The organism is Thioalkalivibrio sp. ALE20 (assembly GCF_000381405.1).
Taxonomy (GTDB): domain Bacteria; phylum Pseudomonadota; class Gammaproteobacteria; order Ectothiorhodospirales; family Ectothiorhodospiraceae; genus Thioalkalivibrio.
Genome location: NZ_KB906476.1, coordinates 53,868 through 108,968, shown reverse-complemented (window position 1 = coordinate 108,968; position 55,101 = coordinate 53,868). Strand labels below are relative to the sequence as shown.

Here is a 55,101-nt window from a genome sequence, read left to right as displayed (position 1 = left end):
CAGGTGCGGCACGAACAGCGCCAGGTCTCCGGTCGCCTGGCGAACGTGGACCGCGCGGTGATCACCGACATCGACAACACCCTGCTGGGCGACACGAAGGCGACCCGGGCGTTTGTCGCCTGGCTGCGGCGCAACCGCAAGCGGGTGGCCTTCGGCGTGGCTACCGGGCGCCGCATCGATTCCGCCGCCGCGGTGCTGGAGGAACACGGCGTGCCGATGCCGGACGTCTGGATCACCTCGGTGGGCAGCGAGATCCACTACGGGTCCGAACAGACCCCGGATCGTGGCTGGGCCCGGCATATCAGCCATCGCTGGGAACCTGATCGCCTGCGCGAGGAACTGGACGGCGAGCCCGGGCTGGTGCGCCAGCCGGACATCGACCAGCGCTCGCACAAGGTCAGCTATTTCGTCGAACCGCCCGGCAGCATCGACGTGGAGGCGGTCGAGACCCGGCTGTACCGGGCCGATCTGCATGCCCACGTGATCTATTCCCACGAACGCTTCCTGGACCTGCTCCCGGTGCGGGCATCCAAGGGGCTGGCGGTGCGCTACTTCGCCGACAAGTGGGGCATCCCGCTGGAGCATGTACTGGTCGCCGGCGATTCGGGCAACGACGAGGACATGCTGCGCGGGCGCCTGCTGGGGGTGGTGGTGGGCAATCATCAGCCCGAGCTGCAGTCCCTGCGTGGCTTCAAGCGGATCTTTTTCGCCCGCGCCACGCATGCCCGCGGCATCCTCGAGGGGATCGAGCACTTCGATCTGCTCAACCGCTGCGACGTGCCCGGCAACGGCCAGACCTGCTGAGGTTACGGGACCGGCAGCAGCAGCGCGATGCCGGTGAGGACCGTCACCACCTCGAACGCCCGTTTGACCAGGCGGTTGCCGTAGCGGATCGCCAGCGTGGCACCCAGATAACCGCCAATGAAGCTGCCGAGGAGCAGCGCCGGCAGCCAGTCCCACTGCACCGTGCCGAAGGTGCCCAGCATCAGCGCGCCGGCGCCATTCCACACCAGACCCACCAGGACCATGGTGTAGCCGACGGCCTCGGTGTAGCTCATGCCGTACCAGCGCACCAGCCACAGCGTGACCATCAGGCCGGTGCCCGAGGCCAGCGAACCGTTGAGGATGCCGATCACGAACAGCCCGGCGGCACCGATCAGGGCGTGGTGGAGGCTGTCGGAGGTGACCCGGCGCTTCTGTCCCAGCTGCGGGCGCCGCCAGGAATACCACCCCAGGGCGACGGTCAGCAGGCCCAGGGCGATCTCCCCGGCGCGTGGCGGGATCTCCAGCACCAGCCAGGCCCCCAGCAGTACGCCCGGTACGCCGGCCCCCAGGATGACCCCTAGTCGAGCCGGGGAAAATGTGCTTTCCTTCACATGTCGCAGGCCGGCGCCCGCCCCCAGGGCCACCGTGGCGATCTTGTGAGTCGCCAGGGCCACCGGGTAGGGCAGGCCGAGGAAGATCAGGGCCGGGAGCTGCAAGAGCCCCGCGCCGCCGCCCGCCAGCGCGGAGAAGCCGTTGGCGATGAGGGCCACGAGCGCGAGCCCGAGATGCTCGAGGATGGACATGAGAGTAAGCGGACCAATGTACGGGAACGGAATGGCTGTCGGGGTGCTGCTCGGCGCCCTGGCCATGCTGCTGGCCATGCCGGTGGCACCGGCGGTGGCCGGTGACATCCATCGCTGGGTGGATGATGACGGCACGGTACGTTTTTCGGACAAGCCGAGGCCGGAGTCCAGCGACCGCGAGCGGCAAGTGTACGACCGCCAGGGCTTCGTGCGCGAGGTGGTGCCGGCCCCGCCCACCGCCGAGGAACGCGAGGCGGCGGCCGAGGAACGCCGGCGCGCCGAGCAGGCGCAGGAGTCGGGCGAGGATCCCGCCCTCGACCAGGCGGCCCGCAAGCGTCAGCTGGAGCGCGTCTACGATTCGCTCGCCGAGATCGACTCCCTGCGTGAACGGCGCATCGCCGCGCTGGAGAACAATGTCCGCATGAGCGAGCGTCAGGCGCGGGTCCTCGAGCGCGAACGCGACCGCATCGAACGCCAGCAGGCCCGTAATCCGGACAGCGCCGCCCTGCGGGCACGCTACGCCGACGAGCTGGAGGACGTGCAGGGCCGGCTGGACCGCGAACGGGCCTACCAGGAACGCCAGCAGGCCCGTATCGACGAGATGAACGCGCAGTTCGACGCGGACGCCGAGGATTACCGCGCGCTGGTCCTGGAAGAGGAGGACTGAGCGCGCCGCACCGTGCCGTGCCCCGGGGCGCGGCGCGGGTCAGCGGCTGATCAGGGTGCCCACTCCCTCGTCGGTCAACAGCTCCAGCAGGACTGCGTGTTCCACCCGGCCGTCGACGATGTGGGTGGCGTTCACGCCGCTGCGCACCGCATCCAGGGCGCAGCGGATCTTGGGGATCATGCCGCCATGGATGGTCCCGTCACGGATCATCTCGTCCACCTGCGGCGCGGCGAGCTTCGGCAGCAGCGCGCCGGCCTGGTCCAGCACCCCGGGGGTGTTGGTCAGGAGGAACAGCTTCTCCGCGTCCAGCACCACCGCGAGCTTTTCCGCCGCGGTATCGGCGTTGATGTTGTAGGCACGCCCCTCGCGGTCGAAGCCGATGGGGGCGATCACCGGGATGAAGCTGCTGTGGTCGAGGGTATGCACGATCGCCGGATCGACGCCTTCGACCTGACCGACATGGCCCAGATCCACGTCGGGGTCCTCGCCGCGCAGCGGCGTGGCGCGGATCATCTGCCCGTCCTTGCCGGTCAGGCCCACCGCGCGGCCGCCGTAACGGTTGATCAGGGACACGATCTCCTGGTTGACGATCCCGCCGAGGACCATCTGCACCACGTCCATGGTCTCGCGGTCGGTCACCCGCAGGCCGTCGACGAACTCCGATTTCTTGCCGAGGCGGTCCAGCAGATCACCGATCTGCGGGCCGCCGCCGTGGACCACCACCGGGTTCACGCCCACCTGCTTGAGCAGCACGATGTCGCGCGCGAAGCTCGCCTTCAGGTGGTCCTCGGTCATGGCGTTGCCGCCGTACTTGATGACGATGGTCTTGCCTGCGAAACGCTGGATGTAGGGCAGCGCCTCGATCAGGACATGGGCGACGGAATGGGCGGTGTCGGTGTCCATGGCTGGGGGTCCGGTTGACGTTCGGGGGCGGAGTTTATCACCCGGCGCGGGGCCGCGGTGCGGGCGAACGGCGTCAGCGCTGGCCGGATGAACCGAAGCCGCCGGCGCCGCGCTCGCTTTGCTCGAAGTCATCGACCACGCGGAACCGCGGCTGCAGTACCGGCACGATGACCAGCTGCGCGATGCGGTCGCCGACGTCGATGGAGATCGGTGCATCACTGCGGTTCCAGGCGGAGACCATCAGCGGGCCCTGGTAGTCGGCGTCGATCAGTCCGACGAGGTTGCCCAGCACCAGGCCCTTCTTGTGGCCCAGGCCCGAGCGCGGGAGGATCATGCCGGCGTAGCCCGGGTCGGCGATGTGCACCGCCAGCCCGGTGGGCAGCAGCTCGGCTTCGCCCGGGGCCAGGTTCAGCGGTTCTTCCAGCATGGCGCGCAAGTCCACGCCGGCGGAGCCCTCGGTGGCGGGCGCGGGCAGCGGGAAGTCCGTGCCCATGCGCGGATCAAGGACCTTCAGATCGATTTCCGGGGCGGGCATGCGTCAGTTTCCTTGGGTCGGAGAGGGGGTGGCCGGGTGCGTCTGCAGGCGCTCGGCGATCAGGGTGATCAGTTCGCGGGCCAGGCGGTCCTTGGGCTGGCGCGGCAGTTCGCGTTCGCCGTCGGGCCACAGGCACAGCAGGCTGTTGTCGCCGTGGCCGAAACCCCGGCCGCCGTCCACGCGGTTGGCGGCGACCAGATCCAGGCCCTTGGCGACGAGCTTGTCGCGGGCGTATTCCCGCAGATTGCCGGTCTCGGCGGCGAATCCGACCAGCAGCGGCCGGGCTGCAAGCCCGTCGACCCGCCGGGCGACGTCGGCGAGGATGTCCGGGGTGCGTTCCAGTTCCAGGGTCAGGTCTTCGCGGGTCTTTTTCAGCTTCTGCGCGGCCGGGGTGGCGGGCCGGTAGTCGGCCACCGCGGCGGTGGCGATGAACACCTCCGTGCCCTCCAGCGCCTCCAGTACGGCCGCATGCATCTCCGCCGCCGTCTCCACCGCGTGCGCCTGTACGCCGGGCGGTACCGCCAGCTCGCAGGGACCGTGCACCAGGGTGACCCGGGCGCCGGCATCGTGCGCGGCGGCGGCCACGGCAAACCCCATGCGTCCGGAGCTGCGGTTGCCGAGGTAGCGTACCGGGTCCACCGGTTCGCGGGTCGGCCCGGCGGTGATCAGGATACGGCGGCCCTGCAGCGGGCCGGGGCTTGTATCCAGCAGGGCGGAAGTAATGTTCGCCGGTTCCGCCATGCGTCCGGCGCCCTGCTCGCCACAGGCCTGCTCGCCGCTGTCCGGCCCGACGAACCGCACGCCGCGCTCGCGCAGGGTGGCGTGGTTGGCACGCGTGGCCGGGTGTTCCCACATGCGGTGGTTCATCGCCGGGGCCAGGGTGACCGGGGCGGTGGTGGCCAGCAGCAGGGTGGTCAGCAGGTCGTCCGCCAGCCCCTGGGCCATGCGCGCCATCAGGTCGGCGCTGGCGGGGGCGACCACGACGTGGTCGGCCCAGCGCGCCAGGGCGATGTGGTCCATCCCCGACTCCGCTTCGGCGTCCAGCAGATGGGTGCGCACCGGCTCGCCGGACAGGGCCTGGAAGGTCAGCGGGGTGACGAAGGCCTGCGCCCCCGCCGTCATCACCACGCGCACCGCGCAGCCGCGGCGGCGCAGTTCGCGCACCAGCTCGCAGGCCTTGTACGCCGCGATGCCGCCGCTGACCCCCACCAGGATGCGCGGGGCATCGGTCATCTCGCCGGTGTCCGCCGGGGTCGCGAAGATGTCCTCGGGATCGCTCATGTGCGGATTCTAACCCGTGAGCCGGGCCGGGTGCCGGATTCGGCCCCGGATGCGGGGTATCGCACGGGCAAGCCTTGCGCCGACCGCTGCGCCGCGCCAGTATCCGGGCAACGGAACCCGACCACAGGGAGGTGGATATGGCCATCACGGACTGGCCGGCGGGCGAGCGCCCGCGCGAGAAACTGCTGGAACGCGGTGCCGCCGCGCTGTCGGATGCCGAACTGCTGGCGATCTTCCTGCGCACCGGCGTGACCGGCAAGAGCGCGGTGGATGTCGCGCGCGACCTGCTGTCCCGCTTCGGGGGGCTGCGCCCGCTGCTGCAGGCCGACGAGGCCGGGTTCTGCGCGGCACCGGGGCTGGGGCAGGCCAAGTACGCCCAGCTGCAGGCCGTGCTGGAGATGGGCCGTCGGCATCTGGAGGCGGATCTGGAGCGCGGCGAGGCGCTGACCTCGCCGAGTGCGACCCGCCGGTTCCTGAGCGCCCGCCTGCGCGACTACCCGTTTGAAGTCTTCGGCGCCCTGTTCCTCGACAACCGGCACCGGGTGCTGGCGTTCGAGGAGCTGTTCCGCGGCACCATCGACGGTGCCAGCGTGCACCCGCGCGAGGTGGTGCGGCGGGTACTGCACCACAACGCCGCCGCGGTCATCCTCGCCCACAACCATCCTTCCGGCGTGGCCGAGCCCTCGCGCTCGGATGCGCTGATCACCCGGCGGCTGAGCGAGGCCCTGTCGCTGATCGACGTGCGCCTGCTGGATCACCTGATCATCGGCGATACCGCCGTGTCGCTGGCCGAACGCGGCGAGCTGTGAGCGGGCCCGAGAAGATGTGTATGTATCGATCGTCATCGAGTGGTGTATTATCGGTGCATCGACGAACGCGGCCGGTCCGGCCGGAGTCGCGGGAGAGGAGCCATGCGGACAACGATCAACATCGACGACGAGTTGCTGGAAGAAGCGCGTCGCATGACGGGGGTGACCGAGAAGACGGTCCTCGTCCGGGAAGGCCTGCGGGCGCTGGTGGAACGCGAGAGCGCCCGTCGCCTCGCGCAACTGGGCGGCAGCGAGCCCGACCTGGAGGCGGTTCCCCGCCGGCGTCCGATGGCGGAATGATCCTCGTCGATACTTCGGTATGGATCGATCATCTGCGCGAGGGGGAGCCGGAACTGGAGGTTCTGCTCCATGAATCGCGGGTGCTGGTGCATGCCTTCGTGATCGGCGAGCTCGCGTGCGGAAATCTGCGCAACCGGAGCGAGATCCTGCGGCTGCTGGGCGACCTTCCGCACGCGATCCGGGCAACGGACGAGGAGGTGCTCGCGTGCATCGAGGCCCGCGAATTGATGGGCCGAGGGATCGGGTATGCCGATGCCCATCTGCTTGCTTCCGGTTTGCTGACGCCGGGCACGCGTGTGTGGACCCGGGATCGACGGCTGCATCGGGCGGCCGCCGACCTGGGGATTGCCCGCGGCGCCTGACGAGGCTCAACCTCCGGGGCTGGCGTGGAGGGCGTACTCGAGTGCGTTCAGCAGGGCGTCGACCTGGGCTTCGCTGTGGGCGGCGGAGAGGGTGATGCGCAGGCGGGCCTGGCCCTCGGGGACCGTGGGCGGGCGGATGGCGGGGACGAGGAAGCCGGCCTGCTGCAGGCGCTCGGCGATGGCCGTTGCGTGCGCGGCATCGCCGAGGATCACCGGCTGGATGGGCGTGTCCGGCGGCGGGTGGGGCAGGCCCAGGGCATCCAGCCCGGCGCCCAGCCGCCGGATCAGGGCGCGCAGGTGTTCGCGGCGGTCGCCGGCGGCCTCGGCGATGCGAACGGACGCCAGGGTGGCGGCGGCCAGCGCGGCGGGCATCGCCGTGGTGTAGATATACGGGCGTGCGGTCTGGATCAGGGTCTCGATCAGCGCCTCGCTGCCGGCGACGAAGGCCCCGGCGGTGCCGAAGCCCTTGCCCAGGGTGCCCATCAGGATCGGTACGTCGCCGGCATCCAGGCCGAAATGCTGGCAGCTGCCGCCCCCGGTCTCGCCGAGCACGGTCAAGCCGTGGGCGTCGTCCACCATCAGCCAGGCGTCGAACTCGCGGGCCAGCGCGGCCAGCTGCGGCAGCGGCGCGATGTCGCCGTCCATGGAGAAGACCCCGTCGGTGACGATCAGCCGGTGGCCGTTGGCAGGCGCGCGCTCCAGACGCTGGCGCAGATGTTCGGGGTCGGCGTGGCGGTAGCGCTGGCTGCGCGCGCCGGACAGGCGCACGGCGTCGATCAGCGAGGCGTGGTTCCAGCGGTCCTCGAACACCGTGTCGTGGCGCCCGACCAGCGTCTGCACCAGCGCGAGGTTGGCCATGTAGCCGGTGGAGAAGACCAGTGCCCGCTCGCGCCCGGTGAAACGCGCCAGCGCCTGTTCCAGCTCGGCATGGGCCCGCGTGTGGCCGTTGATCAGGTGGGCGGCCCCGGCGCCGGTGGCGTATGCGTCCAGGGCCTCGCGGGCGGCCGCGCTGACCGCCGGATCGGCGGCCAGGCCCAGGTAGTCGTTGGAGCAGAAGGCGACGACGCGGCGGCCGTCGATGATCTGCTCCGGCTGCTGCGGCCCCTCCAGCGTGCGCAGGCGCCGCCACAGTCCGGCCTCGCGGACGGTCTCGAGGCGCTGCTGGAGGAAGCGGTGCAGGGAGTCGCTCATGCCCGGCCGGGGATGCTGGCAGGCGGGAGGCGTCCGCCCCGGGGTGCCGGGCGGACGCCTGGCCTCATGCGCTGCGCGCGGCGGGTTCGGCGGCGTCCTCGCCAGTATGACCGTCGGCGGTCTCCGGCTGCAGGCCGAGGCGCTCGAACAGGGCGAGGTCGTGGTTCTCGCCGGGGTTCGGGGTGGTCAGCAGGGTGTCGCCGTAGAACAGCGAGTTGGCCCCGGCGAGGAAGCACAGGGCCTGCATCTCGTCGGACATCTCGGTGCGCCCGGCGGACAGCCGCACGTAGGAGGCGGGCATCACGATGCGGGCGACCGCGATGGTGCGCACGAACTCCAGCGGATCGATGTTCTCCACGTCCTGCAGCGGGGTGCCCTCGACCTGGATCAGCTGATTGATCGGTACCGATTCCGGGTGCTTCGGCAGGTTGGCCATCTGCTGCAGCATGCGCGCGCGGTCACGGCGCGACTCGCCCATGCCGAGGATGCCGCCGCAGCAGACGTTCATGCCGGCCTCGCGCACGTGCTCCAGGGTCTCCAGCCGATCCTGATAGGTGCGGGTGGAGATGATGTGGCCGTAGAACTCCGGCGAGGTGTCGAGGTTGTGGTTGTAGTAGTCCAGCCCCGCCTCGGACAGGCGACGGGCCTGCTCGGCCTTCAGCATGCCGAGGGTCATGCAGGTCTCCAGCCCCTCGTCCTTGACCGCGCGCACCATCTCGATCACGCGTTCCAGGTTCTTGTCGGTGGGGTTGCGCCAGGCGGCCCCCATGCAGAAGCGGGTCGCGCCCTGGGCGCGGGCGTTACGCGCCGCCTCGACGACCTCCTCCACCGGCAGCAGGCGTTCGCGTTCCAGTTCGACCTCGTGGTGGGCGCTCTGCGGGCAGTAGGCGCAGTCCTCGGGGCAGGCCCCGGTCTTGATCGACAGCAGCGTGCTGACCTGCACCGCATTGGGGTCGAAATGTTCCCGATGGGCGGTCTGTGCGCGGAAGATCAGGTCGTTCAGCGGCAGATCCAGCAGGGTTTCGACTTCCTCGGTGGTCCAGTCGTGGCGCAGCTCGCTCATAGGTGGTGCTCCTGGTCGGCCTCGGCCGGGACTTCGATGTCCGACCATGGCTCGCGATAGATGGTGTAGAGGGCATACAGCGACCACGGCAGCAGGATCACCGCGGCCACGGCCCAGTAGGCGCGATAGTAGTCGATGTCGGGCGGGAAGAAGGTTGCCACCACGATCAGCGCGCCCATCAGGCCGTACAGCCGGTAGGCGGCCCACTGGGTGTGGTGCCCCACGCGCGGGTCGGGGTGATGCTTGTTCAGGGCATAGACGACCATGGAGCCCCCGAACCAGAGGATCAGCGGGACGATCCCCACGATCGCCGCGATGATGAAGCCCACGCCGACCCCGTCGCCGCCGACGAGGAACAGGGGGATACCGGCCACGCTGATGACGATGACGTTCCCGATGTCGAACAGCGATGCCGCCCGCCGCGATCGGCGTCCGGAGATGGTCTTCGTTTCCATGAGCTATCCTGCCGGTAAAAGGTCGGAGTTTAGCATCATGGCACGCGGCCCTTCATGGATGACGGGGAAAGCGGGAATGCGGGTACGGCGCTGGCTGGAGGGGCCGTTTCCGTCGGCCTGCGGGCTTTGCGGGGCCGGCGTTGGTCCGGGCGATGCCCTGTGCGCGGGCTGTCTGGCGGAACTGGAACGGGTGGTGGCCCCCTGTCCGCGCTGTGGCGAGCCGGACACCGTGGCGGGTCCGTGTCCCCGGTGTCGGGATCGCGACCCGCGGCTGGCGGCACTGCATGCCCCGTGGCGCTATACCTGGCCGCTGGATCGCCTGATTCTCGCGCGCAAGCATGCCGATGACGCGACCGCGGCACGCGTGCTCCGGGAGCTGGCCCGGCGCGCGGCCGACGAGCTGGCGGATGCACAACATGGCACGGACCCGGGGCCGGATTGTGTGGTCCCGGTGCCGCTGCATCCCGAGCGTTACCGCGAGCGTGGCTTCAATCAGGCCCTGGAACTGGCGCGCGAAGTGGCGCGGGTGCTGGAGGCGCCGCTGGCGTCGCGGCTGGTGGTCCGGGTGCGTGCCACCGAGTCGCAGCAGGGGCTGGGGCGGCGCGAACGCCGTCGCAACGTCGCACGCGCCTTTGCCCTGAGACCCGGCGCGGAGCTGCCGCCGGCGGCCCGTGTGCTGCTGGTGGATGACGTGGCGACCACCGGAGCCACGCTGGATGCGCTGGCGGAGGCCCTGTATGCGGCGGGGGCGGCGCGGGTGGAGGCGCTGACGCTCGCGCGGGCCTGAGGTGCGTCGTTCGCGGGGCGCGATTTGCGGCTCAGGCGGCCGCTCGCCACAGGTGGTCGCCGATCATCGCCAGCATCACCACCGCGCCGAGATAATGATTGTTCCTGAACGCCCGCAGGCAGTCGACCGGCTGGCGATCGGCGATCAGGAACTGCTGGTAGAACATCAGCGCGGCGACCACCGCCAGCCCGGCCATGTACACCCCGCCGAACTCCAGGTTGCGTCCCAGCAGGAACAGGCCGACCCAGACCATCACCTGGAGCGCCCCGGTGATGGCGCGGTCCAGCTCGCCGAAGGCGATGGCGGTGGATTTCACCCCGATCTTCAGGTCGTCCTCGCGGTCGACCATGCCGTAGAAGGTGTCGTAGACCGTGGTCCATGCGAGGGTGATCACGAACAGCAGCCAGGCCTCCGGCGGCGGCAGTTCGTTGTTCACTGCGGTAAAGGCCATGGGCACCGCCCAGGCGAACGCCGCGCCCAGGTGCACCTGCGGGAAATGATGGAAACGCTTGGAGAACGGATAGGTGCCCGCCAGCAGCACCGCCACCACCGAGAACGCGATGGTCAGCGGGTTGGTGAACAGTACCAGCACGAAGGCCACCAGGCACAGCGCCGCGAACACCGCCAGGGCCTCGCGCGGGGTGATGCTGCCGATCGCCAGCGGGCGGTCGCGGGTGCGCGTGACATGGGCGTCGAAATGGCGGTCGGCGTAGTCGTTGATCGCGCAGCCGGCCGAGCGCATCAGGGTGACCCCGGCGACGAAGATGAACAGCAGATGCCAGGGCGGCAGGCCGTCGGCGGCGATCCACAACGCCCACAGCGTCGGCCACAGCAGCAGGTAGATGCCCACCGGCCGGTCCAGCCGGGTCAGGCGGGCGTACTCGTACAGGCGCTCGCGCGGGGTCATGGCCGGGGCGGGTCAGTCGGCGGCTTCGTGGCGCAGGGTCGCCAGCACCGGTCCGGTTTCGGGGTGCACCCCGCGCCAGATTGCGAAGGCCTCGGCGGCCTGTTCCACCAGCATGCCCAGACCGTCGCTGCTGAGTGCGCAGCCGTTCGCCTCGGCCCAGTCGAGAAAGCGCAGCGCGGCCGGGCCGTAGACCAGGTCGTAGGCCGTGGTCCGCGGACCGACCAGACCCGAGGGCAGCTCCAGCGCATCCTCGGACAGCCCGGCGGCGGTGGCGTTGAGGATCAGATCGAACGGGCCATCCGGCAGGGCATCCAGCGCGCAGGCCTCCGGGCGGGTGTCGCCGGCGAGATCGGCGAAGTCGCGGGCAAGGCCCTCGGCCCGGGCCGGGGTGCGGTTGGCGATCATCAGCGTGGCGGGCCGGCGTTCCAGCAGCGGCTGCAGGATGCCGCGGGTGGCGCCACCGGCGCCCAGGATCAGGATGTGCCGACCGTTCAGTTCGCAGCCGAGGCGGTCTTCCAGATCGCGCAGCAGGCCGACGCCGTCGGTGTTGTCGCCATGGATGCGGCCGTCGTCGCCGGTCCACAGGGTGTTGGCGGCCCCGGCGCGGCGGGCGCGGTCGGAGAGGACGGCCGCGAGCTGGCAGGCGTCTTCCTTGAACGGCACGGTCACGTTCACGCCGCGCAGCTCCCCGGCCAGCCAGCCGCCGACCTCTTCGGCGAACTGCCCCGGGGTGCCGCGGCGTGCCTCGTAGGTCATCGCCTGCCCGGTCTGTTCGGCGAACAGGGTGTGGATGCGCGGCGACAGGGAATGGTGGATCGGGTTGCCCACCACCGCGTAGCGATCGGGACGGCTCATGACGTGGCGTCCTCCGCCAGCCATTCGGCCGCCGCCCGGGCGTAGTAGGTGAGGATGCCGTCGGCGCCGGCGCGCTTCATGCCGGTCAGGGCCTCCAGCACGCAGGCGCGTTCGTCGAGCCAGCCGCGTTCGGCGGCGGCCTTGAGCATCGCGTATTCGCCGGATACGTGGTAGACAAAGGTCGGGCGCTGAAAGCGCTCGCGGATGCGGTGGACCACGTCGAGATACGGCATGCCCGGCTTGACCATCACCATGTCGGCACCCTCCGCCAGATCGGCGGCCACCTCGTGGATCGCCTCCTCGCCGTTGGCCGGATCCATCTGGTAGGTCTCCTTGCTGCCGCGGCCGAGGTTGCCGGCCGAGCCCACCGCGTCGCGGAACGGGCCGTAGAACGCCGAGGCGTACTTCGCCGAATAGGCGAGGATGCGCGTGTGGACCTGGCCGTCGTCTTCCAGCGCGCTGCGGATGGCGCCGATGCGTCCGTCCATCATGTCCGAGGGCGCGACCACGTCGGCGCCGGCCGCGGCATGCGAACGCGCCTGGCGCACCAGGGCCTCCACGGTGATGTCGTTCACCACATAGCCGTCGTCATCGATGATGCCGTCCTGGCCGTGGGTGGTGAACGGGTCCAGGGCCACGTCGGTGATCACGCCCAGATCCGGAAGCTCGGCCTTCAGCGCGCGAACCGCGCGCTGGGCGAGGCCCTCCGGGTTCCATGCCTCGGCGGCGTCCAGGCTCTTCTTCTGCCCCGGGACCACCGGGAACAGGGCCAGGGCCGGGATGCCCAGGCGGTGGCCGGTGGCCGCGTCGACCAGCAGCTGGTCGATGGAGACCCGCTCCACGCCGGGCATCGATGGCACCGGTTCGCGCACCCCTTCGCCTTCGGTCACGAACACCGGCAGGATCAGGTCGTCGGCGCTCAGGCGATGCTCGCGCATCAGCCGCCGGGAGAAGGCATCCCGGCGCATGCGGCGCGGACGGCTGGCGGGATAGGGGGCGATGGGGGCGGTCATATGTGCGCGTCCTCGATCGGGTTTTCTCAGTCAGCCTCGGCCAGCCAGTCGCGGGGCACCAGGTAGCGCTCGTAGAGTTCGGCCTCCGGGGTGCCGGCTTCCGGCCGGTAGTTGTATTCCCAGCGCACCAGCGGGGGCAGCGACATCAGGATCGATTCGGTGCGCCCGCCGGACTGCAGGCCGAACAGGGTACCCCGGTCGTAGACCAGATTGAACTCCACGTAGCGCCCGCGGCGGTAGAGCTGGAACTGGCGTTCGCGCTCGCCCCAGTCGAGATCGCGCCGGCGGCGCACGATGGGGGCATAGGCCTCGAGGTAGGCGTCGCCCACGCTCTTCATGTAGCCGAAGGCGTGCTCGAAGCCGCCCTCGTTGAAATCGTCGAAGAACAGCCCGCCGATGCCGCGCGGTTCATTGCGGTGCTTGAGGAAGAAGTAGTCGTCGCACCACTTCTTGTGCTCGGGGTAGAGGTGCTCGCCGAACGGCCGGCAGGCGGCCTCGGCGGTGCGGTGCCAGTGGATGCAGTCCTCGTCGAAGCCGTAGTAGGGCGTCAGGTCGAAGCCACCGCCGAACCACCACACCGGATCCTCGCCCGGTTTCTCCGCGACGAAGATCCGCACGTTGGCGTGCGAGGTGGGCACATAGGGGTTGTGCGGGTGGATCACCAGCGAGACCCCGGCGGCCTGGAACGAGCGCCCGGCGAGTTCCGGGCGGTGGGCGGTGGCCGAGGCCGGCAGGGTGTCGCCCATCACGTGCGAGAAGTTGACCCCGGCCTGTTCGAAGGTCGCGCCGCCGGACAGTACCCGAGTGCGCCCGCCACCGCCGGCCGGGCGGTCCCAGGCGTCCTCGTGGAAACCGGCCTCGCCGTCGAGTTCCTCGATGCCGGCACAGATGCGGTCCTGCAGCCCCTGCAGGTATTCGGTTACGCGGTCGATGGAGACGTCGTTCTCACGGGCCATGTCGGCTCCTCTCAATGGTCCGGTTCGGGTTCGTGGTCGCCGCCGCCGCGCAGCCAGGCGCCGGTGCGGGCATCGCGGATCGCGGTGGGGCCGGCCAGATCGCCGCATTCGGCCTGCAGGATGGCGTCCACCCCGTCGCCGAAGCGGTGTTCCACGCAGCGCCAGTCGGTACAGGGCGCCTCCCCGGCAGGGTTGGCGCTGGTGGAGACCAGGGCGCTCCCGGCGGCGGCACACAGTTCGCGGGCCGGAGGATACGCGGTCACGCGTACCGCCAGGGTGTCGTGCTCGCCGCGCAGCAGGGCCGGACACTCGGGGGCGGCCGGCCACAGCCAGGTGACCGGCCCCGGCCAGCTGGCCTCCACCCGGGCGCGCGCATCGGCTCCCAGGGGTGCCAGCCACCCGGCAAGACGCTCCAGGCGGTCGCTGATCAGGATCAGGCCCTTGGTATCGGGGCGGCCTTTCAACGCGAGGATGCGTTCCACCGCGACGGGATCGTCCGGCCGGCAGCCCAGACCGAACACCCCTTCGGTGGGGTAGGCCACCACGCCACCGGCGCGCAGGATGCGCGCTACGGCTTCCACGGAGTTCGTGCGGGTCCCGGGGGCCGGGGTGTCAGCCGGAGTCACGGCCGCTGGCGGTCACGGTATCGCTGGTCGCCGGGGTTTCCCCGGATCCGGTGTCGCCCCCGGGTTTGCCCCCCGATTTGCCATCGGACGAGTTGCCACCGGATTTTTTCGTGGCGGCCTTGCCGGAGGACTTGCTGCCCGTCGCGGTCGTTTTCGACTTGCTCGATTTTGTGCTCGCGGACTTCGTGCCCGTGGCCTTTGTGCCCGAACTTTTGGCCGTCGATGCCTTCGAACCCGCAGATTTGGAACTCGACGATTTCGACCCCGTGGATTTCGACCCCGTGGCCTTTGCCTTCGACCCGGTCGACTTCGACGCGCTCGAGGCGGTCTTCTTCGCGCCACCCGACTTGCCGGCCGCGGCCTTGCCGCCCTTGCGACCGCGCCCCTTGCGTTCGGGGGCGTTGGCGATCAGTTCCTGGCACTGCTCCAGGGTCAGGGATTTGGGATCGGTCTCCTTGGGCACCTTGGCGTTCTTGTTGCCGTCGGTGACATAGGGGCCGTAGCGACCGTTCAGCACCTGGATGCCTTCGTCGTCGAAGCTCTTGATGAAGCGTTCGGCGTCCTTTTTCTTCTTCTCCGCCACCAGTTCCAGGGCGCGCGGCAGCTCGATGGTCCAGACGTCGTCGTCCGGGCCCAGGGAGACGTACCTGGAACCGTACTTCACGTATGGTCCGAAGCGCCCGATGTTCACCATCACCGGTTCGCCCTCGGGGGTCTCGCCCAGCTCGCGCGGCAGCTTGAACAGCTCCAGCGCCTCTTCGAGGGTGATCTTGTCCATCTTCTGCCCGGGCAGCAGCCCGGCGAAGCGCGGCTTCTCCTCGTCGTCCTTGGTGCCGATCTGCACGATCGGCCCGAAACGGCCCAGGCGCACGCTGACCGGCCGCCCGCTCTTGGGGTCGGTGCCCAGCTCGCGCGACTGTACCGCCTCGGCGCGGGTGACGTTCTCTTCCTTCTCCTTGACCCGGTCGCGGAAGTCGTACCAGAAGTCCTCCAGCACCGGGACCCAGTCCTTTTCCCCGCGCGAGATCGCGTCCAGCTCGTCTTCCAGATTCGCGGTGAAGTCGTAGTCGACGTAGCGATCGAAATGCCGGGTCAGGAAGCTGTTCACGATCCGGCCGGTATCGGTCGGGATGAAGCGCTTGCCGTCCATCTCCACGTATTCGCGTGACTGCAGGGTCGAGATGATGCTGGCATAGGTCGACGGGCGGCCGATGCCGTATTCCTCGAGGGTCTTCACCAGGCTGGCCTCGGTGTAGCGCGGCGGTGGCTCGGTGAAGTGCTGATCGGCGGTGACCTCGTGCAGTGCGACGGTGTCGCCCTCGGCCATCTCCGGCAGGCGCTTGTCCTCGTCGTCGTCCGCGCTGTCGTCGCGGCCCTCCTGATAGACCGCGATGAAGCCGGCGTGGCGCAGGGTGGAACCGGTGGCGCGGAAGCGGTGTTCGCTGTCGCCCGGGACCAGATCGGCGGCCACGGTATCGAAGGTCGCGTGGATCATCTGGCAGGCGACGGTGCGCTTCCAGATCAGGTCGTACAGCCGGGCCTGGTCACTGGTCAGACGGTTGCGGATCTCGTCCGGGATGCGTCGCACCGAGGTCGGGCGGATCGCCTCGTGGGCCTCCTGCGCGTTCTTCGACTTGGTCTTGTACTGGCGCGGGCTGTCCGGGAGGTTGTCGGGCCCGTAGCGCTCTTCGATCAGGCCGCGGGCCTCGCCGATCGCCTCGCCGGCCAGCGCGACCGAGTCGGTTCGCATGTAGGTGATCAGGCCTTCCGCGCCGGAGCCCAGGTCGATGCCCTCGTACAGCTGCTGGGCGGTACGCATGGTGCGGCTGGCATTGAAGCCCAGCTTGCGCGAGGCCTCCTGCTGCAGGGTCGAGGTGGTGAACGGCGCGGCCGGGTTGCGGCGGCGCTGTTTCTTCTCGACCTTGGCCACGCGCAGTTCACCGTTCGCGGCCTCGTTCAGGCGGCCCTGCGCATCGTGGGCGAGCTCGGCGCTGTTGAGGTCGAACTGGTTGAGTTTGTTGCCGTCCAGGTGGGTCAGCCGCGCGGTGAACGGCTGGCCCTCGCGTTCGGCCTTCGCGTCCAGGGTCCAGTATTCCTGCGGGACGAAGGCCTCGATCTCGTTCTCGCGCTCGCAGATCATGCGCAGCGCCGGGCTCTGCACGCGTCCGGCGGACAGGCCGCGCTTGATCTTGCGCCACAGCAGCGGCGAGAGGTTGAAGCCGACCAGGTAGTCCAGCGCGCGGCGCGCCTGCTGGGCGTCGATCAGCGGCTGGGCGAGTTCACGCGGCTGTTCGATTGCCTCCTGGATGGCCTTCTTCGTGATCTCGTGGAACACCACGCGGTAGACGTTGCGCCCTTCGAGCAGGCCGCGTTCGCGCAGCACCTCGTAGAGATGCCAGGAGATCGCCTCGCCTTCGCGGTCGGGGTCAGTCGCGAGGATCAGGTCGTCGGATTTCTTCAGGGCCTTCGCGATCGCGTCGATCTGCTTCTCGCTGCGCTCGATCACGTCGTAGCGCATGCGGAACCCGTCCTCCGGGTCCACCGCCCCTTCCTTGGGCACGAGATCGCGCACATGGCCGTAGGAGGCCATGACCTGATACTCGGGGCCGAGGTATTTCTCGATGGTCTTCCCCTTGGCGGGGGACTCAACAATGACGAGGTGCTTGCTCATGGGGACTCGGGACCGTCTCGGTGGCGGCGGGTTCCGTGGGAGGCGGTGACGCCGGGATCAGTGCAGATAATCCATCTCGGTGGGGCCGATATGGTCGCGCATGACCTCGTCGAGCCGGGAGTAGGCGACGGCGTCGTCCGGCTGGTTGAACAGCACCATCAGTACCACCCAGCGCAGCTGGTCGAGGTCGATCTCCTCGGCGTCCAGTTCCATCACGCGGTCCATCACCAGTTCGCGGGTGCCGGCACTGAGCAGACCGTTCTGCTCCAGATTGAGAAGGAAGCCACGGCTTTCCATGTTCAGGCGCTGGCGTTCTTCGGGTGCGAACACGCGGCAGGCCGCGCTGTCACCGCCGCGGCTGGCCAGCGGGGCCTCGCTCATCAGCCGGTCCAGCCAGCCCAGGGCGCGCTCGATCTCGCCGGCCGCAAAACCGGCTTCGACCAGCTGCCGCTGCAGCTCGCCGCGATCGGGTTCGGCCTCGGATTCTTCGTCGAGGGTGTGCTCGAACAGATACATGAGCACGTCCAGCACGCTTTCGTTCATGATTCGGGGGATCCTGCGTCGAGGCGCTGATAGCGCCCGTGATCGAGGGCGGCCACGCGGCCATTGAGTTCCAGTAAAACGAGAATGGATGAAAGCGTGTCGATGGTCAATTGAGTCCGGCTGCGCAGGGTTTCCATGTCCACCGGGTCGAAACCCATCGCCTGCAGGACCTTTTCGTGCTCCGGATCCACCGGCTCGGCGGGCGCCGGCCCCGGGGGTTGCGGGGCGGCCGGGACGCCCAGCCAGTCGGCCAGGTCGTCGAGGATCTCGCCGGCGGTCTCGACCAGTTGCGCCCCTTCGCGGATCAACCGGTGGCAGCCCCGGCTGACCGGGCTGAAAACCGAGCCCGGGACGGCGTAGACCTGCCGGCCCTGTTCTCCGGCGAGTCGCGCGGTAATCAGCGAGCCGCTGTTGTCGCCCGCTTCCACCACCAGGGTCGCGAGGGCGAGCCCGCTGATCACGCGGTTGCGCTGCGGGAAGTGCCCGGCCTGGGCCTGGGTGCCCGTGGGCCACAGCGACACGATCAGGCCGTGATCGGCGATGCGGTGCCCCAGCCGCCGGTGCGCGGCCGGATAGATGCGGTCGGGGCCCGTTGCGACCACGGCAGTGGTGCGCCCCTGCGGGGCGTCCAGTGCGCCCTGATGGGCGGCGCCGTCGATCCCGCGCGCCAGACCCGAGGTAATGGTGACCCCGGCGCTCGCCAGCTCGCGAGCGAACTCGCGGGCCAGCTTGAGTCCCTGCGGAGTCGCATCGCGGCTGCCGATGATGGCCACCTGCGGTGCGGTCAGCAGGGTCGGGTCGCCGTTGAGGAACAGCACCGGCGGGGGGTCGGGCAGTTGCGTCAGCAGCGGCGGATAGTCGGGATCGTCGCGACACAGAATGCGGTGACGCTCGTCCGCGCGCTCCCAGGCCAGGTCGGCCGCCACGCCGGGGTGGTCATCGTCGGGGTTTTGCGGCGGGGCCACGCCGACGTCGGCGTCCCTCCACTGCCGGGCGGGCGCGGCCAGTGCGGCCTGTGGCGAGCCGAAGGCCTCCAGCAGGCGCTGGATGCGCCGCGGCCCCAGTCCGGGGGTATGCAAAAGACGCAGCCACGGCCCGGGGTCGACCCCGGCCGTGGCTGCGTCGTTGCGGGACTCGCGTTCCATCGCGGAATCCGCCCTGGTGGTCATGGCTTACGGATGGCGGACGGTGTACCCCTCGCGCAGCGTGCGCTCGGATTCGGTCACCAGCACGTAGGAGACCTTCTCGAAGGTCTTGAAGACCATCACCTCGCCGACCCGTTCTTCGGGCAGGTCCACGGACTCGTTCGTCCCGGCGATCGGATCGCGCACCGTGCGGCCGGCGGTGTAGGCGGCGAACACCTGACCGTTCTCGACCCCTTCCCGCGCGCCACGGTTGATGACAGCGGCCTGGTAGCGCCCGATCTGACTGATCGCATCGAACAGCTTGATGACCTGACCGTCGATGTCTTCCGGCGGACGGCCGATCTCGAACAGCATGTCCTGTTCTTCCGCGAACGGAACCAGGCGGTCGCCGCGGATGGTCTCGCGTTCGCCACGGCGGATGTTCGCACGCGCCACGTGCCCGGGTTCGACGATCTCGGCTTCACCCACCGGGATGGTGGCGACGCCCAGTTCCTCGCCGGTGTCCGGATCCAGCAGCATCTCGTCGCGCCGGACGATGTGGTAGATCTCGTATTCTTCCGTGTCCTCGGCATTGCGGACATAGACCCGGTCGCCCGGGCCGTAGATCACGCGATCGTCGTCCGCGGCCACGATGTAGGGCGCCTGTTCCAGGGTCTCCTCGTCGAGGACCTGCGGCTGGAACATGAACGACTGCAGCGTGGAGATCGGCGGGGTGTCGTCCTCGAGCTCCTCCACGCGGACCTCCGGCGAGAGGCGCTTGGTCGGCCGCACGCGCGGGCCGCCGTCGACCGTGATGCGCGGTTCGCCGTCCACGTAGTGGATGCTCAGGACATCACCCGGATAGATCAGGTGCGGGTTCTCGATCTCCGGATTCACCGCCCAGATCTCCGGCCAGTACCAGGGTTCGTCAAGGTACATGGCGGAGATGTCCCAGAGGGTGTCGCCTTTCTTGACGACGTAGCGCTCCGGTGCGGAATCCCGGATCTCCGGAGTTTCCTCGGTGGCGGAGTCGCTGGTCTCCTGGCGTTCCCCGTTGTCCGGGGTGGCGGTTTCGGCAGTCGGGTTCTCGGGATCTTCGGCGCCGCTGCCGGTGTCAGTGTCTCCGGTGGCCGCGCAGCCCCCCAGAAACAGCGTTACACTGAACAGTACGCCCGGCAGCACGAAAGAGGTCGTGGTCGCTCTGGTTTTCAACATCATGGTTTCCCCTGTCAGGTCCGCACTCCCCGGGGCCATCCTGTGGCCCGGTCCGAATTCGGTGACGCTTCGGCGGATGATGCGGTCCAACGTTAGCAGAATTGACGGGACTGTACAGCACAAAGATTGAGGTTTTTCATGGCGAAGCGAGAAATTCTCCACTTTCCCGATCCCCGGTTGCGGCAGAAGGCCGAACCGGTCGCCGAGGTGGACGACTCCATCCGCACACTGGTGGACGACATGTTCGAGACCATGTACGCGGCACCGGGCATCGGCCTGGCGGCGGTGCAGGTGAACGTTCACAAGCGTGTCCTGGTGGCCGACGTCTCCGAGGACCAGAGCCAGCCCTGGGCCCTGATCAATCCGGAGATCCTCGAGACCCGGGGCGAGGAAGAGATGGACGAGGGCTGCCTGTCGGTGCCCGGTTACTACGAGAAGGTGCGGCGCGCGGACTGGATCCGCTTCCGCGCGCTGGGCCGCGACGGCCAGCCGTTCGAGGCCGAGGCCGACGGGCTGCTGGCGGTGTGCATCCAGCACGAGATCGATCATCTCGACGGCAAGCTGTTCGTGGACTACCTGTCCAGTCTCAAGCGCGGTCGCATTCGCAAGAAACTGGAGAAGCAGGGCGCGCGCGCCGGCGGTTCCGGCAAGGCCGCGGCGCCCGCGGTCTGATGGCGGCTGCCGACAGGGACGCCCCGGCGCCGCGCATCGTGTACGCGGGAACCCCCGACTTCGCGGTTCCCGCGCTGGAGGCCCTGATCGCGGCGGGTCACCCGCCGGTCGCGGTCTACACGCAGCCGGACCGCCCGGCGGGCCGGGGCCGCAAGCTGCGTCCGGGGCCGGTGAAGCAGGTCGCGACGGCCGCCGGGGTCCCGGTGGAGCAGCCGGAATCGCTGCGGGATCCGCAGGCGCGGGCGCGGCTGGCCGAATGGCAGCCGGACCTGCTGGTGGTCGCGGCCTACGGGCTGATCCTGCCGCGCGCGGTGCTGGAGATCCCGCCTCTGGGCGGGGTGAACATCCACGCCTCGCTGCTGCCGCGCTGGCGCGGGGCGGCACCCATCCATCGCGCGATCCTCGCCGGCGATGACGAGACCGGCGTGTGCCTGATGCAGATGGCCCCGGGGCTGGATACCGGCCCGGTGCACGCCTGCCGGCGCCTGCCGCTGGGCCCGCGTGCAACCACCGGCGAGGTCCACGACGCCGTCGCGCGGATGGGGGCGGAACTGCTGGTGGAGCGCCTGCCGGCGATCACGCGTGGCGAGTCGGTGCCGGAGCCGCAGGACGATGCCCGGGCGACCTATGCCGCCAAGCTCGAGAAGGACGAGGCGCGACTGGACTGGGCTCAGCCGACCCGCGAGCTGGACCGCCGCGTGCGCGCCTTCGACCCGTGGCCGGTCGCCTGGACCCGGCTGCCGGACGGCGAGGCGGTCCTGCGCATCCATGCCGCCCGGCCCGTTGAGGCGGAGCAAGCGACGACCGTGACGCCCGCCGATGCTGCGCCGGGCACCATCGTCGCCGCGGGCGGCGAGGGCGTGGATGTCATGACCGGCAACGGCCTGCTGCGGCTGGAGCGCGTGCAGCTGCCCGGCCGGCGACCGGTGAGTTCCGCCGACTGGGCCAATACCGGTGATCTGACCGGTCAGCGACTCGGAGGTGATACCTGATGGCCCGCCAGCCTGCCCCCCGCCAGTGCGCCGTGGAAGCCACGGAACAGGTGGTGCTGCACGGGGCTTCGCTCAACAGCGTGCTGGAACCCGCGGTGGCGGATCTCCCGGTGCGCGAGGCCGCCTGGACCCGCGCCCTGGTGTACACCACCCTGCGCTGGTATCCGCAGCTGGAGGCGCTGGTGCGTGAAAGCCTGGACCGGCCACTGCGGCGCAAGGACGGCGTGATCGGCGTGCTGCTGGCCCAGGGCCTGGCGGAGATCCTGCATTTCTCCACCCGCGATCACGCGGCGGTGCGCGAGACCGCCGAGACCGCGCGTCGCATCCATCGGCCCGGGGCCGTGGGGCTGATCAACGCGATCCTGCGTCGCGCGTTGCGCGAGACCGATGCGCTGGAGGCCCGCATCGCCGAGGACCCGGTGTTGCGGCATGCCTGCCCGGCGTGGCTGATCGAGGCGATCGAGGCCGCGTGGCCCGAGCGCGCGGAGGCCGTGCTGGGCGAGTTGCTGCGCGAGGCCCCGCTGACCCTGCGGGTCAATACCCGTCGCTGGAGCCCGGACGAGGCGCTGGCGGCGCTGCGCGAGGCGGGCTTCGAGGCGCGGCTGCACGACGCCCCCGAGGGCGCGCTGACGCTCGAGGCGGCCACCGACGTGACCGCGTTGCCGGGGTTCAGTGACGGCCGGCTGTCGGTTCAGGATGTCTCCGCGCAGTGGGCCGCGCATCTGCTGGCGCCGCGCCCGGGCGAGCGGGTGCTGGATGCCTGTGCCGCCCCCGGCGGCAAGACCGGGCATCTGCTGGAACGCGCCGACGGCGAGCTGGACCTGGTGGCCCTGGACAACGACGCCACGCGCCTGGAACAGGTGCGCGAGAACCTCGACCGGCTGCAGCTGGATGCGACGTTGACCGCGGCGGACCTGGGCGACACCGACACCTGGTGGAACGGGGAGCCGTTCGACGCGATCCTGCTGGACGTGCCCTGTTCCGCCACCGGCGTGATCCGCCGGCATCCGGACATCAAGACCCTGCGCCGCGCGGACGACATCCCGCGTCTGGCCGCCGAACAGGCCCGTCTGCTGCGCGCGGCCTGGGACCTGCTGCGTCCGGGCGGACGCCTGCTGTATGCGACCTGTTCCCTGCTGGACGCGGAAAACCAGGAAGTCGTGACCCCGTTCGTCGAGGCGACCGGTGACGCGCGTGCCGTGGAGACGGGCGCGGAAAGCCCGATTCCCGGGGCGTTGTCCCGTTCCTCCGGGGTGTCCATCCCGCCGGGGCTGGCCGGTGGCGACGGGTTCTATTATGCCCTGCTGGAGAAGGTCGCAGGCTGATGCGGCGGTTCGTCTGGCTGCTGGTGCTGGTGCTGGCGCCGGGGGTGGCCCCGGCGCTCGAGATCCGCGAGGCCAGTCATCTGTGGCTGGATGACACCACGCTGCTGGCGCGCCTGGACCTGGACATGGCCCTGCCCGAGGTGCTGGTGGACGCGCTGGAGAACGGCGTGACCCTGGGGTTCCGGCTGGAGGCGCAGGCGGAGCCCGACCGCATGCTGCCGGGGAGACCGCTGGTACGCGCGGAGAACCGCGTGCAACTGCGCTACTACCCCCTCAACCGACATTATCTGGTGACCTCGCGGGATGGCGAGCGCATGGAGCTGCGCCCCACGCTGGGGGATGCCCTGGAGCAGAGTGCCCGCCGCCTGGGGCGGATCCGGCTGGAGGACGTCCCCGAGGCGCTGCGCGAGGCCCCGGGTGACCACCGCCTGAACGCCCGGCTGTCGCTGGACTACACCGCGCTGCCGCTGCCGTTGCAGCTGGACGCCGGCCTGCGCGGCGAACTCACGGCCCGACAGGAGTGGTACGGATGGTCGCTCGACTGAAGGGTTTGCCCTGGGGGCTGCTGGGGATGATCCTGCTGTTCGTCCTCCTGCTGGCCTCGCTGCTGGTGATGGGGGACGCGGCCCAGCACCAGGCGCGTTTCGAACAGCTGTTCATCTGGCTGCTGGTGTTCCACGCCGCGGTGCTGATCGTGCTGGCCGGCCTGATCATCTATCAGGTGGTGCGCATGTTCTGGCAGTACCGCCACGGGGTGCCGGGCAGCCGCCTGACCCTGCGCCTGGTCGGCGGGTTCATGCTGGTCGCGGTGCTGCCGGTCTCGGTGGTGTACTACTTCTCTTACGAGTTTCTCAGCGAAGGCGTGGATTCGTGGTTCGACGTGCGCGTGGATTCGGCGCTGGAAGACGCGCTGGAACTGTCGCGCTCCTCGCTGGATCTGCGCGTGCGCCAGCTGGCCGAAGAGACCCAGGAGATCATGGAAGACCTGGAAGGTGTCTCCGAGGGCCTGATGGGGCTGACCCTCAACGATTACCGGCGCAGTCTGGGAGCGCAGGAGCTGACCCTGGTGGGCGCCAACAACCGCATCATCGCGTCGAGCACCGACAGCCCCATCCGCCAGCTGCCGTCACCGCCCAGCTCCGACATCCTGATGCGCGTGCGGCCGGGGCAGCCCTACTCGCGTCTTGAGCCACGCCCCGATGATCAGCTGGTGATCCGCGTGGTGGCGACCACGGCCGCGCGCCGGCCCGGCACCGACAACCGCATTCTGCAGGCCGTGTACCCCGTGGATCCGCGCATGAGCGCCCTGTCCCTGCGGGTGCAGGACGCGTTTGCCGATTACCGCGAGTTCGCCTATCTGCGCGGGCCGATCACCCAGGGCTTCATCTTCACCATGTCGCTGGCGCTGGCGATCTCGCTGATGGCCGCGCTGTGGGCCGGGCTGGTGGTCGCACGGCGGCTGGTGCAGCCGGTGTCCGATCTGGTGCAGGGCACGCGCATGGTCGCCGCCGGCGACTACAATACCCGGCTGGAGGTGCGGCGGGCGGACGAACTGGGTTTCCTGGTGCAGTCGTTCAACGCGATGACCCGCACCCTCAGCGAGGCGCGCAACGAGGCCGAGCGCAACCGCCGGCTGCTGGACGCCGAGCGGGCCTATCTCGAGAGTGTGCTCAAGCATCTGCGTTCGGGCGTGCTGGCGCTGGACGGCAGCCTGCGCCTGCGCACCGCCAACGACGCCGCCGGCCAGATCCTCGAATGCGACCTGCCGGGCGCGCGCACCCGGGACATCGCCGAGGTCGGCCGCGAGTGCCCGCTGGTGCACCAGTTCTTCGAGGCCATCCGCGATCCGCTGGCCGGGCACGAGGCGGAATGGTCGCGTCAGGTGGTGGTGTTCACCCGCAGCGGGCGCAAGGTGCTGATGACGCGTGCCGTCTGGCTGCCGACCCCGGGATCCGGCCGCGGGCTGCACGCGATCGTGTTCGATGACATGACGGAATTCCTGAAGGCCCAGCGCGATGCGGCCTGGGGCGAGGTGGCGCGGCGCCTGGCCCACGAGATCAAGAACCCGCTGACGCCCATCCAGCTGTCGGCCGAACGGCTCTCGCGGCGGCTGGGCCGGGTGCTGGACGGGGCCGATCACGAGGTGCTGGAACGTGCGACCGGCACCATCATCCAGCAGGTGGAGGCGATGAAGACCCTGGTCAACGCCTTCCGCGACTACGCCCAGGCGCCCAAACTGGAACTCGGCCACACCGACGTGAACCAGCTGGTGCGCGACGTCTCCGAGCTGTACCTGGCCGCGGACGGCAGCTCGCGGGTTCGCCTGGATCTGGGCGAGGGGGTGCCGACGATCCGGGCCGACGGCGGTCGTCTGCGTCAGTTGCTGCACAACCTGATCCGCAATGCGATGGAGGCCGCGGAGGAAGAGGAACGCGGCGACGAGCTCCGGGTGGAGGTGTCCACGGCCTACGTGGAAAGCGCATCCGGTTCCTGGATCGAACTGCGCGTGCGCGACAACGGACCGGGTATTCGTCCGGAGCTGCTGGAGCGCATCTTCGAGCCGTACACCACCGACAAGCCGCGCGGGACCGGGCTCGGTCTGGCCGTGGCGCAGAAGGTCGTGGAAGAGCACGGCGGCATCATCGAGTGCCATAATGATGATTCCGGGGCGGGCGGCGCGGTCTTCGTGATCCGCATCCCGGTGGACGAGGGCGGCCCGTCCGGGGCGTCCGCTGCCGAGGAGGAACAGCCGCAATGAGCGACGCCTACATTCTCGTGGTCGACGACGAGCCCGACATCCGCATGTTGCTGCGCGACGTGCTGGAGGACGAGGGCTACCAGGTCGCGCTGGCGGGTTCGGTGGCCGAGGCCAAGGCCCAGCGGCGCAGCCGGCGGCCGGATGCGATCCTGCTGGACGTCTGGATGCCCGACGGCGACGGGATCTCGCTGCTCAAGGAGTGGCAGGAGGACGAGGGAGCGATGTGCCCGGTGGTGATGATCTCCGGCCACGGCAACGTGGAGAGTGCGGTGGATGCGACCCGCCTGGGCGCCTACGACTTCATCGAGAAGCCGCTGACCATCGACAAGCTGCTGATCACCCTGAACAACGCACTGGAGGCCGCGCGCCTGCAGCGGGAGAACACCGGTCTGCGGCGCCAGGCCGCCCCGGTGACCGACCCGGTGGGCAGCAGCGCGGTGATGGTGAACCTGCGCGACCAGGTGCAGCGCATGGCCCAGCACGATACCTGGGTGCTGATCACCGGCGAGCCCGGGGCCGGCAAGCAGACCTTCGCGCGCATGCTGCACGCCCGCAGCGCGCGGCGCGAGAGCCCGTTCATCGTGGTCTCGGTGGGATCGATGTCGGGTGACGAGGCGGTGGCCGAGCTGTTCGGCAGCGAGCAGGGCGAGCGGGTGCGCTATGGCCTGCTGGAACAGGCCTCCGGCGGGGTGCTGTACCTCGACGAGGTTGCGGAGATGGACCTGCAGACCCAGGCGCGTCTGCTGCATGCGCTGGACACCGGTCGCATCACGCGCATCGGCGGGGACCAGCCGATCAGCGTGAACGTGCGCGTGGTGGCGGCCACCCAGCACGATCTGGGCGAGGCCGTGGAGCAGGGGCTGTTCCGCGAGGATCTCTATTACCGCCTCAACGTCCTGCCGCTGAACGTGCCGCCGTTGCGCGAGCACGCCGAGGACATCCCCGAACTGCTGGATTACCATATGCGCCAGCTGCATCAGCAGGAGGGCCTGCCGCAGCGCACGTTCCAGCGCCCGGCCCTGGAGTGCCTGCAGCAGTATCCGTGGCCGGGGAACGTGCGCGAGCTGCGCAACCTGGTCCAGCGCCTGATGATCCTGGGCTCCGGCGACGAGATCACCCGCGACGAGGTGGACCGCACCCTGTCGGGGCAGCCGCGGCGGGTGGAAGAAGAGAACGCCGAGGGGGTGGTGACCATCCCCGACCTGCCCCTGCGCGAGGCGCGCGAACAGTTCGAACGGGAATACCTGATGCAGCAGCTGGAACGCTCCGAGGGCAACATGACGCGTCTGGCCGAACGGGTCGGACTGGAGCGTACGCATCTCTACCGCAAGTTCAAGGCGCTGGGCATCGATCCGCGCCGCGTGAAATCCGACGGCTGACGCATGAAACAGATCATCATCCTGGGGGCCGGTCAGGTCGGTCATTCCCTGGCCGAGGCCCTGAGTGCCGACGGGATCGACATCACCGTCGTCGACAACCGCGCCGAGCGCCTGGCCGAGCTGGAAGACCAGTTCGATATCAAGACGGTCCACGGATTCGGTGCCCATCCGTCGGTGCTGGATGCGGCCGGGGCGCGCGACGCGTCCATGCTGGTGGCGGTGACCGACTCCGACGAGGTCAACATGCTGGCCTGTCAGGTCGGCTCCACGCTGTTCAACATCGAGACCAAGATCGCTCGGGTGCGGGCCCGCGATTATCACGAGACCCCGGAGCTGTTCGCCCAGGACGCGATGCCGGTGGACATGCTGATCTCGCCGGAGGCGATCGTCACCAGTCATATCCAGCGCCTGATCGAGCACCCCGGCTCGCTGCAGGTGCTGGAGTTCGCCGAGGGACGGGTGTCGCTGGTGGGGGTGCGCGCCTACTACGGCGGGCCGCTGGTGGGCCACGAGCTGAAGAACCTGCGCTACGACATGCCGGGGGTCCATACCCGGGTCGCGGCGATCTTCCGCCATGAGCGTTCTATCCAGCCGGACGGCAACACGGTGGTGGAAGCCGACGACGAGGTGTTCTTCGTCGCGGCGAAGAAGAACATCCGTGCCGTCACCTCCGAGCTGCGCAAGCTGGAGAAGCCCTACAAGCGGATCATGATCGCCGGCGGCGGCAACATCGGCCGGCGGCTGGCCGAAGCGCTGAGCAAGCGCTACCGGGTGAAGGTGATCGAGCGCGATGCGGAGCGGGCGGACCAGCTCGCCCGGGAACTGCCCGGCAACGTGCTGGTACTGCAGGGCGACAGCGCCGACGACCGTTTCCTCGAGGCGATCAACGTCGAGCACAGCGACGTCTTCTGCGCGGTGACCAACGACGATCAGGCCAACATCTTCGCCGGGATGCTGGCCAAGCGCTACGGCGTGCGCAAGGTGATGTCGCTGATCAACCGCCCGAGCTACGTGGATCTGCTGCAGAGCGGCACCATCGACGTGGCGCTGTCGCCGCAGCAGGCCACGGTGAGCGCCCTGCTGGCCCGGGTGCGCGAGGGCGGGACCGCCACCGTGCATACCCTGCGCCGCGGCGCGGCCGAGGCGATTGAAACCGTAGTCAGCGGCGATTCGCGCACCTCGCAGGTGGTGGACCGCCGGATCGACGAAATCAACCTGCCGGAGGGGGCCAGTGTCGGTGCCGTGGTGCGCGACGACGAGGTCATCATTCCGCACCACGACACGGTGATCCATTCGGGGGATCACGTCATCCTGTTCCTCACCGACCGTGGCAAGGTGAAGCAGGTCCAGCGCCTGTTCCAGCCCAGCCCGCTGTTCTTCTGAGCCGTCCGCCGTGCTCCATCTCGCCTCCACCGCGCGCCTGCTGGGGATCCTGCTCACTCTGTTCAGCCTGAGCATGCTGCCGCCCGCACTCGTCGGGTTTATCTACGACGAGTCCACCGCGTACGTGTTCATGCAGGCGTTCATCGTGCTGCTGCTGATCGGCGGGATGCTCTGGGGCCCGCTGTATCGCGCGCATCGTGAACTGCAGCCGCGCGACGGGTTCATCCTGGTGGTGATGTTCTGGCTCGGGCTGGGTCTGGCCGGGGCGACGCCGATGGTGCTCGACCCGCATCTGAACGTCAGCTTCACCGACGCCGCGTTCGAATCCATGTCGGGCCTGACCACCACCGGGGCCACCGTGCTGACCGGCCTGGACGACATGCCGAAGGCGCTGTTGTGGTATCGCCAGCAGCTGCAGTGGATGGGCGGCATGGGCATCATCGTGCTGGCGGTGGCCATCCTGCCGCTGCTGGGCGTGGGTGGCATGCAGCTGTTCAAGGCCGAGACCCCGGGACCCATCCGCGACAACAAGCTGACCCCGCGCATCGCCGAGACCGCGCGCAACCTGTGGTACATCTACCTCGGCCTGACGGTGGCCTGTGCGGTGGCCTACTGGGTCGTCGGGATGGAGGTCTTCGACGCGATCGCGCACTCCTTCACCACCGTGGCGATCGGCGGATTCTCCACCTACGACGCCAGCCTCGGCCACTTCGATTCCGCCGCCATCGAGGGCGTGGCGATTGTCTTCATGCTGATCGCCGGGATGAACTTCGCGGTGCATTTCCTCGCCCTGCACCGTGCGTCGGTCGTGCCCTACCGGCGCGACGAGGAGCTGCGCACCTACCTGATCCTGATGGCCTCGGCGGTGGCGGTGGTAGTGGCCTACATGCTGGTGACCGGCTTTGCGGCGGACGGCGCGGACGCCTTCCGCCGCGCCGCGTTCCACGTGGTGTCCATCGGCACCACCACCGGCTACGCCACTGACGACTTCTACCTGTGGCCGGGGTTCCTGCCGGTACTGTTGATCTTCCTGTCGTTCGTCGGCGGCTGCACCGGATCCACCGGTGGCGGCATCAAGGTGGTGCGCGTGCTGCTGCTGATGAAGCAGGGCATGCGCGAGGTGAAGCGCCTGATCCATCCGCATGCGCGCATCGCCGTGAAGGTCAACGGCAAGGAGGCCCCGGACCGCGTGGTGCAGGCGGTGTGGGGCTTCCTCGCGGCCTATGTGATGGTGTTCGTGGTGATGATGCTGGCGGTGATGGCCTCGGGCCTGGATCAGGTGACGGCGTTCTCGGCGGTGGCGGCCACCCTCAACAACCTCGGCCCCGGCCTGGGCGAGGTGGGGCCGAACTTTCAGTCCATCAACGACTTCAGCAAATGGGTGCTGATCCTCGCCATGCTGATGGGGCGGCTGGAAATCTTCACCGTGCTGGTGCTTCTGTCCCCGGCGTTCTGGCAGCGCTAGGGTAGGAGCGAATTCAAGGACAGGAGGTCGTCCATGTCGCAGATGGTCGAACGTTTCCAGAACATGCTGGACGGAGGCGAGGACTCCGCGATGCTGCGCTTCTCGCTGGGCAACGCCCTGGTGACCGATGGCCAGCAGGAGGCGGCGGTGGAGCACCTGGAGCGCGCGCTGGAGCTGGACGAGGGCTACTCCGCGGCGTGGAAACTGCTGGCAAAGACCCTGGTGGCACTGGAGCGCCCGCGGCGTGCGCTGGAGGTCTGCGAGCGGGGCATGGCCATCGCCGAGGAGAAGGGCGACCTGCAGGCGGTCAAGGAAATGGAGGTCTCCGCGAAGCGCGCCCGCCGCCTGCTGGAGGCCGGGGGTGATGCGGACACATGAGCCGTGAGGATGCCCCCGGGGAGGAGGCGGACGTCGGTGCCTACCGGGCGCCGCTGACCGCGCGGCATTTCGCACCCCGCTTCTGGCTCACCTGGGTCGGCGTGGCGCTGGCCTGGGTGCTGCAGCAGATCCCGCGTCCGGCGGTGCAGGCGCTGGCGCGGGGTATCGGCCGCCTGCTGTACCGCCGCTCGGGGCGCAGCCGCCGGATCGCCGAACGCAACCTCGAGCTGTGCTTCCCGCAGCTGGATGCGGCCGAACGCGAGGCGCGCCTCGCCGCCTTCTACCGCTACCAGGCGCAGACCGTGCTGGACTATGGCCTGCTGTGGTTCGGCAAGCCCGGCGAGCATGCCTCGCGCATCCGGGTGGACGGGCTGGAGCACTACGAGCGCGCGCGCTCCGACGGGACGCCGGTGATCATCCTCGCCCCGCACTCGCTGGGGCTGGATTACGGCGGGGTGCGCATGAGCCAGATGTACGACGGGGTCTCTTTCGCCAAGCCGATGAAGAATCCGGTGCTGGAGTGGATCAACCACCGCAGCCGCACCCGCTACTCCGGGGACATCTTCGCCCGCGAGCAGGGGCTGCGTCCGGCGATCCGCCAGCTGCGCCGCGGGCGGTTCTTCTATTACCTGCCGGACGAGGACCTGGGCGCCGACGGTGCGGTGTTCGTGGATTTCTTCGGCGTACCCAAGGCCACGCTGACCGCTCTGGGACGGCTGACGCGCATGTCGCGGGCAGTGGTGCTGCCGAGTTTCGCCTGGTACGACCTCGCCCGCGACGAATACGTGATGCGCCTGTGGCCTCCAATGGAGGACTTCCCCTCGGGCGACGACGCCGCCGATGCCCGGGCCATGAACGCTGCCATCGAACGGGGCGTGGAACAGGCCCCGGCACAGTATCTGTGGACCCTGCGCCTGTTCCGCACGCGTCCCGAGGGCGAGCCTCCGCTCTACTGACCCATGCCCGAGGGCGACACCATCCACCGGCTGGCGGCCATGCTCCGCCCGCGCCTGGAAGGGGCGGCGCTGGAGGCGGTCGCGACCCGCGCCGCACGCGGCGAGCCCCTGCGCGAGCACGGCCCGATGCGGGCCGATGCGCTGCGCGCCCGCGGCAAGCACCTGCTGATGGAGCTGACCGGGCCTGACGATACGCCGTGGCTGCTGCGCACCCACCTCGGGATGTGGGGCACCTGGCACGAATACGCGCGCGGCGCCGAATGGTCGAAGCCGGCACACCAGGCCCATGCGGTGCTGACCCTCGAGGACCGGATGCTGGTGTGTTTCCACCCGCGCGAACTGGCCTGGCGCTGGATGCCCGCGGTGGGAGCGGAAGCGGCGGATGTCGAGCGTCTGGATGCCCGGGTGGGGCCGGACCTGCTGGCCGCCGAGGTGGATGTTGATGCGGTGGTGGCGCGGGTGCGCCGGGACGCGGCTGCGGACCGTCCGCTGGCGGACGTGCTGCTCGACCAGTCGCTGGCGGCGGGGATCGGCAACGTCTACAAATCGGAATTGCTGTTTCTGCATGGCTGTCACCCGCGGACCCCGGTCGGGCGGGTGAGCGACCCCGTGCTGCGGGCGCTGTATGCCGACGCGGTGCGGCTGTTGCGGCGCAACCTGCGCCCGGGGCCGCGGATCACGCGGGAGCGTGCGGAGCCGGATGCCTTCCTGTACGTCTACGGGCGTGAAGGCGAGGCCTGCCGGCGCTGTGCCGCCGTCGTGCGGCGGGCCCTGCTGGGGCAGCACGGGCGTGCGACCTGGTGGTGTCCGGTCTGCCAGCCGGAGGGCGTGGCGGGGTCGTCCCGGAACCCCGGTGGCGTTCGCCCGGACCAATGAGAACAGGCATCCACGGGGAGAGACGTCATGACGAAACCGGTTCACGTGCTGCGTCGCAGCCTGGTCGCGATGCTGGCCGGCAGTTTTCTGGTCGCGGGATGCTCCGGGGCCTCGGCCCCGTCGCCCGAGACGGTGGAGGCCTCGGCCGACGGGCTGTCGGTGGAGATCCTGCACGAGGGGCTCAATCACCCCTGGGCCATTGCGTTCCTGCCCGACGGTGGCGCGCTGATCAGCGAGCGCCCGGGCGCGCTGCGGCATTTCCCGGCCGGCGACGACGGCCCGGATTTTTCCGGTCGGGGTGAACTGGTGCCGGGGCTGCCGGATGACCTGCGGGCGCGCAATCAGGGCGGGTTGCTGGACCTGGCCCTGCACCCGGATTTCGCCGACAACCGCTGGCTGTACTTCACCTATGCGGCCAGCGTGGACGGCGGGCTGACCACGCGTCTGGCGCGTGGACGCTTCGAGGACGGGGCCCTGAACGACGTCGAGAACCTGTTCACCGCCGAACCCGGGGTGCGCGGCGGGCGCCATTTCGGCAGCCGCATCGTGTTCGACGACGACACTCACGTGTTCATCAGCGTCGGTGACCGCGGGGACCGTCATCAGGCACAGGATCCCTCCAACCACATCGGTACCATCATCCGTCTGCACGACGACGGTACGATCCCGGCGGACAACCCGTTCGTGGATGATGCCGACCGGCGCGACGCGATCTGGGCGTATGGCGTGCGCAACTCCCAGGGCATGGTGATGGATCCCGAGACCGGCATCCTGTGGGAGAACCAGCACGGTCCGCAGGGCGGGGACGAGGTCAACATCATCGAGCCGGGCAACAACTACGGCTGGCCGGTGATCACCCATGGTGAGGAGTACGGCGGCGGCCAGATCGGCGAGGGCATCACCGAGAAGGAGGGGATGGTCTCCCCGTTGCACCACTGGACGCCGTCGATTGCGCCTTCCGGTATGGCGATCCTGCGGGATCCGGCCTTTGCCGACTGGGACGGCGAACTGCTGGCGGGCGGGCTGGCCCACCGTACCCTGCGCCGTCTGACTTTCGATGCTCGCGAGCTGGTCAGCGAGGTGGAGGTACTGCCCGATCTGGACCGCCGGGTGCGCGACGTGCGCGTACACGACGGCGCGATATGGGTGCTGACCGACCATAACCCCGGCGAGCTGCTGCGGCTGCGCCCGGCCGGCGACCACGGGAGCGAATGATGTTCGGCGACTGGATGCAGCCGCAGATGGTGGAGCCCGAGCGCGCCCTGCCCGGACGGGCCGAGGCCATGCCGGTGCCGGAACGCCATGCGGTGCTGGGGACCTCGCTGGCGCCGCCGTACCCCGATGGCATGGAGATCATCCACTTCGGCATGGGCTGCTTCTGGGGCGCCGAGCGACTGTTCTGGCAGCTCGACGGGGTGTATTCCACCAGCGTGGGTTACGGCGGCGGGTACACCCCCAATCCGACCTACCGCGAGGTCTGCAGTGGCCGGACCGGCCATGCCGAACTGGTGCGGGTGGTGTTCGATCCGCGTGCGGTGACACCGGAAACCCTGTTCCGGACCTTCTGGGAGGGACACGACCCGACCCAGGGGATGCGTCAGGGCAATGATGTCGGGACCCAGTACCGCTCCGGGATCTACACCCTGGACCCGGCGCATTACGAGGCCGCGCTGGCCAGCCGCGAGCGTTTCAACGCCGCGCTGCAGGCGGCGGGGCTGGGTCCGGTCACCACCGAGATCCGCGAGCTGGAGGCGTACTACTTCGCCGAGGACTATCACCAGCAGTATCTGGCAAAGGTTCCGGACGGCTATTGCGGCCTGGGTGGCCTGCGCGTCGCCTATCCGTCCCCGGTCTGAGCGATCCGTTCGCGGGCCGCGGCCACCAGCGCGCGGAACAGGCGCTGGTGGCGGGCCTTCTGCGGCAGGTATTCGGGGTGCCACTGCACGCCGATGCAGAAATCACGGCCGCCGGCCTCGATGGCCTGGACCACGCGCGAGGGTTCGCGTCCGACAACCTTCAGGTCGTGGCCAAGGCGGTCGACGGCCTGATCGTGCAGGGCGTTCACGCGCAGCGGTGCATCGCCAAGGATGGCGGACAGCCGCGAGTGCGGATCCAGTCGTACCTGTTTGACCGGCAAGAGGCTGCGGGCGTTGGGGGTCTCCGCGTGGAACGCGGCCAGGTCGCGATGCAGACTGCCGCCGCGCACCACGTTGATCAGCTGCATCCCGCGGCAGATGCCGAGGATCGGCAGGTGCTCGTCCAGCGCGTGGTGAATCAGGGATTTCTCCAGCCGGTCGCGCTCCGGGTCCAGCGATGACCTCTTCGACTGGAACAGCCGGCGCAGCACCCACAGCGCGGGATAGAAGGCGTAGCCGATCAGGCGCTGCGACAGGCGTTGCTCCGCCCGGCGGATGGCAGTGGTGTCAGGGCCCCCTGGCAGGGTTTCGCCATAAAGCCCGGGGTCGACGTCGGCCCCGCCGCCGACGATCAGCGCGTCGATGCGGCGGTTGCGGCGGGGGTGCCCGGGGCGGATGCGCAGGGGACGGCCGCCGGCCCGCCACACCGCCAGGGCGGTGAACAGCCACGCGGGCGTGCCGCCACGGTCCGGGCCGGTGACGGCGATCACCGGACGCTGCGGGCGCTCAGAACCAGGCACGCAGTCGCTGCATCCATTCATCGGTCCAGCGGCCAACTGCCTGGCCCGGGCGCTCCAGATACTCCCGCGCGAGCCGTTCCAGACGTTCGGGATGAGCGGCCAGCTGTTCCACTTCCAACCAGCCGTTCAGCGGGTGCGCCAGGCTCCAGGCCGGGTCGTCGATGCGGCAGTCCGGCAACCGGTAATGCAGGGCGGGACGCGGCTTGATCAGTTCGTGTTCCACCGGCGCCGCCGCAACGCGTTCGGGGTCCAGCTCCGCCAGTACCGGGAGCAGGTCCAGCGGACGGTTGCGCGTGGGGTTGTGCGCCAGCCAGGTGTTGATCAGCGATGCGCGGTCCGGGGTGAAATCGGGATCGAGGATGTAGCGTACGAAGGCGCCCGGGAACGGCCGGATGTAGGGCGACAGGCGGCGCGACAGGTCGATGGCCCCCGCCTGCGCGAGGATCTCGTACATGAGCACGAAGGCCCGCAGTACGGCCAGCAGCCATTCGGGCTCGCGGCTGTGGATCTCGATGTTCAGCTGCAGCCCGAACGCGTACAGCAGCGAGCGCTCGGTCCCCAGCGCGCCTTCCTGTTGCAGTGCGGCACGCACCCGGTCCAGTCGGGGCAGCTGCGCAGGTTCCAGGGGTGGCGCGACGATCTCGTGCGGGACCAGGCGCCCGGCGGCATCGGCCAGCCAGGCCTCCAGTGCTTCCTGGTCGCGGTCTTCCAGGTCGACCCCCAGGCGGGCCAGGTGCTCGCGATAGCCGCGGTCCTTGAGTACGCGGGCATCCAGCTCCAGCTGGAAATCCCCCGCGTCGCTGTCGCGGACATGCAGCACGAAGGCATGCTCGGCCTCGATGTGCCCGCCGAATTCGTCGATGATGGCGCGGGCCATCGTCTCCAGCGAGACGCCCGCCATCTCGATTTCCACGCCGACCCGGCGCAGGGCCCCCTCGGGGGTCCGGGTCCACGGCAGTGGCTGAAACGAAGTGGTGGACATGCGGCGGCTCTCCTGGCGACGCTGTTCGGTCGGACTGTTCGGGCATGGTAGCGCGTTGCGCCACCATCGCACGCCCCGGTGTACGCGGGCGGGGGCAGGCAGTACGATAAGCCCCTCCGCAACCCTGTGTCCCCGGTGTCCCGCATGGACCGTATCTATCTGCGCGATCTCGAAATCCCCGCCGTGGTCGGCGTCTACGACTGGGAACAGCGCATGCAGCGCCCGCTGCGCTTCGACATCGAGCTGGCGGCGGACACTCGCGTGGCCGCCCACTCCGGCGAGATCGAAGACACGGTTGACTACGAGGCCGTGGCCAACGCGGTGCGGGCCATCGTGACCCGCGAACCCCACATCCTGCTCGAATCCCTCGCCGAGGAGATCGCCGAGACTTTGATGGCGCAGTTCGGTTCGCCGTGGCTGCGCATTACCCTGGGCAAACCGGGCGCGGTGGCCGGGGTGCGCGAGGTGGGCATCACCATCGAACGCGGCTCGCTCGCCACCGACTGAGACCGAGCAGGCCCCGACCGACCGCCAGGACGCTTCCGCGCTTCCTGCTCCTGTTTCCCGCACAGATTTCCCGCACTGCTCCTTCCCGCGCGGCGCCCTTTCCGGTGGCGTCCCCGGCTCGTATTGCCCTCTTTTGGTGCGTCTGCACTTTGTGATTGCACCCGTTCGTGGCAATCACCCGTGGTTTGCCCGCAACAGCGTTGCATAAAACCGGATTTTGCCCCGTTTCACGTTTCTGGCACGCCCCCTGCAAGGAACGGGTGTCGACAAGCAGCGACATCCAGAAAACACGCAGAGGGAGTCAATCAATGAAGAAATTCGCCTATTCCGCCGTCGCCACCGCGATCCTGGCCGTCGGGTCCACCGGGGGTGTCGTCTTTACTTCCAGCGCGGCCGCCGAGGTGTCGGCCAATATCTCGATCGTGTCCGATTATGAACTGCGGGGCTTTTCCGAAACCGATGGCGGCGCCGCTATCCAGGGTGGTTTTGACTGGGAGCATACCTCCGGGTTTTACCTGGGGACCTGGGCTTCCAACGTGGATTTCGGGGAAGACGACGGCACGACCTACGAGCTCGATCTTTACGGTGGGTTTGCCGATTCCTTTGACAACGGCTTCGGGTACGACGTGGGTTACGTGTATTACGCCTACCCCGATGCCGAGTTCGAGGGGGATTCCGTCTCTTACGATTTCGGCGAACTGGTCGGGTCAGTCAGTTATGACATGGACATGATCGGTTTTTACGGCGGTGTTCAGTGGGTGGTGACCGACAGCGCCTCCGAGTCGCTTCTGGAAAGCGACGACGTCTATTTCTACGGCGGCCTGGATGTGCCGTTCGCCGAGGTCTACAGCGCCGGCTTCATGGTTGGTCGCCAGACCTTCGACGACAGCGATGCCGACGACTACACCCACTACTCCGCCAGTCTCGCCCGTGATGCCGGCGAATTCGGCGAATTCAGCCTGAACCTGGCCTACGCCGATGTCGATGACGAAGACATGCGCGCCTGGGTGGGCTGGTCGAAATCCTTCTGATCGTTGAACCGGAAGCAAAACATCGTTGCGGGTCGTTGCCCCCGGGCAGCGGCTCGCCGGAGAGGAGTCTGACATGAAGATGATTACTGCCGTGATCAAGCCGTTCAAGCTTGATGATGTGCGCGAGGCGATGTCCGAGATCGGTGTGCAGGGCATCACCATGACCGAAGTCAAGGGTTTCGGTCGTCAGCGTGGCCACACCGAACTGTACCGCGGTGCTGAATACGTCGTGGACTTTCTGCCCAAGGTCAAGCTGGAGGTTGCGGTGGATGACAGCCTGGTCGACCAGGTGATCGAAGCCGTTTCGAAGGCCGCGAGCACCGGCAAGATCGGGGACGGAAAGATCTTTGTCTCGCCGGTCGAGCAGGTCCTGCGGATCCGCACGGGTGAAACCGGAACCGAGGCGCTCTGAGCGCCCTTCCTCGGTCCTACTGAATGAGGTAATCCGACAATGGATATCGAACAGCAAGTCGTCGAGGTCGCCTACGCCCTTGACACCTTTTACTTCCTGATGGCCGGCGCACTGGTCATGTGGATGGCCGCGGGCTTTACCATGCTCGAGGCCGGCATGGTGCGGACCAAGAGCGTGGCCGAAATCCTCACCAAGAACATCTCCCTTTATTCCATCGCCTCGGTCATGTACATGCTGATCGGCTACAACATCATGTACAGCGACGGGCTCACCTCGTTGATCCCGGGCCTGGGCTTCTTTATTACCGGTGACAACGCCGTGTCCGAGGTGCTGGGCAGCGGTGGCGACATCTACTACTCCGACCGCGCGGACTTCTTCTTCCAGGTGGTGTTCGTGGCCACCGCGATGTCGATTGTTTCCGGGGCGGTTGCCGAACGCATGAAGCTGTGGGCCTTCCTCGCCTTCGCCGTGGTCCTCACCGGCGTGATCTACCCGATCCAGGGCTTCTGGAGCTGGGGCGGCGGCATGCTGGACCAGATCGGCTATCTCGACTACGCCGGTTCGGGCATCGTCCACTTCACCGGTGCCGTGGCCGCGCTGGCGGGCGTCCTGCTGCTGGGGGCGCGCAAGGGCAAGTACGGCAAGGACGGCCAGATCAACGCGATCCCGGGCTCCAGCATGCCGCTGGCGACGCTGGGCGTGCTGATCCTCTGGCTGGGCTGGTTCGGCTTCAACGGCGGTTCCGAGCTCAAGGTGTCCGACGTTGAATCCGCGAACGCCGTGGCGGCCGTGTTCACCAACACCAACCTGGCCGCGGCCGGGGGCGTGATTGCCGCGCTGATCACCACCCGTCTGATGTTCGGCAAGGCCGATCTGACCATGGCCCTGAACGGCGCGGTCGCCGGCCTGGTGTCCATCACCGCCGAACCGCTGATGCCCAGCCCGCTGCTGGCGACCTTCATCGGCGCCGTGGGTGGCGTGATCGTGGTGTTCTCCATCGTCGCCCTGGACAAGGTCAAGATCGATGACCCGGTGGGTGCGATCTCGGCCCACGGCACAGCCGGCATCTGGGGTGTCCTCGCGGTGCTGCTGTCCAACCCGGATGCGACCTTCGTGGCGCAGATCGCGGGTCTGGCGGCGATCTTCGTCTTCGTCTTCCTCGCCAGCCTACTGGTGTGGTTCGTCCTCAAAATGGCCATGGGCATCCGCCTGGGTGAAGAGGAAGAAGAGATCGGTGCCGACGTGACCGAGTGCGGCCTCGAGGCCTACCCCGAGTTCACGAACAAGTAACGCGAAACCCATAGCCTGTACGCAGGCTGGACGGGGCCGGGAGGCCGGCCCCGCAACTTGTCTCCTCCGACGCCGACAGCACGGTCTCTCCCAGGACCCGGAAGTTGGCCTTCAGGGCGCCCTCGCGGCGCCCTCTTTTTTGGGGCGATGAACGCCGATCCCGCAGACCTGCCGATCGGAGGGTGCCTGTTCGTTGCGAGTGCGAATACGATCAGTGGCGGGGCAATTCGCACCAGTGTTGATCTTCCTTGTTTGGGGTTTTCTTAATAACCAATTGAAATTGCGGAAAGATTATTTCTGGCACTCCGTTTGCAGGCCAGTTACATGCGAGACAAATCAGTCTCTTTGTGGTGATGGTCAGCGGAGATAGAGCCAATGAAATTCAAGAAGCTTGCAAACCTCGTTTCGCCCGGTCGCGCGGACGCCGCGAATACGGCATTCAGCCCCGATCGCCGTAAGTTCCTTCGAACGGGATGTGCCTGTGGTGCGTTGAGTCTTTCCTCGGCCGGCATGGCATTGCTAGCGACCACCGGAAGTGCCAGGGCCGGGGTTGCGGATGAACTGGTGAAGGCGGGGCACCTGCCCGCGGGGTGTATTTCTCACCTGCTCCTGGCCGCGCAACGGGGGCTCTTCAAGGAGGCCGGGCTGGCCGTGGACATTACCCAGTTCAACGGACCCATGGAGAATCTCCGGGCGCTCGGCGTCGGGGGAGTGGATGTGGCCCACAACCCATGGACAGCGTCCATGGCGGATTATGCCGAGGGCAATGATGGCCTGCGGATTATTGGCGGTAGCGGCATCTCCGGGATCGAGCTGGTGGCACGCGAAGGCTCGGTGACGTCCGTGGAGGAGTTCGTCGAAGCGGCGGGCCAGGGGCTGCGGGTCGGTACGTTGCGGCTGGACACACTGGAGCTGGTTGCCTACGGGACGATGTCGCAGAACGGGCTTTCATACAGTGACTACGAGATGACGTTCTTTAACGGCATGCCGGGGATGGGCGAGGCCCTGATCAACGGCAACGTCGATGTCTGTACCCTTGCACAGCCCTACGCCGAGACCGTGGTCAAGGAGTCGGGCGGCAAATACATCGCCACCAGCAACGATGTCTGGGGCCCGGATGCGGCGGATTGCGTGATTAATGCCACTGCGGATTTCATGGAAGAGCGCCCGGAGGTGGCGAGGCGCTACATGGAGGTCCTCAAGGAGGCAGGGGAACAGTTCCATTCCGACTTCGAGTCGGCGCTGGACGACCTGGAGCCTCTGTTCAGCGCGTCACGCGAGGTGCTGGAAGTCGCCCTGAAGCGTCAGCCGCCGGCACCGGTAATGTCGCAGGAATCCGCGGATGGGATCCGCCAGGGCGTCGACTACCTGATCGAACTCGGATATTTCGATTCGAACATCGCGGACGAGGTGATCGATTTGCGTCTGAGTCCGAGCGAGACCGCTTGACTGTGGATCATGCGGTGCCGTGATGTTCGGCGCCGCATGTTTGCCGGACCGGTTGGTGTGACCGGAGCAGGACTTCCGCGATGGCCCTGGTTTCCCGGGCAGCACTCGCTGTCCGGGAAACCATGGCTGTAACGGTTGCGCCATCGACGAGGATGGTCAGCTGTTCGCCAAGTTCCTCGGGCCGCGGAAACCCTTCGTCACGCAATAGCCGGATAATGGCCCGCCTGATCGAATCGCGATGATTCAGCGCCATCCTGCGGTATTCGTCGGCCCGTTTGTCATGTTCCGCAACCGTGTTCACGAAAGGACATCCATAGAATTCCTCGTTGAGGAACCAGTCCTCCAGGATGTCAAACACACCTGCGACACGATCTGCCCCGGTTCCCGGCAAAGCATCCAGCCGGCTCTCGAACCATTCCATCCAGCGATGGCCATCCCGCTCCAGAACCTCCTTGAGGAGATTCTGTTTGGAGCCGAATTGTTCATAAAGCGTCTTTCGCGCGACCCCGGCTTCGGCGAGTAGTCGGTTGAGTCCGGTGCAATTGACGCCGTCGCGGCAGAACAGCCTTGTTGCCGTGTCGAGCAGAATTTCCCTGGGATCTTCATCTCGCGGTCGACGCCCCATGTCGTGTGCACCCCGATGGCTGAGCCTGAGCGCGATCGTAACACGCGATCATCACGCGGGCTTGCCGCTTTTCCGAGGCAGCGCAGCGACCCCGGCGCCCGGTTCGGAATGGGCTCCCGTCAATGCCACATCGGGGTGCAACTGCTCGCTGATGGGGCCCGCCTATGGGGCCTCGGGGTATCGGGTAACCCGTTGTGCGTTTCTTAAGGTTCTGATTCTGCGGTTTGTAAAGAGTTGGCATGCTCTCTGCATCAGTAGCCAGTAGAAAGACCGGTCTCTTTATTATTCACGATACAAGCTCATCGCCCGGTGAGCCGGTCTTTGCCAGGCGAGGAAGCAATGAAGGAGACGGACATGCCGGAACCCAAGCATTACGACACCATCATCGTGGGGGCGCGTGTGGCGGGCAGCTCCCTGGCCATACAGCTTGCGCGCGCGGGTCAGAAAGTGGCCGTGCTCGATCGCACGACGTTCCCGTCGGACACGCTTTCGACCCATGTTGTCTATCCCAATACGCTGAAGCGGATGGACGAACTCGGGGTCCTCGACCGGGTGCTGGAGAATGGTCCGCCCCCCCTGTATACCGCCTGGCATTATGACGGACAGATGGTGGTCGCCCCCCACACGCCTATTGCAGGGCGTGACTGGGCGATCTGTGTGCGGCGGATCACCCTCGATTCGATCCTGGTGGATCAGGCCCGGTCTGATGGAGCCGAGGTCTTCGAGGGGTGTCAGGTCACGGGCCTGATTGGTGAAGCGACCGACACGGATCCGGTTCGTGGTGTCACCGCTTCCGGCCCGGAGGGGGAATTCAGTCTGACCGCCGATGTGGTGGTGGGAGCGGACGGTGCCAACTCGTCGATCGCCCGGCTTCTCGGAGCAGAGAAATACTCCGTCATGCCCAGCGAGACGATGCAGTACTTTGCTTACTGGAAGAATGCCGACGTTCGCAATACGCAGGATTTCTTCTTTGAGCCGCCCTGGATCGTCACTCACTTCCCTTCCGACAACGATCACCATGTGGTCTCGATCAACGGGCCCAAGAGTGAACGGAAGTCCATCAAGAATCTGGAAGAGTTCTATCTATCCAAACTGGAATCCGTGCCTGCTTTGTGGGGCAGGCTTTCGCGGGCCGAAAAGGTCAGTCAGGTAAAGGGCACCACCCGTCTGGAAGGTTTCTACCGCCGGTCCACCGGTGCTGGCTGGGCGCTCACCGGCGACGCCGCGCACTTCAAGCATCCGGCGACCGCGCAGGGCATTGGTGATGCCCTGCATGCCGCCGAGGCCCTCGCACCGATGATCTGCAGCGGTACCTATCGGGATGAGTACCCGCAGTGGCGACACGAAGCGTCCCGGGAGCTGTATGCGTTCAGCAAGCATCTGGCCGAGGTGCCAACGCATGCCTCCATGGAACTCATGTTCAAGGCCCTGGTGCATGACCCGGATACCGCGCGCCGACTGTTCGACGTCTGGTCTCGTCGGTCGCGCCCGTGGGAGGACGTCATTCCGAATATCCCCGGAATGGAGGCCACTACGGGTACCAGTGTCGAGGACGTCCTGACACCGATCGAGAGCCAAGATGATCTCCGCAAGACCGCCTGATCTTTCCGGCTCCATGAGCAGCGTCGATGCGGCCAACCAGGAGGCGCTGGACAGGATCCGGTCGTGCGAACCGAACCTGAGCGGGATCCGTGTCGCTGGAGAGGCCCTCGGCATGGGCGAGCGACAGTTGGGGCATGCCGGGCCTCCGTTCCGCGATCCGTCACGGATTCCGCCGGTTGTGCTTTCCGCACTCGCGGGCGCGGCGGTCCTGGAAAGCTGGGCCACCAACCATGAAGAAGGGCGCCGCCTGATTCTGGAAGGTTCGATCCGGCTTACGCCGAATCATGAGCTGGGCACCGTGTCTCCCATGGCCGGCGTGGTCCGACCCTCTCAACCCGTGATGGAGGTGCGCAACGGCGCTGGCTCGGAGACGGCCTTTGCCACCTTCGCGGAGGGCGGACGCCAGGGTCTTCGTTTTGGCGTCTGGGGCTCCAGCGTAGTTGGCCACCTCGCGGAACTCGAGCAAAGGATTGCTCCGGCGATCGCGGCTGCCCTCCCCAAAGGAGGATTGCCCGTTTGGCCGCTGGTTTCGCAGGGACTGCGCCAGGGCGATGACATCCACCAAAGGAACGAAGCCTTCACGCGGGCCTTCATCGACGCACTGGAGGGTTTGCCGCCGGATGTCGCGGCGTGGCTTGGCGAAAACCCCCAGCACTGCCTCAACTACGCGATGGGTGCGGCCAAACTCGCTCTGGATACGGCCAGAGGTGTCTCCGGCAGTTCGATCGTCGTGGCCGTTGCACGCAACGGCGATGAATGTGGCATCCAGCTCGCGGGTACCGGGGACCGCTGGTTCTGCGCCCCGTCCAATCTGCCTCGCGGCCAGTTGTTCGGGGAGTTCACGCCGGACGACTGCCAGCCCGACCTCGGAGACAGCGCGATCATGGAGACGATCGGCCTGGGCGGAGGTGCGGCGTTCTCGGCCCCGGCGCTCAATCGCAAGCTGGGTGCCGCGCAGGATCAGGCCGACCGTGATGCCGTTGTCCAGCGTTCCTGGTTTCTCGCCGCAAATCCGTGGTTTGCGCCGCCGGATGTCCCCGACGCACGGGACTATGGCCTTGGGCTCGACGCGCGGGAAGTTGCCCGCTCGCATGCCGGCCTCCTGATCCATACCGGTATCGCCCACCGCGACGGCGTGACCGGCTGGATTGGCATTGGTCGCGTACGGGCGCCGGTTGCCTGTTTTTCGCGGGCCGTGCAAACCCTGCAGGAGATTACTGATGCGCCATAGTCCCGATGTCGACTCCCATTCTCAGCCAGTCCCCGCTTCCGCCACAGAGCCCTCGGACGCGGGGTCCCTCGCTCAAGGCGATGGTTCCCGGCCGTCGGGCCACTCGCTCGGTACCTGGCTTGCGTTGCGTTGGCGTGACCTGCGCGGAACCGTGTCAACGGTTGTCTGGTTTCTGCTGGCCTGGTTTCTGATTGGCGTTCTCTGGGAAGTGGCGGTCCATTTCCACTGGGTGCACGGCCGCATCCTGCCGCCGCCCAGCGAAACGATCCCGTACCTTTTATCGGGCCCTGCTCCTGCCGGTATTGGTACGCAGCAACTGACGTACGGTGGTGCCGTCCTGGACACCCTGGGTCGTATTGCCCTCGGTTTTGTCCTTGGGGTCACCGTGGCCATTGTTATCGGGGTCATGATTTCCCTGGTTCGACCATTCCGGAATCTGGTCCTGCCCATCGTGCAGACCATCGCCCCCATCTCGCCGGTTGCATGGATTCCTTTTGCAATAGCCATTGTCGGTATTGGCGGTCCGGCGGCCATATTCGTGGTTTTCATGGCCATTATCGGTTCGATGACCATCTCGGTCGTGACCGCGATCGAAAATACCCCGCAGGAATATCTGATGGTCGCCCGCAATCTGGGGACCCGGGGGGTGCGTCTGTGGACGCATGTCATTCTGCCGTCGGCCGCCCCGACTCTCATCGAGACTGCCCGATTGAGTTTTTTTGCCGCATGGATGGCGGTCCTGGCCGGAGAGATGGCGGGCATCGATTCCGGCCTTGGCTATCTCATCATGCTGGGGCAGCAGATGTATAACATGAAGCTTGTCATGGTAGGCATCATTACGATCGGATTCCTTGGCTTCGCGATCGATCGAGCCCTGGTTCTGTTGAAGAAAAAGGCTGCATGGTGGGGGTCCCAGCAATGAATGATCATGCGCGCAACGTTCCAGCTCAGGATGCCGAAGTGATCTTCGAGGATGTGACGAAGAAATTCGATGGCCAGCCTGCCATTGAGAATGTGAACTTCCGTGTCCCTCGAGGAAGTTTTACCGTCGTCATCGGACCCAGTGGCTGCGGAAAAAGCACCCTTCTGGGGATGGCGGCGGGCCTGTCCTCGCCCGACGAAGGCTATGTGTTTGCGAATGGTCGACAGGCCCTGGGTCCCACTCCGAAGACCGCGCTCCTGTTTCAAAGCTACAACCTTTTTCCGTGGCTTTCGGCCCAGGGGAACGTCGCATTCGCCCTGCGCAACCAGGGTTGCCGCCCTGCCGAGGCACGAAAACGGGCAAAGGCGCTTCTGGGCGCCGTCGGCCTGGGGGGCTGCATCCAAAAATACCCCATGCAGCTTTCCGGTGGGATGAAACAGCGGGTTGCGCTGGTGCGTGCCTTCGCCCTGAGTCCTCGGCTGCTGCTTCTGGATGAGCCGTTCGCAGCCCTCGATCACCAGACCAAGAAGCTCATGCACCAGTACCTCCTCATGACGTGGGAAGAAACCGGGTGTTCGGTCGTGATGGTGACGCACAGCCTGGATGAAGCGCTCGCGCTCGCCGACCGGATTGTTCTTGTGACGGGTTCGCCCGGGCGTGTTTCGGACATCATCGACGTTGATCTTCCGCGTCCAAGAGACCCCTTCGATGACGGCATGCGGGAGTTGCACGCACAACTGGAGAATCACCTGGAGCGCGAGGTTACAAGGGGAGAATTTACCGCCGAGGAACGAGAGATCCTGGGTGCGGCCGGCGGCAGCAAAAACTGAAAGAGGTTGACCAAGATGCCAAATGTGATTTTTGTCGAAAGTGACGGCCAGACCCACGAAGTGGAAGCCGAGGTCGGATCCTCGTTGATGGCATCCGCCGTGGGGAATGGCGTGCCGGGGATACTGGCCGATTGTGGCGGGGATTGCGCCTGTGCTACGTGCCATGTCTATGTGGATGATGACTGGTCCGAGCGGATCGGTCCGCCCAACCCCATGGAGGATGAACTCCTCTCTGCACGTGAAGACCGGCGGGACAACAGCCGCCTCTCCTGCCAGGTGAACATCGAACCGGACCATGAAGGGCTTCGGGTGTTTCTGCCCGAAGAGCAGTTCTGATGGAACCGGCGATGGGCCGCGTCTTTGACCTTGCCGTCGTGGGCGGCGGATTTACCGGGACGTCGCTCGCCCTCCACCTGGCTCGCGAGAAAGCGGATCTCTCGATCGCTTTCTTCGAACCACGGGGGCGGCTGGGCTACGGGCTCGCCTATGACACCGCAGACCCGTTGCACCGCATTAACGTGCCGGCCGAAAAGATGACCGTCTTTGCGGATGCGCCTGACGATTTCCTGCAGTGGTGCTTGCACGAGGCGGGCGTCGACGAATTCGATCCGGATGCCAGAGGCGCGGACGGGCATTTGTATCCCGCGCGGGGCGATTTCGGACGATATGTGGAGGAGCGGCTCGCCGCACACCCCTTGCCTGTGGAGACGGTCCCTTCTGCCGCGAGGGTCGTGGAACGGGTCTCCGGTGGTTTTCGGGTTGAGGCAGCGAACGGTCAATCGCTCGTAGCCCGGCGGCTGGTCCTCTGCAACAGCCACGGGTCGCCGCAGTTTCCCTGGGCCGCAGACGAGGCGGTCCTTGATCATCCCCGTCGGGTGGACGACCCGTGGAAACGCGAAGCGCTCGGGCGTATCGGAACGCGCGACGAGGTGCTGATTTTTGGTACGGGCCTGACCATGGCAGACACGGTGGTGGGCCTGCTGGACCGAGGCCACGTGGGTCCCATCCGGGCCGTATCCCGGCGTGGCCTGCTGCCCCGCCCGCACGGTTGCTCGTACGAACCCGTCCCGATCGATCCATGCCCGGGGGGCGAGACGCCCGGCCCCGCGAAGTTCCTGCGGATCATCCGCTCCATGCTCGGGGATGCGGAGAGCCGGGGAATGGAGTGGCAACCGGTGATCGAAGGCGTGCGTGCGGCGCTGCCGACGATCTGGCCGCAGTGGTCGATGCGGGAGCGTCGCTCGGTCCTCCGTCATCTGCGCCCGTACTGGGATACGCACCGTTACCGCCTGTCCCCGCAGGTCCTGCAGGTTCTGGCGGATGCACGCTCCAGCGGTCAGCTCACCGTGACGGCAGGATCCATCGTCGGCGTTCGGTTGGATGCAAGTGAAGACCGGTTCCGCGTGGGGATCAGGCCGAGGGGCTCGGAAGAAGCCAGAACGTTTTCCGCGGACTCGCTGGTTAACTGCATCGGCCCCGTGAGTGATATCCGGCGGTCACGTGACCCCCTGTTCTCGGGACTGCTGCAAAAGGAAATGATCGCGGCCGATTCGCTGGGCCTGGGCGTCCAGGTTGATCAGCAATGTCGGGTGCTGGATTCGGACCATGAAGTGGTGCCCGGGCTTTATGCCGCCGGCCCCCTGACGCGTTCGGTGTTCGGCGAGGTCATGGGCGTTCCCGAGATTGCGGCGCAGACCGCCGCGCTGTCCCGTGTGATTAAAAGGGACCCCTTGCCTGAAGCGCAGACATCACCGGACGAAGAGCGAGCGATGCTCTGAGATTCTCTCCATATGGAGTGAGGGGCGCCCGGCATGGAGCCGGGCAGGCGCCCTGGGCGCTGTCGCGTGGTTGCCGCCGTTCCCGGCGGCATGAGGCGTGTCCTTGAGAGGCCCGCCACGGAGGGTGATTAAAAATGCAAATCGCTAATGTTTGATAAAGGAGAAACCATGAGCAGCATCAGTTATCACAATGTCGAATCGGCCCCGGCGCCGGTCGCTCCCTATCACCATGCGGTCGAGGCGGATGGATGGCTTTATGTGACCGGCCAGTTGCCGATCGACCCGTACAATGACGGCGCTCCTCTTCCGGAGGGCATCGTCGCTCAGACCGAGCTGGTTTTTAAGAATATCCAGGAGATTCTCGATCAGGCCGGCTACAAGTTCACCGATGCAGTCTATGTGCGGATGTTCCTGACCCGGTTCCACGAAGATTTTGCCGGGATGAATACCGTTTATACCCAATATTTCGAGCGGGACACGCTTCCTGCCAGGACGACCGTTGGTGTGGCCGCGCTCGGGCGCGACGCCCTCGTGGAGATCGACATGGTCCTGTACCGAGGAAAATAAGATGAAGAGTGGCGGTGTGGTGATCGTGGGCGGTGGGCACGCGGCTGCGGAACTTGCGGCCCATCTGGTTCAGAACGGATACGAGGAGAGGGTCTCCATCATCTCCGAGGAGGACCGGGCTCCCTATCACAGGCCGCCACTCTCCAAGGGCGTTCTGGATGGCGCCCAGCAGCCGGAGGAGATTGCTCTTCGTCCGGAAAGATTCTACGAGGAGCGGGGCATTCAGCTGCTGCTCGGAAGAAAGGTGGTGCGGGTCGACCCGCAAGCCCGTGAGGTACTGCTGGATGACGGGTCGAGCGTCCGGTTCGAGAAACTCGTCATCGCTACCGGCGCTGCGCCGGTCGTTCCTCCGATTGAAGGGGCGGATCTTCCGGGGGTGTGCACGCTGCGCTCGCTGGAAGATGCGATCAGTCTTCGCGAGGCGTTCGGGAGGAGCAGCAGAGTGCTTCTTGTCGGCGGCGGGTACGTCGGCCTCGAGGTGGCGGCCAGTGCAAGGCGCATGGGCCTGGAGGTCGCGGTTCTTGAGGCGGGGGCAGAGGTGATGTCGCGGTCGGTCAGTCCGACGATCGGCGCTTTCATGCGAAGGATCCATGAAGGAAAGGGTGTGGAGGTGAATCTCCGGGCCAGGGTGGAGAAGATCGAAGGGGATTCCCGTTGTCGGGGCGTCACCACGGCGGACGGGATGGTGCATGAGGCGGACCTGGTCGTGCTGGGGGTCGGGGCTGCACCGCGTGACGAGCTCGGGGTGGAATGCGGGCTGGCTTGCGACAGGGGGATTCGAGTCGACGAATTCGGGTTCACCGGGGTGCCGGGCATCCATGCGATCGGTGACTGCTCGGTGATCCATGAGTCCGGTCAGGACGAGGGCCTGCGGCTTGAATCGGTCAGTGGCGCGGTGGGGCAGGCCCGTCGCCTGGCGGCGCATCTGACAGGACGGCCGGATCCCGGACGCGACGTCTTCAATTTCTGGACCCATCAGTACGAATACAAGGTTCAGGTGGCCGGCCTGCCGGGCGGTGACTGGACGACGGAGATCGCGGGGAACATGGACGAGGAGGTGTTTGCGGTGTATCACACCGACGGGGAGGGCCGTGTGCAGGTGGTTGAGGCGGTGAACCATCCATCGGCATTTGTTCGGGGCAAGGCCGCTATCCGCAAGGGCGCGCCAGTCCCCGGGGGGTGAGAGACCCGCTCGTAACGAGTGGAAGGGTTTCAGTCCCGCCGGGGAGCGCGTCTCGCGAGTCCGGTCGAACCGGACTGGCCTGCCCTGGGTCGCCGGCGCCGGTGCCGACCGGAATGCATGCAAGGCTTGCCGGGCAGGTTACCATTCGTTCCTCGTGATAGCGGGGCCCGATCATTGATGGATTGCCTTCTCGAGGTGAGTCACCTCCAAACCGAACGTCTGGGGCCGCTGTCCCTCAGGCTGCAGCCCGGTGAGCTGGTGCAGATCACCGGCGCCTCCGGTGCGGGGAAGTCGCTGCTGCTGCGGGCGATCGCCGATCTGGATCCGAACACCGGCGAGGTGTGGCTGGACGGGCAGGCGCGCGATGCGCTGACGCCGCCGCAGTGGCGCCGGCAGGTGGCCTATGTCCCGGCGGAGACCGCCTGGTGGGGCGATCGCGTGGACGAGCATCTGCCCGCGGACTGGGCGCGCGAGGATGCCGAGTCCTTCCTCGAGCATCTGGGGCTGGAACACGGCGCCCTGGACTGGGAGGTGGAGCGGCTGTCCAGTGGCGAGAAGCAGCGACTGGGGCTGCTGCGGGCCCTGCTGACCGGGCCGCGCGTGCTGCTGCTGGACGAACCCACCGCCAACCTCGACCTGGAGAACACCCGCCGCTTCGAGCGGCTGGTACGGGCCTGGATGGCCGAACGCGAAGCCGCGGCCCTGTGGGTCACCCACGACACCCAGCAGCGCGACCGTCTGGGCGGACGCATCCTGACGCTGAGTGACGGCCGGCCGGAGGGCACATCATGGACCTGATCCGGCTCAGCCCGTTCGACCTCGCGCTGGCGGCGGTACTGGTGGTGCTGCTCGCCGGCGTGACCATGTGGGCCCGCATGGGCGTGGGCCGTACCCTGCTGATCGCCGCCGTGCGCACCGTAATCCAGCTGTTGCTGGTGGGCCTGGTGCTGCAGACCCTGTTCGACCATGCCCACCTGGGATGGGTCGCGCTGATGGCGGTGGTGATGCTGGCGGTGGCCGGTTACGAGGTGATGGCCCGCCAGCAGCGACGTTTTGCCGGGATCTGGGGCTACGGGATCGGCGCGGCCACCATGTTCGTGTCCTCGTTCGCGATTACGGTGCTGGCACTGACGACCATGGTCGGCCCCAGCCCGTGGTGGGAGCCGCAGTACGCGATCCCGCTGCTGGGGATGCTGCTGGGCAACACCATGACCGGCATCGCCCTGGGCCTGGACCGGCTCACGCAGAACGTCTGGCGCGAGCGGCGCACCATCGAGGGCCGGCTGGCGCTGGGGGCGTCGTGGAGCGAGGCCGTCACCACCATGCGCCGCGAGGCGGCGCGTTCCGGACTGATGCCCACCATCAACGCGATGGCCGCCGCGGGCATCGTCAGCCTGCCGGGCATGATGACCGGACAGATCCTCGCCGGCGCGCCGCCGGTGGAGGCGGTCAAGTACCAGATCCTGATCATGTTCCTGATCGCCGCCGGCACCGGCTTCGGCGCCATCGGCGCGGTGTGGTTCGCATCCAGCCGCCTGTTCGACCACCGCCAGCGTCTGCGCCTGGACCGTCTGAAGCCCGGACGCCACACCTGAAGACGAACGAACGGAACGCGTCAGACGGTCAGGTGCTCCCGGACCAGGTCATCGCTCAGTTCGCCCATCTCGCCGCCGGCCACGATCTGGCCGTTGTTGATGATGTCGAAGCGGTCGGCGGTGGCCCTGGCAAACGGCAGCTTCTGTTCGACCAGGAGGATCGTCAGGCCCATCTCGGTGTTGAGCAGCCGGATGACGTCGCTGATCTCGCGCACGATGTTCGGCTGGATGCCCTCGATCGGTTCGTCCAGCAGCAGGATGGAGGGGTTCAGCACCAGGGCACGGCCGATCGCCAGCTGCTGTTGCTGCCCGCCCGACAGGTCGCCACCGCGGCGGCGTGCCATGTCCTTGAGCACCGGGAAGAGTTCATACACTCGTTCCGGGATGTCGCGGGAGCGTTTGCTGGCGAGGGCGACCTGCAGGTTTTCCTCCACCGTCAGGCGCGGGAAGATCTCCCGGCCCTGGGGCACGTAGCCCAGACCCAGCCGCCCGCGTTCGTGGGGCTTGCGGCGGCTGATGTCCTCGCCCTGAAACAGGATCTTCCCGCTCGCGATCGGCAGCAGGCCCATCACGCATTTCAGGAGCGTGCTCTTGCCCATCCCGTTGCGGCCCATCAGGCAGTTGGTCCTGCCTTCAAAGATGTCCAGGTCGATGTCGCGCAGGATGTGGCTGCCGCCGTAATACTGGTTGAGGCCTTCGATCCGAAGCACGTTCAGGTCCTCCCGTGGAATGTTCGAGACGCGGGCGTGCGGATGGTCCCGGTATGGATCGGTGCCACGACTCAGTCCTCCTCGCCCAGGTAGACCTCGCGCACGCGCGGATCGGCCTGAACTTCGTCCATGCGGCCCTCGGCGAGCACGCTGCCCTGATGCAGGACCGTGACCTGGCGGGCGATGGACCGCACGAAGTCCATGTCGTGTTCCACCACCACCACGGAATGGCGGCCGGCGAGGCTGGTCAGCAGTTCGGCGGTCGCCTCGGTCTCCTGGCCGGTCATCCCGGCCACCGGCTCGTCCACCAGCAGCAGGCGCGGCTTCTGCATCAGCAGCGACCCGATTTCCAGCCACTGTTTCTGCCCGTGCGACAGCGACCCGGCCGGGGCGTCGCGCCGCTCCGTCAGGCCGATCAGCTCCAGGGTCTCGTCCAGCTGATCCCGCTGTTCGCCGTTCAGTTTCCAGGTCAGGCTGGTCAGCAGGCCGCGGTCGGCGTGCAGAGCCAGCTCCAGGTTTTCGTGCACCGAATGGTTTTCGAAGACGGTCGGCTTCTGGAACTTGCGCCCGATCCCCTTGCCCGCGATCTCGTGTTCCTTCAGACGGAGCAGATTGATCCGGTTGCCGAACCACGCGGTGCCCGCATCCGGACGGGTCTTGCCGGTGATCACGTCCATCAGGGTGGTCTTGCCGGCCCCGTTCGGGCCGATGATGCAGCGCAGTTCGCCGTCGCCGATGTACAGGGTGAGGTCATCCAGCGCGCGGAATCCGTCGAACGACTTGGTGATGCCCTCCAGGTACAGCGCCATGCCGTGCGAGACGTCGAGCGCCGGGTTCTCCGCGGGGTTGTTGACGAGGTCGAACACCCGGTCCCGGCGCATCGTCTCGCGGAACCGTTCGAGACTTTGCGACACGCCGTTCATGCCTTGCCCTCCTTGCGGCGGGAAAACAGGCCGATCACCCCGCGTGGCATCAGCAGCGTGACGAAGATGAAGATGCCGCCGAGGATGAACAGCCAGAGATCGGGGTGCGCGCTGGTGGCCCAGGTCTTGACCACGTTCACCACGCCGGCGCCGAGGATGGCCCCGACCAGCGTTCCGCGGCCCCCCAGCGCGACCCAGATCGCCATCTCGATGGATGCGGAGGGCACCATCTCCGAGGGGTTGATGACGCCGGTCTGCGGGACGTAGAGCGCGCCGGCGACCCCGCACAGGACCGCGGAGACCACCCAGACGAACAGCTTGTAGCGCAGCGGATCGTAACCGGTGAAGCGCACGCGGTTCTCGGCGTCCCGCACGGCCGTGAGGACCCGCCCGAGCTTGGAGGTCACGATCCAGCGGCACAGCAGGTAGGCCAGGATCAGTGCCAGGGCCGAGACCCAGAACAGGACCAGCCGGGCCTGCGGGGTGCCGAGATCGAGCCCCAGCAGATAGGTGAAGTTCGTCAGTCCGGTGTCGCCGCCGAACCCCGTCTCGGTGCGGAAGAACAGGTGCATCCCGCCGAAGGTGAGCGCCTGCGTAATGATGGCGAAATACACCCCCCGGACCCGGGAACGAAACGCCAGTACGCCGAACACGAACGCCAGCACCCCGGGGACCAGGGCGATCATCAGCAGGGTAAAGAGGAACGAATCGAAGCCCGCCCAGTACCAGGGCCAGTCGCTGTAATCCAGCCACTGCAGGAAGTTGGGCAGGCGGTCCTCGTAGCTGACCCGCGTGAGATGGGCGCCCATCACGTAGCCGCCCATGGCGAAGAAGACCCCGTGGCCCAGGGACAGGATCCCGGTGTAGCCCCAGATCAGATCCAGGGCCAGGGCGACCATGGCCAGGGCGAGGAAACGACCCGCGAGGGTGACCATCCAGCCCGGCATGTGGAACGGGGAATCGGGGGGCACGAACCAGTACAGCACCGGGACCACCACCAGTGCCAGGAACGCGAGGATCGCGAGGATGACCCAGGCGGTCCCGCCGTGCAGCCGGCCGAGATGGGAGATTGCGCTGGACGAATGCATGAAGACGGTCTCCTAATCGTCGGCCGAGCGGCCCTTCAGGGCGAAGATCCCCTGAGGACGCCACTGAATGAACAGGATGATGGCGGCGAACACGATGATGGTGCCGAGTACGGCGCCGACCGCCGGTTCCAGGAATTTGGTGGTCACGCCGATCCCCAGCGCGCTCAGCACGGGACCGAACAGACTGCCCACGCCGCCCAGCACGACGACCATGAACGACTCCACGATGTAGTTCTGGCCCATCTCCGGGCCCACGTTCACGATCTGGGACAGCGCGACCCCGCCCAGGCCGGCCACGCCGGCGCCCATGCCGAAGGTCCACATGTCGACCCGGCGCGCCGGGACGCCCAGACAGGCGGCCATGTCCCGGTTCTGCATGACCGCGCGGACCTCGAGGCCCAGACGCGTCCGGTTCATCAGCACCCAGACCAGCCCGACGACGAAGATCGCGAACACGATGACCCCGACGCGCGAGGTCGACAGACTGACCCCCTGCATGATCTGCACGCTGCCGGAGAACCACGGCGGGCTGGCGACGCTGACGTTCTGTGCACCGAAGATCATGCGGACGGACTGAATCAGGACCAGGCTGATGCCCCAGGTGGCCAGCAGCGTCTCCAGCGGACGGGTGTAAAGAAAACGGATCACGCCGCGTTCCATGGCAATGCCCACGGCACCGGCCGTCAGAAAGGCCAGTGGGACGGCCGCGATCAGGTAGTAATGGAAGTACTGCGGGATGAGAAGGGCGAACAGTGCCTGGGTCATGAAGGTCGTGTAGGCCCCGACCATCAGCAGTTCGCCGTGGGCCATGTTGATCACGCCCATCAGCCCGAAGATGATCGCCAGACCCATGGCGGCCAGCAGCAGCACGCTGCCCATCGAAAGTCCGTAGACGAGGTCGGACACGAAGCGGGCCGTGCGTTCACGCTGCTCGATTGCGCGAACCCCGGCCGCGGCGGCTTCGCGGATCTCCGGGTTCGTCTCGACGGGTTGGCCGTCGTCGTCGCGTTCCAGCAGGGACTGCAGGTCGCTGCGCAGGCGGCTGGCCCGGACCTCGGCCACGATCTCGACGGCTTCCAGCCGACGGGCATCGTCCTCGCTGTCGAGGTCCAGCTGGGCCAGGGCAATGTTCAGAAGGCGTTCCGTTTCCGCGGCCGTTTCCTCGTCGAGGGCGGCGATGATGGCGTCGCGCATCTCCGGACGGGGGCGTTCCGCCAGTTCTTCGGCTGCGGCGAGGCGGGCGGCCGGGTCGTCCGCGAAGATCTGCAGCGCGCCGATGGTCGGGCGCAGCACCCGGCGGATGGGGTTGGTCGCACGTGGTTCGTTCAGATCGCCTGCGTCCAGATCCTCCCGGGGTTCACCGGTAATGGCCTCCCGGAATGTCCCGTCGCGGGCATCCTCGATGATCAGGGTCTCGTCATCGGTGAAAAACAGCCGACGGTCGCGCAGCGCCAGCAGGGCGGGCAGCGTGTCCGCGTCCTGACTGGCCGCGATGTCCTCGATGGCGGCCTGCAGCGCCCGGATGTCCTGAGTGGCCATGGCCCTCAGGAGTTCTGCGGTATCTTCGGCAAGCCCTTCGTCGCTGACTTCGGCCAGTTCGGCTTCCAGTTGTTCTTCCTGCTCTTCTTCGAGCTGCTCGGCCTGTTCCCGGGCTTCTTCCATGGCCGCCGATGCGCCCGGTGACAGCAGGGGCGTCACGAGCAGC

At 67.6% G+C, this 55,101-nt stretch carries 57 protein-coding genes (2 of these 57 running past the window's edge); 34 read left to right on the top strand and 23 right to left on the bottom strand.

All coding sequences use genetic code 11. The annotated features are described in order from the left end of the window. Positions 1–804, top strand: the end of a protein-coding gene (locus F790_RS0109985; RefSeq protein ID WP_019591570.1) for an HAD-IIB family hydrolase. The gene continues 1,377 nt to the left of window position 1, outside the view; only the last 804 of its 2,181 coding nucleotides appear in the window; its start codon lies beyond the left edge, outside the window; it ends in the stop codon at positions 802–804. A 2-nt stretch (positions 805–806) separates the two neighbouring features. On the opposite strand, the gene F790_RS0109980 is transcribed toward F790_RS0109985, so the two are convergent. Further along, positions 807–1,568, bottom strand: a complete 762-nt coding sequence (locus F790_RS0109980; RefSeq protein WP_019589940.1) for a sulfite exporter TauE/SafE family protein — start codon at positions 1,566–1,568, stop codon at positions 807–809. A 16-nt stretch (positions 1,569–1,584) separates the two neighbouring features. Between F790_RS0109980 and F790_RS0109975 the strand changes: the two genes are divergently transcribed. Next, complete coding sequence (locus F790_RS0109975) at positions 1,585–2,235, top strand: DUF4124 domain-containing protein (protein WP_026332920.1); 651 nt, start codon at positions 1,585–1,587, stop codon at positions 2,233–2,235. Positions 2,236–2,274: 39 nt separating this feature from the next. Here F790_RS0109975 and argB read toward each other — a convergent pair whose 3' ends face one another. From argB to coaBC, 3 genes are all read right to left on the bottom strand, one after another. Then, on the bottom strand, positions 2,275–3,138 hold the full coding sequence (argB, locus tag F790_RS0109970) for an acetylglutamate kinase (RefSeq protein WP_019589942.1): 864 nt from the start codon (positions 3,136–3,138) through the stop codon (positions 2,275–2,277). A 73-nt stretch (positions 3,139–3,211) separates the two neighbouring features. Continuing rightward, complete coding sequence (dut, locus tag F790_RS0109965; RefSeq protein WP_018946659.1) at positions 3,212–3,673, bottom strand: dUTP diphosphatase; 462 nt, start codon at positions 3,671–3,673, stop codon at positions 3,212–3,214. Between the two features lie 3 nt (positions 3,674–3,676). Further along, positions 3,677–4,954 (bottom strand): bifunctional phosphopantothenoylcysteine decarboxylase/phosphopantothenate--cysteine ligase CoaBC, encoded by a 1,278-nt coding sequence (gene coaBC / locus F790_RS0109960; protein WP_019591568.1) that lies wholly within the window; start codon positions 4,952–4,954, stop codon positions 3,677–3,679. Positions 4,955–5,091: 137 nt separating this feature from the next. Between coaBC and radC the strand changes: the two genes are divergently transcribed. From radC to F790_RS0109945, 3 genes are all read left to right on the top strand, one after another. Further along, positions 5,092–5,763 carry a DNA repair protein RadC gene (gene radC, locus F790_RS0109955; protein WP_019570194.1) on the top strand — a complete coding sequence of 224 codons (672 nt, stop codon included), beginning with the start codon at positions 5,092–5,094 and terminating at the stop codon, positions 5,761–5,763. 102 nt (positions 5,764–5,865) lie between these two features. After that, positions 5,866–6,063, top strand: coding sequence for a type II toxin-antitoxin system VapB family antitoxin (locus F790_RS0109950; protein WP_019570195.1), 198 nt, complete (start codon positions 5,866–5,868; stop codon positions 6,061–6,063). After that, complete coding sequence (locus F790_RS0109945; RefSeq protein WP_019591567.1) at positions 6,060–6,425, top strand: type II toxin-antitoxin system VapC family toxin; 366 nt, start codon at positions 6,060–6,062, stop codon at positions 6,423–6,425. Before F790_RS0109950 ends, F790_RS0109945 begins: the two co-directional genes overlap by 4 nt. Before the next feature lie 6 nt (positions 6,426–6,431). On the opposite strand, the gene bioF is transcribed toward F790_RS0109945, so the two are convergent. The 3 genes from bioF to F790_RS0109930 form a co-directional block, all read right to left on the bottom strand. After that, the gene (bioF, locus tag F790_RS0109940) at positions 6,432–7,616 is read right to left on the bottom strand and encodes an 8-amino-7-oxononanoate synthase (RefSeq protein ID WP_019591566.1); all 1,185 of its coding nucleotides are present in this window, start codon (positions 7,614–7,616) and stop codon (positions 6,432–6,434) included. 64 nt (positions 7,617–7,680) lie between these two features. Beyond that, positions 7,681–8,679: a biotin synthase BioB gene (gene bioB, locus F790_RS0109935; protein WP_019570198.1), complete on the bottom strand. Its 999-nt coding sequence runs from the start codon at positions 8,677–8,679 to the stop codon at positions 7,681–7,683. After that, positions 8,676–9,134 (bottom strand): hypothetical protein, encoded by a 459-nt coding sequence (locus F790_RS0109930; RefSeq protein ID WP_018869168.1) that lies wholly within the window; start codon positions 9,132–9,134, stop codon positions 8,676–8,678. Before F790_RS0109930 ends, bioB begins: the two co-directional genes overlap by 4 nt. 76 nt (positions 9,135–9,210) lie before the next feature. On the opposite strand from F790_RS0109930, the gene F790_RS0109925 reads away from it, so the two are divergent. Continuing rightward, the gene (locus F790_RS0109925) at positions 9,211–9,921 is read left to right on the top strand and encodes a ComF family protein (RefSeq protein ID WP_018869169.1); all 711 of its coding nucleotides are present in this window, start codon (positions 9,211–9,213) and stop codon (positions 9,919–9,921) included. Between the two features lie 31 nt (positions 9,922–9,952). Here the strand turns inward: F790_RS0109925 and ubiA are convergent, their stop codons facing one another. From ubiA to F790_RS0109880, 9 genes are read right to left on the bottom strand one after another with little or no spacing between them, the layout of a single operon-like run. Next, complete coding sequence (gene ubiA / locus F790_RS0109920) at positions 9,953–10,828, bottom strand: 4-hydroxybenzoate octaprenyltransferase (protein ID WP_018869170.1); 876 nt, start codon at positions 10,826–10,828, stop codon at positions 9,953–9,955. Positions 10,829–10,840: 12 nt separating this feature from the next. Then, entirely contained in the window at positions 10,841–11,683 is an 843-nt protein-coding gene (aroE, locus tag F790_RS0109915; protein WP_019591565.1) for a shikimate dehydrogenase, read from the bottom strand. Beyond that, on the bottom strand, positions 11,680–12,696 hold the full coding sequence (gene hemB / locus F790_RS0109910; RefSeq protein ID WP_019591564.1) for a porphobilinogen synthase: 1,017 nt from the start codon (positions 12,694–12,696) through the stop codon (positions 11,680–11,682). The genes aroE and hemB overlap by 4 nt, the downstream gene beginning before the upstream one ends. Positions 12,697–12,722: 26 nt before the next feature. Further along, the gene (gene hemF, locus F790_RS0109905) at positions 12,723–13,652 is read right to left on the bottom strand and encodes an oxygen-dependent coproporphyrinogen oxidase (protein WP_019591563.1); all 930 of its coding nucleotides are present in this window, start codon (positions 13,650–13,652) and stop codon (positions 12,723–12,725) included. Positions 13,653–13,663: 11 nt separating this feature from the next. Further along, complete coding sequence (locus F790_RS0109900) at positions 13,664–14,233, bottom strand: L-threonylcarbamoyladenylate synthase (RefSeq protein WP_019591562.1); 570 nt, start codon at positions 14,231–14,233, stop codon at positions 13,664–13,666. Positions 14,234–14,264: 31 nt separating this feature from the next. Next, a complete protein-coding gene (locus tag F790_RS0109895) occupies positions 14,265–16,949 on the bottom strand; it encodes a DNA topoisomerase I (protein ID WP_019591561.1) in 2,685 nt (894 codons plus the stop codon). Between the two features lie 57 nt (positions 16,950–17,006). Further along, on the bottom strand, positions 17,007–17,492 hold the full coding sequence (locus tag F790_RS0109890; RefSeq protein ID WP_019591560.1) for a DUF494 family protein: 486 nt from the start codon (positions 17,490–17,492) through the stop codon (positions 17,007–17,009). Then, complete coding sequence (gene dprA / locus F790_RS0109885; protein ID WP_019591559.1) at positions 17,489–18,637, bottom strand: DNA-processing protein DprA; 1,149 nt, start codon at positions 18,635–18,637, stop codon at positions 17,489–17,491. Before dprA ends, F790_RS0109890 begins: the two co-directional genes overlap by 4 nt. 27 nt (positions 18,638–18,664) lie before the next feature. Further along, on the bottom strand, positions 18,665–19,831 hold the full coding sequence (locus F790_RS0109880) for a LysM peptidoglycan-binding domain-containing protein (RefSeq protein WP_026332918.1): 1,167 nt from the start codon (positions 19,829–19,831) through the stop codon (positions 18,665–18,667). A 138-nt stretch (positions 19,832–19,969) separates the two neighbouring features. On the opposite strand from F790_RS0109880, the gene def reads away from it, so the two are divergent. From def to msrA, 13 genes are read left to right on the top strand one after another with little or no spacing between them, the layout of a single operon-like run. Continuing rightward, on the top strand, positions 19,970–20,503 hold the full coding sequence (def, locus tag F790_RS0109875; protein WP_026279430.1) for a peptide deformylase: 534 nt from the start codon (positions 19,970–19,972) through the stop codon (positions 20,501–20,503). Then, positions 20,503–21,495: a methionyl-tRNA formyltransferase gene (gene fmt / locus F790_RS0109870; RefSeq protein ID WP_019591557.1), complete on the top strand. Its 993-nt coding sequence runs from the start codon at positions 20,503–20,505 to the stop codon at positions 21,493–21,495. Before def ends, fmt begins: the two co-directional genes overlap by 1 nt. Continuing rightward, positions 21,495–22,820, top strand: coding sequence for a 16S rRNA (cytosine(967)-C(5))-methyltransferase RsmB (rsmB, locus tag F790_RS0109865; protein ID WP_019591556.1), 1,326 nt, complete (start codon positions 21,495–21,497; stop codon positions 22,818–22,820). The genes fmt and rsmB overlap by 1 nt, the downstream gene beginning before the upstream one ends. Continuing rightward, positions 22,820–23,365, top strand: coding sequence for a DUF4390 domain-containing protein (locus F790_RS0109860; RefSeq protein WP_019021658.1), 546 nt, complete (start codon positions 22,820–22,822; stop codon positions 23,363–23,365). Before rsmB ends, F790_RS0109860 begins: the two co-directional genes overlap by 1 nt. Next, positions 23,350–25,578, top strand: coding sequence for an ATP-binding protein (locus F790_RS0109855; RefSeq protein WP_019591555.1), 2,229 nt, complete (start codon positions 23,350–23,352; stop codon positions 25,576–25,578). Before F790_RS0109860 ends, F790_RS0109855 begins: the two co-directional genes overlap by 16 nt. After that, a complete protein-coding gene (locus F790_RS0109850) occupies positions 25,575–26,957 on the top strand; it encodes a sigma-54 dependent transcriptional regulator (protein ID WP_019591554.1) in 1,383 nt (460 codons plus the stop codon). The genes F790_RS0109855 and F790_RS0109850 overlap by 4 nt, the downstream gene beginning before the upstream one ends. A gap of 3 nt (positions 26,958–26,960) precedes the next feature. Continuing rightward, the gene (gene trkA, locus F790_RS0109845) at positions 26,961–28,340 is read left to right on the top strand and encodes a Trk system potassium transporter TrkA (protein WP_019021661.1); all 1,380 of its coding nucleotides are present in this window, start codon (positions 26,961–26,963) and stop codon (positions 28,338–28,340) included. A gap of 10 nt (positions 28,341–28,350) precedes the next feature. Beyond that, positions 28,351–29,805, top strand: a complete 1,455-nt coding sequence (locus F790_RS0109840) for a TrkH family potassium uptake protein (RefSeq protein ID WP_019591553.1) — start codon at positions 28,351–28,353, stop codon at positions 29,803–29,805. A 33-nt stretch (positions 29,806–29,838) separates the two neighbouring features. Continuing rightward, positions 29,839–30,183 (top strand): tetratricopeptide repeat protein, encoded by a 345-nt coding sequence (locus F790_RS0109835; protein ID WP_019591552.1) that lies wholly within the window; start codon positions 29,839–29,841, stop codon positions 30,181–30,183. Next, positions 30,180–31,139, top strand: coding sequence for a lysophospholipid acyltransferase family protein (locus F790_RS0109830; protein WP_019591551.1), 960 nt, complete (start codon positions 30,180–30,182; stop codon positions 31,137–31,139). The genes F790_RS0109835 and F790_RS0109830 overlap by 4 nt, the downstream gene beginning before the upstream one ends. Positions 31,140–31,142: 3 nt before the next feature. Next, positions 31,143–32,015 carry a DNA-formamidopyrimidine glycosylase family protein gene (locus F790_RS0109825; protein WP_019591550.1) on the top strand — a complete coding sequence of 291 codons (873 nt, stop codon included), beginning with the start codon at positions 31,143–31,145 and terminating at the stop codon, positions 32,013–32,015. 27 nt (positions 32,016–32,042) lie between these two features. After that, on the top strand, positions 32,043–33,230 hold the full coding sequence (locus F790_RS0109820; protein ID WP_019591549.1) for a PQQ-dependent sugar dehydrogenase: 1,188 nt from the start codon (positions 32,043–32,045) through the stop codon (positions 33,228–33,230). Beyond that, entirely contained in the window at positions 33,230–33,871 is a 642-nt protein-coding gene (gene msrA, locus F790_RS0109815; RefSeq protein WP_019591548.1) for a peptide-methionine (S)-S-oxide reductase MsrA, read from the top strand. The genes F790_RS0109820 and msrA overlap by 1 nt, the downstream gene beginning before the upstream one ends. Here msrA and F790_RS0109810 read toward each other — a convergent pair. Both F790_RS0109810 and F790_RS0109805 read right to left on the bottom strand, forming a co-directional pair. Next, on the bottom strand, positions 33,853–34,641 hold the full coding sequence (locus tag F790_RS0109810) for a gamma-glutamyl-gamma-aminobutyrate hydrolase family protein (RefSeq protein WP_019589964.1): 789 nt from the start codon (positions 34,639–34,641) through the stop codon (positions 33,853–33,855). The two genes, msrA and F790_RS0109810, sit on opposite strands and share 19 nt — an antisense overlap. Before the next feature lie 16 nt (positions 34,642–34,657). Further along, positions 34,658–35,653, bottom strand: a complete 996-nt coding sequence (locus tag F790_RS0109805) for an amidoligase family protein (protein ID WP_019591547.1) — start codon at positions 35,651–35,653, stop codon at positions 34,658–34,660. 144 nt (positions 35,654–35,797) lie between these two features. Here F790_RS0109805 and folB point away from each other — a divergent pair, with 144 nt between their 5' ends. The 5 genes from folB (at position 35,798) to F790_RS0109780 (ending at position 40,342) form a co-directional block, all read left to right on the top strand. Continuing rightward, positions 35,798–36,160: a dihydroneopterin aldolase gene (gene folB / locus F790_RS0109800; protein ID WP_018869194.1), complete on the top strand. Its 363-nt coding sequence runs from the start codon at positions 35,798–35,800 to the stop codon at positions 36,158–36,160. A gap of 308 nt (positions 36,161–36,468) precedes the next feature. Further along, entirely contained in the window at positions 36,469–37,191 is a 723-nt protein-coding gene (locus F790_RS0109795) for a TorF family putative porin (protein ID WP_019591546.1), read from the top strand. 73 nt (positions 37,192–37,264) lie between these two features. Further along, positions 37,265–37,603 (top strand): P-II family nitrogen regulator, encoded by a 339-nt coding sequence (gene glnK / locus F790_RS0109790; protein ID WP_018869196.1) that lies wholly within the window; start codon positions 37,265–37,267, stop codon positions 37,601–37,603. Positions 37,604–37,642: 39 nt separating this feature from the next. Further along, the gene (locus F790_RS0109785) at positions 37,643–38,893 is read left to right on the top strand and encodes an ammonium transporter (RefSeq protein WP_019589967.1); all 1,251 of its coding nucleotides are present in this window, start codon (positions 37,643–37,645) and stop codon (positions 38,891–38,893) included. Positions 38,894–39,382: 489 nt separating this feature from the next. Continuing rightward, positions 39,383–40,342, top strand: coding sequence for an ABC transporter substrate-binding protein (locus F790_RS0109780; RefSeq protein WP_232199263.1), 960 nt, complete (start codon positions 39,383–39,385; stop codon positions 40,340–40,342). Between the two features lie 7 nt (positions 40,343–40,349). Here the strand turns inward: F790_RS0109780 and F790_RS13835 are convergent, their stop codons facing one another. Beyond that, positions 40,350–40,967: a TetR/AcrR family transcriptional regulator gene (locus F790_RS13835; RefSeq protein WP_083938872.1), complete on the bottom strand. Its 618-nt coding sequence runs from the start codon at positions 40,965–40,967 to the stop codon at positions 40,350–40,352. A gap of 354 nt (positions 40,968–41,321) precedes the next feature. Between F790_RS13835 and F790_RS0109770 the strand changes: the two genes are divergently transcribed. The 10 genes from F790_RS0109770 to fetB all read left to right on the top strand — a co-directional run bounded on the left by F790_RS0109770 (position 41,322) and on the right by fetB (position 50,675). Further along, on the top strand, positions 41,322–42,569 hold the full coding sequence (locus F790_RS0109770) for an NAD(P)/FAD-dependent oxidoreductase (protein ID WP_019591543.1): 1,248 nt from the start codon (positions 41,322–41,324) through the stop codon (positions 42,567–42,569). A 13-nt stretch (positions 42,570–42,582) separates the two neighbouring features. After that, entirely contained in the window at positions 42,583–43,800 is a 1,218-nt protein-coding gene (locus F790_RS0109765) for a DUF1116 domain-containing protein (RefSeq protein ID WP_019591542.1), read from the top strand. After that, positions 43,790–44,722, top strand: a complete 933-nt coding sequence (locus F790_RS0109760) for an ABC transporter permease (RefSeq protein ID WP_019591541.1) — start codon at positions 43,790–43,792, stop codon at positions 44,720–44,722. The genes F790_RS0109765 and F790_RS0109760 overlap by 11 nt, the downstream gene beginning before the upstream one ends. Further along, on the top strand, positions 44,719–45,552 hold the full coding sequence (locus F790_RS0109755) for an ABC transporter ATP-binding protein (RefSeq protein ID WP_029681248.1): 834 nt from the start codon (positions 44,719–44,721) through the stop codon (positions 45,550–45,552). Before F790_RS0109760 ends, F790_RS0109755 begins: the two co-directional genes overlap by 4 nt. Before the next feature lie 15 nt (positions 45,553–45,567). Then, complete coding sequence (locus F790_RS0109750; protein WP_024329285.1) at positions 45,568–45,888, top strand: 2Fe-2S iron-sulfur cluster-binding protein; 321 nt, start codon at positions 45,568–45,570, stop codon at positions 45,886–45,888. Beyond that, complete coding sequence (locus F790_RS0109745; RefSeq protein WP_024329284.1) at positions 45,888–47,330, top strand: FAD/NAD(P)-binding protein; 1,443 nt, start codon at positions 45,888–45,890, stop codon at positions 47,328–47,330. Before F790_RS0109750 ends, F790_RS0109745 begins: the two co-directional genes overlap by 1 nt. A gap of 168 nt (positions 47,331–47,498) precedes the next feature. After that, the gene (locus tag F790_RS0109740) at positions 47,499–47,897 is read left to right on the top strand and encodes a RidA family protein (protein WP_018946703.1); all 399 of its coding nucleotides are present in this window, start codon (positions 47,499–47,501) and stop codon (positions 47,895–47,897) included. A gap of 1 nt (position 47,898) precedes the next feature. After that, positions 47,899–49,080, top strand: coding sequence for an NAD(P)/FAD-dependent oxidoreductase (locus tag F790_RS0109735; RefSeq protein ID WP_019591538.1), 1,182 nt, complete (start codon positions 47,899–47,901; stop codon positions 49,078–49,080). Between the two features lie 177 nt (positions 49,081–49,257). Then, entirely contained in the window at positions 49,258–49,878 is a 621-nt protein-coding gene (locus tag F790_RS0109730) for an ATP-binding cassette domain-containing protein (protein ID WP_019591537.1), read from the top strand. Further along, entirely contained in the window at positions 49,869–50,675 is an 807-nt protein-coding gene (gene fetB / locus F790_RS0109725) for an iron export ABC transporter permease subunit FetB (protein WP_019589969.1), read from the top strand. Before F790_RS0109730 ends, fetB begins: the two co-directional genes overlap by 10 nt. Before the next feature lie 20 nt (positions 50,676–50,695). Here the strand turns inward: fetB and urtE are convergent, their stop codons facing one another. The 4 genes from urtE to urtB form a co-directional block, all read right to left on the bottom strand. Further along, complete coding sequence (gene urtE / locus F790_RS0109720) at positions 50,696–51,385, bottom strand: urea ABC transporter ATP-binding subunit UrtE (RefSeq protein ID WP_019591536.1); 690 nt, start codon at positions 51,383–51,385, stop codon at positions 50,696–50,698. 71 nt (positions 51,386–51,456) lie between these two features. Beyond that, complete coding sequence (urtD, locus tag F790_RS0109715; protein WP_019591535.1) at positions 51,457–52,308, bottom strand: urea ABC transporter ATP-binding protein UrtD; 852 nt, start codon at positions 52,306–52,308, stop codon at positions 51,457–51,459. Next, the gene (gene urtC / locus F790_RS0109710) at positions 52,305–53,396 is read right to left on the bottom strand and encodes an urea ABC transporter permease subunit UrtC (protein WP_019591534.1); all 1,092 of its coding nucleotides are present in this window, start codon (positions 53,394–53,396) and stop codon (positions 52,305–52,307) included. Before urtC ends, urtD begins: the two co-directional genes overlap by 4 nt. A 12-nt stretch (positions 53,397–53,408) precedes the next feature. Next, positions 53,409–55,101 carry the 3' portion of an urea ABC transporter permease subunit UrtB gene (urtB, locus tag F790_RS0109705; protein WP_019591533.1) on the bottom strand. 41 nt of this gene lie beyond the right edge of the window, so the window shows 1,693 of its 1,734 coding nt (coding positions 42–1,734); its start codon lies beyond the right edge, outside the window — the gene reads right to left on this strand; its stop codon occupies positions 53,409–53,411.

What these genes read in the sequence shown, in the direction of transcription:
- radC (WP_019570194.1), top strand. Translation starts at nt 5,092, where the DNA reads ATGGCCATCACGGACTGGCCGGCGGGCGAGCGCCCGCGCGAGAAACTG.
- F790_RS0109730 (WP_019591537.1), top strand. Translation starts at nt 49,258, where the DNA reads ATGGATTGCCTTCTCGAGGTGAGTCACCTCCAAACCGAACGTCTGGGG.
- msrA (WP_019591548.1), top strand. Translation starts at nt 33,230, where the DNA reads ATGTTCGGCGACTGGATGCAGCCGCAGATGGTGGAGCCCGAGCGCGCC.
- F790_RS0109745 (WP_024329284.1), top strand. Translation starts at nt 45,888, where the DNA reads ATGGAACCGGCGATGGGCCGCGTCTTTGACCTTGCCGTCGTGGGCGGC.
- F790_RS0109735 (WP_019591538.1), top strand. Translation starts at nt 47,899, where the DNA reads ATGAAGAGTGGCGGTGTGGTGATCGTGGGCGGTGGGCACGCGGCTGCG.
- F790_RS13835 (WP_083938872.1), bottom strand. Translation starts at nt 40,967, where the DNA reads ATGGGGCGTCGACCGCGAGATGAAGATCCCAGGGAAATTCTGCTCGAC.
- F790_RS0109835 (WP_019591552.1), top strand. Translation starts at nt 29,839, where the DNA reads ATGTCGCAGATGGTCGAACGTTTCCAGAACATGCTGGACGGAGGCGAG.
- F790_RS0109980 (WP_019589940.1), bottom strand. Translation starts at nt 1,568, where the DNA reads ATGTCCATCCTCGAGCATCTCGGGCTCGCGCTCGTGGCCCTCATCGCC.
- trkA (WP_019021661.1), top strand. Translation starts at nt 26,961, where the DNA reads ATGAAACAGATCATCATCCTGGGGGCCGGTCAGGTCGGTCATTCCCTG.
- F790_RS0109795 (WP_019591546.1), top strand. Translation starts at nt 36,469, where the DNA reads ATGAAGAAATTCGCCTATTCCGCCGTCGCCACCGCGATCCTGGCCGTC.
- hemF (WP_019591563.1), bottom strand. Translation starts at nt 13,652, where the DNA reads ATGGCCCGTGAGAACGACGTCTCCATCGACCGCGTAACCGAATACCTG.
- F790_RS0109850 (WP_019591554.1), top strand. Translation starts at nt 25,575, where the DNA reads ATGAGCGACGCCTACATTCTCGTGGTCGACGACGAGCCCGACATCCGC.
- folB (WP_018869194.1), top strand. Translation starts at nt 35,798, where the DNA reads ATGGACCGTATCTATCTGCGCGATCTCGAAATCCCCGCCGTGGTCGGC.
- F790_RS0109950 (WP_019570195.1), top strand. Translation starts at nt 5,866, where the DNA reads ATGCGGACAACGATCAACATCGACGACGAGTTGCTGGAAGAAGCGCGT.
- bioB (WP_019570198.1), bottom strand. Translation starts at nt 8,679, where the DNA reads ATGAGCGAGCTGCGCCACGACTGGACCACCGAGGAAGTCGAAACCCTG.
- bioF (WP_019591566.1), bottom strand. Translation starts at nt 7,616, where the DNA reads ATGAGCGACTCCCTGCACCGCTTCCTCCAGCAGCGCCTCGAGACCGTC.
- aroE (WP_019591565.1), bottom strand. Translation starts at nt 11,683, where the DNA reads ATGAGCCGTCCCGATCGCTACGCGGTGGTGGGCAACCCGATCCACCAT.
- F790_RS0109895 (WP_019591561.1), bottom strand. Translation starts at nt 16,949, where the DNA reads ATGAGCAAGCACCTCGTCATTGTTGAGTCCCCCGCCAAGGGGAAGACC.
- F790_RS0109890 (WP_019591560.1), bottom strand. Translation starts at nt 17,492, where the DNA reads ATGAACGAAAGCGTGCTGGACGTGCTCATGTATCTGTTCGAGCACACC.
- F790_RS0109785 (WP_019589967.1), top strand. Translation starts at nt 37,643, where the DNA reads ATGGATATCGAACAGCAAGTCGTCGAGGTCGCCTACGCCCTTGACACC.
- def (WP_026279430.1), top strand. Translation starts at nt 19,970, where the DNA reads ATGGCGAAGCGAGAAATTCTCCACTTTCCCGATCCCCGGTTGCGGCAG.
- dut (WP_018946659.1), bottom strand. Translation starts at nt 3,673, where the DNA reads ATGCCCGCCCCGGAAATCGATCTGAAGGTCCTTGATCCGCGCATGGGC.
- F790_RS0109820 (WP_019591549.1), top strand. Translation starts at nt 32,043, where the DNA reads ATGACGAAACCGGTTCACGTGCTGCGTCGCAGCCTGGTCGCGATGCTG.
- F790_RS0109805 (WP_019591547.1), bottom strand. Translation starts at nt 35,653, where the DNA reads ATGTCCACCACTTCGTTTCAGCCACTGCCGTGGACCCGGACCCCCGAG.
- F790_RS0109825 (WP_019591550.1), top strand. Translation starts at nt 31,143, where the DNA reads ATGCCCGAGGGCGACACCATCCACCGGCTGGCGGCCATGCTCCGCCCG.
- ubiA (WP_018869170.1), bottom strand. Translation starts at nt 10,828, where the DNA reads ATGACCCCGCGCGAGCGCCTGTACGAGTACGCCCGCCTGACCCGGCTG.
- urtD (WP_019591535.1), bottom strand. Translation starts at nt 52,308, where the DNA reads ATGAACGGCGTGTCGCAAAGTCTCGAACGGTTCCGCGAGACGATGCGC.
- F790_RS0109770 (WP_019591543.1), top strand. Translation starts at nt 41,322, where the DNA reads ATGCCGGAACCCAAGCATTACGACACCATCATCGTGGGGGCGCGTGTG.
- fetB (WP_019589969.1), top strand. Translation starts at nt 49,869, where the DNA reads ATGGACCTGATCCGGCTCAGCCCGTTCGACCTCGCGCTGGCGGCGGTA.
- F790_RS0109975 (WP_026332920.1), top strand. Translation starts at nt 1,585, where the DNA reads ATGTACGGGAACGGAATGGCTGTCGGGGTGCTGCTCGGCGCCCTGGCC.
- F790_RS0109925 (WP_018869169.1), top strand. Translation starts at nt 9,211, where the DNA reads ATGCGGGTACGGCGCTGGCTGGAGGGGCCGTTTCCGTCGGCCTGCGGG.
- glnK (WP_018869196.1), top strand. Translation starts at nt 37,265, where the DNA reads ATGAAGATGATTACTGCCGTGATCAAGCCGTTCAAGCTTGATGATGTG.
- argB (WP_019589942.1), bottom strand. Translation starts at nt 3,138, where the DNA reads ATGGACACCGACACCGCCCATTCCGTCGCCCATGTCCTGATCGAGGCG.
- urtC (WP_019591534.1), bottom strand. Translation starts at nt 53,396, where the DNA reads ATGCATTCGTCCAGCGCAATCTCCCATCTCGGCCGGCTGCACGGCGGG.
- rsmB (WP_019591556.1), top strand. Translation starts at nt 21,495, where the DNA reads ATGGCCCGCCAGCCTGCCCCCCGCCAGTGCGCCGTGGAAGCCACGGAA.
- F790_RS0109860 (WP_019021658.1), top strand. Translation starts at nt 22,820, where the DNA reads ATGCGGCGGTTCGTCTGGCTGCTGGTGCTGGTGCTGGCGCCGGGGGTG.
- fmt (WP_019591557.1), top strand. Translation starts at nt 20,503, where the DNA reads ATGGCGGCTGCCGACAGGGACGCCCCGGCGCCGCGCATCGTGTACGCG.
- F790_RS0109855 (WP_019591555.1), top strand. Translation starts at nt 23,350, where the DNA reads ATGGTCGCTCGACTGAAGGGTTTGCCCTGGGGGCTGCTGGGGATGATC.
- F790_RS0109945 (WP_019591567.1), top strand. Translation starts at nt 6,060, where the DNA reads ATGATCCTCGTCGATACTTCGGTATGGATCGATCATCTGCGCGAGGGG.
- F790_RS0109765 (WP_019591542.1), top strand. Translation starts at nt 42,583, where the DNA reads ATGAGCAGCGTCGATGCGGCCAACCAGGAGGCGCTGGACAGGATCCGG.
- F790_RS0109830 (WP_019591551.1), top strand. Translation starts at nt 30,180, where the DNA reads ATGAGCCGTGAGGATGCCCCCGGGGAGGAGGCGGACGTCGGTGCCTAC.
- F790_RS0109930 (WP_018869168.1), bottom strand. Translation starts at nt 9,134, where the DNA reads ATGGAAACGAAGACCATCTCCGGACGCCGATCGCGGCGGGCGGCATCG.
- F790_RS0109880 (WP_026332918.1), bottom strand. Translation starts at nt 19,831, where the DNA reads ATGTTGAAAACCAGAGCGACCACGACCTCTTTCGTGCTGCCGGGCGTA.
- hemB (WP_019591564.1), bottom strand. Translation starts at nt 12,696, where the DNA reads ATGACCGCCCCCATCGCCCCCTATCCCGCCAGCCGTCCGCGCCGCATG.
- coaBC (WP_019591568.1), bottom strand. Translation starts at nt 4,954, where the DNA reads ATGAGCGATCCCGAGGACATCTTCGCGACCCCGGCGGACACCGGCGAG.
- F790_RS0109760 (WP_019591541.1), top strand. Translation starts at nt 43,790, where the DNA reads ATGCGCCATAGTCCCGATGTCGACTCCCATTCTCAGCCAGTCCCCGCT.
- F790_RS0109740 (WP_018946703.1), top strand. Translation starts at nt 47,499, where the DNA reads ATGAGCAGCATCAGTTATCACAATGTCGAATCGGCCCCGGCGCCGGTC.
- F790_RS0109750 (WP_024329285.1), top strand. Translation starts at nt 45,568, where the DNA reads ATGCCAAATGTGATTTTTGTCGAAAGTGACGGCCAGACCCACGAAGTG.
- dprA (WP_019591559.1), bottom strand. Translation starts at nt 18,637, where the DNA reads ATGGAACGCGAGTCCCGCAACGACGCAGCCACGGCCGGGGTCGACCCC.
- F790_RS0109755 (WP_029681248.1), top strand. Translation starts at nt 44,719, where the DNA reads ATGAATGATCATGCGCGCAACGTTCCAGCTCAGGATGCCGAAGTGATC.